The following is a 56,706-nucleotide window of genomic DNA, read 5'->3' as shown; positions in this document are numbered from 1 at the left end:
CGGTTTTTCCTCCCGACGAATAATCCGGCGTGAGACACTCAATGCAGCACCCAGAAGAGCAAACCCTGCAGCCAGTTCAAGGCAATGTACCGCGCCACTACTGCTTTGGGAAAAACCGAAGATCAGGGCGACCAGAGCGGAGCCCAGCGCCCAGCCCAGTGTGCGGGCAACGGCCATCATCCCGCTGGCTGCACCACTGCGGGTTGCCGGGCCAGAGGTCATGACTGTCAGATTATTGGGTGTCTGGTAAAAGCCAAACCCAATGCCACAAAGCGCCATTCGCCAGCATATGTCCCAAAAGGCAGGTTGTGCTGGCATCAGGCTCAGAGTTACCAGCCCTGCTGCCAGAAGTGCCAGCCCCATACTGCTTAAAACCGAGGCAGGATGCCGGGTGGCCAGTCGGCCTGCAAAAGGGGCGGCAATGGCAACAAGCACAGGCCAGGGTGTGACAAGCAGGCCAGTGGTTACGGCGGAAAGGTGCATAACTGTCTGGAACAGGAATGGCAGTGCAACATACGCCAGAATCTGCGCGGCATAAGCGCAGATAGATGTCAGGATTGAAAGCGAGAACAGCGGAATAGCCAGCAGGTCCAGTGGCAGCATAGGCGTTTGCAGCTTTTTCTGCTGGCTATACAGTGCAATGGCGCAAAGCAAACCGGCCCCGATCTCAAGCGTTGCCAGCCCGGTTTCCTTCTGCCCCAGCGCATCAACGCCAAGAATACCTAACCCCAGAGCACCTATATTGAGCAGTGTGCCCACCCAGTCGAACGAGAACGGGGCGCGAGGGCTGGCGGGGGCTGCCCGTAAAAAAAGAGCGACTGCCATTATGCCAATCGGCACGTTGATCAGGAACAGCCACGGCCAAGGAGCAACAGCCAGCACCATTGCGGCCAGCGTAGGCCCAACAGCGGCAGAAATGGCAACGGCTAACGCAATAATGGCAAAAGCCTGATGCAGCATGGCTCTGGGGTACACACTGCGCACCAGCGCGCCGCTTAGTGCGGCCATACAGGCTGTTCCTAAGCCTTGTACGACACGCGCTGTAATAAGTGCGCCCAGCGAACCCGCAAGGGCGCAGGCAAGGGACGCTGCTGTAAACAGAGCGATCCCGAACCCGTAAACCCGCTTCAGGCCCAGTGAGTCCGCCAGAGCGGCAACGGGCAACAGGCTGACTGCAACTGCCAGATGATAGACATTGACGACCCAGACCGTCTGCGCCTCGCTACAATGGAGGTCATGGGCGATGGTGGGGAGTGCGATATTGGCAATCGCTCCATCCAGTCCGCCCAGAACAATGCCAAGCACGGCGCAAAGCATGACCAGACGGCGCTGTGTGTCGGAAACGGGCTGTGAGGTCATAAAAAATTCGGTGTCCTGATCCGGGGTGGGAATATACCTTGGTCTGGTGCTTTATTGATTTTAGGTGAAATGGAAAAGCTATTTAAAATCCATGCGCTATCGTTGGTATGGTGTGTGCTGCACAATTGCGGGTTGTTCTTGCCATCACATTTAAGCCCGACAATAAACCAGAATGAGGTGACGCATGATCATGAAAAGACTGTTGCTTATACTCTTATATGGCATGATTTTTTCACCCGTCATTGCAAAAGCTGAAGACCATTTTCCAGATGATGTTGCCGGGTTTTTCCATGATGCAGATCTTTGTCAGTATCTGGCAGGGGAGTGGGATAACACTCTGCCTCGGAAAAGAAAAAACGAATTATCGTATGCAATGGAAAAGAACTGTTCAGATATCTATAAAAAACAGACGTATTTTGAGGAAAAATACGCACAGAATAAACTGGTTATGAAAAAGTTAAAATATTATGAATTTTAACGATGTGGTGGGTCTTTATATGGGAGTATTCATAAGGCTTTTGAGCACTCTTCCTTTGATTGTCTGCTCTAAATGGCAATGATGGTTTTTCAGCATGCTCAAGGGGAAGAGATAATAGAGCGTTCAAGCCTGCGGTGTGCTGGTGGCTTAGCGGTGTGACTCTGGGCGCTGGTAGAGTGGAGAGAAGGGGGGATGCCGGGGTGCACAAAGGCAATTATGACCGCTGTATGCGGCATAGCGCCATAATGTCCTGATCAAGTAATGATAATTTTTAGGAAAGTATGATAAAAAAAATCGTAAATCTGAGTTTCCGGTAAGTTCTGCTATGCAGATTATGCGTAAAAAGCCCCCGAGTTTTTCTCTTTCAGGACAGATTCAACGGTTTTATCCACGAATTTTTCGTTGGCGTTAACACGGGCCTCTTTCAGGTCGCTTGCGTAAACTTCGCCGGAACCATTCGTTGCGACTTGAATATTGCTGCTAGCATTGTTGCTCTTTGCTTGCAGTATGGTGTCCCGGATATTGGTATGTGTTTGGTCCGTAAAGGAAACTGCATATCTGTACATTGTATAGGCCTCCCTCTCTCGACTTAATTATGAACGAATCTGTAGATTCGTGTAAAATAATTTTCCTTCTGTGACCATGATATTGCGGGGGTCAATATAACAAATGCGTGATCAGTGTGTGTTTTTGGGCACCTGCGCTCCCTAGGCTCTCGCCTGCGTTGCTGCCCGGGTTTTCACGTTTGCTACAGGCATGGGTGGCGCGCACAGATTCCGCTGTATGTTTTGCCCGGAATGGAGAAACATGGTGCCAGCATTCAAGCAGGGACCATGCGCAGGCAAAAGGGGTGATCGTGGGGAATACCGAACCAAGTGACTGGGCAACAGATGCCCATCTGGCTGTGCGGGTTGTGGCCATGCGCAGGGATACAAATGCCGCGGGTGATATTTTTGGTGGCTGGGTTGCCGCACAGATGGACCTTGCCGCCAGCACTGCGGCGGAAGGGTTTGCAGGCTGCAAATGCGTAACCGTAGCTATTAACGGTATGGTTTTTCATCATCCCATGGCCGTGGGAGATGAGCTGAATGTTTACACGCGCATCGTCAAGGTGGGGCGTACATCCATTACCATCTGTGCAGAATCCGTGCGGCGTATCCGGCGGACCAATATCCGGCAGAAGGTCACATCCGGGAACTTTGTGTTTGTTGCCGTGGATGATGCCGGGCGACCGCAGACTCTGGACAAGGAATGGCCTCTGGCGGAGCAGAAGGCGCAGGCAGAAAACTGACAGCTCTTTTCCACCACAGATTCGGGCTTACAGGTTGGCAATAACCTTAAGGCCCACCAGAGCCGCATCGGGAATGTGTGATGTTTCCCCCGGCCGGATCATGTATTCAAATTCTGGCTGGACGGTCACGCCGGGCATGGCGTCAATGGCGTAATACGCTTCAATCACATGGGAGTCCGTCTGTGGCCCCCGGACCTGCGCACCAAGCGACATACCTGCATCCAGTGCGTACATCTGCCCAAGCCGCTTGCGGTCGCTCACATGGTACCATGAATACAGGATACCCAGCCTATCCGTCAGGCGGGTGGGTATAAGCCCGTTAAAGGAGAGGCCGCCATAGGCCTCGTCCGAAATGGTTGAAACATGGGGGGTATTATGGATGTACCCCGCCATCAGGTAGCCGCCTGCCATCTGGTTGCGGCCCCCCATACGGTAGATCATCTGGTCGCCTTCAAACCAGAAAATATCCATGGGTGCACTGCGTTCGCGGCCGGGCTGGCTTAACAGGCTGGCGGGTTTGTTGCCCAGTTGGTCAGCGTAGCGCGATGTATCGTGGGCATAACCAAAAACATAGTGGCCGGGCAGGCGGTTGCGGGTCAGGAAGGGTTGCCAGGTAAATTCTATGGGCAGCATCATGCCTGTCGTATCCTCACTCCCCCAGGACCACCCGCTGGGATTCCCGTTGAGGGGGGAGACCTGATACGTCCCGAGCTGTACCATGGTGTCCCGCGTGGGGCGGAAGCGCACACGCGCCCCCCATGTCGCTTTTGGGTAAACGGAAAAACCGGGGTCCAGCTTTAGCGCCACGGGAGCCGAACAGGTGACCATGAAGGAGCAGATCAGTGGAGATGTCGCAAAAACATGCGTGAGCGACATGCGGCCAAAGGTTATGTCCATACGGTTGTTGAGAAACTGCTTTTCGGCGTACAGATCAACCAGATGCGCCACTACATGCCCGGAAAGGCCATAAACTTCCATGAGGTTAACATAATATTCGCCCACCATATCGTGCGAGACTTCGCGGCCAGCGCGGTTCATGAGCAGCGTATGCACTGACCAGCCTTCCAGCCCGGCCATTTTGCCCAGATCAAAATTCATCTGCAATGTCAGCTCATGCACGTAGTCCATGCCCCGTTTGATGCCGCCATTGATATTGCCCATGGCCTCCCCCTTGTAGGTAAAGGAAAAGGCAAACCCCTTCTGCTGCAAGCGGGTCCGGAAAGGCATGATCTGGGGTATAAGGTGGCTGCTGCCAGCTGTGGGCACGTAGTAGGGGTCCTCCATGTCCGTGCGGCGCTGGGCGTCCACCTCGGAGGGTAAGAGCCATGATGGCCCTTCATGCAGGCTCAGGGGCTCAAGGGTCATGATATGGTGCGGCTTTTTGGCGCCGTAATCATTCACGCTGGGAATGTTCATGGTTGCAAGGCCCGGCCAGGGGGCCACAGGCACACCGCTGGGGGGCAGGGGGGAGTTGAGCGGGCGTTGCAGCACATGGGGGTCGGGCAGGAGGGATTGCTCATCGCTCTGGCGCACAGCGTGCTCAACCAGCTCTGCGGAATTGGCAGGGGCGGGGGGAGGTGTTTGCGCCTGTGCGGACGTGGCGTGGCAAAAGGTCGCAAAGCCCCATGTGGCCAGAGCCAGCAGTCCTGATGGTTTTATGGTCATATGGTGTTTTTCTAATGTATTTTCATGCAAAGATTTTTTGGAAAAACACATTCAAAAAAATATGTTTTCCAATTTACTCTTGCCAGTTGCGTGGTGCGGAACATGCCGCGGCCAGTAATCCTTTTAAGGTCTGGTGAACTGGGCTTTGCGTAACATTATTTTTTTGAAAACTTATTATAAGATAACGTGATTTAAATAACGTCTCGGTGAGTTCTGCGGGTGTGGGTATAAAAAACGCCCCGGACCTGCATCCGGGGCGTTTCCTGAACGGAAAAATCAGGCTGTTTGTTATGAAACGTGCGGCTTGCGGGCATTGGCGGACGCAACGCGCTTGCCCCACTGGACCAGCATGTCCGTGCAGTCCGTGCGTTCGATCTGGCATTCAATAATGGTTGGGCCACGGTGGTTGGCCTGTGCCTTTTTAATGGCTTCTGCCAGTTCTGCGCCGGTTGTAACCGTCATGCCAAGGCCATGGCCTTCGCCAGCGTTGAACACGTTCATCAGACCGGCGTAATCCCAGTTCTTGATGTAGTTGTAAGGGCCGTCATGAATGGCAATTTCAATGACGTAGCCACGGTTGTTTACAAGGAAGATAATAACCGGCAGTTCGTAGCGCACCATCTGGGCGACTTCCTGCGCGGTGAGCTGGAAGGAGCCATCCCCCACCATAACAATGTGTTCGCGTTCCTGCGAGCCCATGGCGTTGCCAAAGGAGGAGGGCACGGACCAGCCAATATGGCCCCACTGCATTTCTGTTTCCACGCGGGCATGGCGTGGCAGATGCATGCGCATGGCGTTGAACCAGGAATCCCCCGTTTCTGCCACCAGCGTGGTTTTGGATGTGAGCATGCCGTTGATCTGACGGGTCATTTCGTCATTTGTCAGGCGTGCATCCGGAGCGGCGGGCGCAATTTTGGTGGGCGTGTATTGGGTGTCACGCGCGCTGGCGGGGCGATGGGGAGCTTTTTTGGCCAGAGCGGTCAGGAATTCACGCAGGGTAAAGCCCTCAAAGGTCTGCCCGCCAACGGTTACGCGGTTGGGGTCGGCCACCAGCACGTTTTCACCCTTGGGCCATGCGGTCCAGCCAACGGTGGAGTAGTCATTGAACACGGGAGCGATGCACAGCACGGCATCGGCTTTTTCCACCAGTTCCTGCGCACCGGGGGCAGAGACTTCGCCCCAGTACAGGCCACGGAAACTGGCGTGATCTTCGGGGAACAGCCCTTTGGCGGCGGCCATAATGGTCACGGCGCAGCCAATACGGTCTGCCAGTGCTTCTGTTTCGCTCAGTGCATGGGCAGAGCGGGTCTTGGTGCCAACGAGCATGACGGCCCGTTCGGATTTTTCCAGCAGGGCGACTGCGGCATCCACGGCTGCATTCAGGCTTGTGGTGTCGGGGGTCAGTTCTGCCAGCAGGGACGTAACCGGGCCGGGGCGTGCGCATTCTGCGGAGGAGACGTTGCAGGCGATCTCCAGATACGCCGGTTTACGCTCACGCAGCGCGGTGCGGATGACATGGTCGATCTTGGCCGGGGCGGAGGCGGCGTCTGTAATGCTTTCGGCCGCGCAGGTTACGTGGCGCACCATTTCAAGCTGGTAGCCGTAATCCGTGTTGCCCAGCGTGTGGTGCAGCACGTGGCCACTGCCGTAGTCATTGCTGTTGGGGGAGCCGGAGATCAGGATAACGGGCAGGTTTTCCGCATAGGCACCGCCAATGGCGTTCATGGCGGAAATGGCACCAACGCTAAAGGTTACCACGGCTGCGGCAGCCCCGTGCGCGCGGGCGTAGCCTTCTGCGCTAAAGCCACAGTTCAGTTCGTTACAGCAGTAGATCTGCTGCATGTCCTTGTTGAGCAGGAGCTGGTCGAGCAGGACCAGATTGTAATCCCCGGCGACCGCAAAATGATGTTTCAGGCCAATCTGAGCCAGACGGTCGGCCAGATACATTCCAACTGTATAGGTCATGGTAGATGCAAATTCCTTAAAAAATGGTCCTGCGCGCAGGGGTGTTGCATCATTTAAACGCGCGATGCCGTGGGAATGTCCAATATATGAAGCTGTTATAACCCATATGTTTCCAGTATGGCTTGGGGGCAATATGGAGGCATTTTAACGTGGGAGTATGCAAGTAAGTCTGATAATTCAAAGGTTTGCAAAACATGTAAGGACCACAGCAGGGCAGAGCATGGGAATGAGCGGGCTTTACGCACCGCGCGGGGTGCTCTGTGTCTCACCTCAACGTGATACAGGGCGGATTTATACAGTATAATTCGTATGAAAAACCGGGTCATATTCTTGTGCGTGGCAAGTCGTGATTTGTAAAATACGGAATTATTATTGACAGCATCCAAGGTCATGGAACACAGACCACCGTCTTTGCTCAGGAACGGCAGGGTGTGGGCAGCTCAAGGCGGCGCTAGCTGGCCTGCAGCCATGTGGTCTTTGGGAACTTAGGGAATTGGGAGAATAAGGAATGGATGAACCATTCAAAACTGAGCGCCGGATAACAGGGGCCGATATATACCGGGTTCTCTTTGCATTGCTGAGTGCAGGGGTGGGGCTTGTTCTGGCTTATGGTGGCGGGCAATTGCTGGTCCTTGGGGGCTCGGCGTACTACCTGCTGGCGGGGCTGGCTTATGTGGGGCTGGCGGCCCTGTTTTTCCTGCGTAAGCGCAGTGCGCTGCCGGCCTCCATTGCCGTGTTTGCGGTAACCTGCCTGTGGGCTTTTTACGATGCCCCGCAGATTGGCTACTGGGAGCTGCTGCCCCGTCTGGTTGTGCCCGCCATACTGCTGACCTTTGGCCTGTGGCTTGCAGCCCTCTTCCCCACCGTTCGGGCGGATGCACGGCGGTGGAGTGCATGGGGCGGTCTGGCCGTTATGGCGGGTTTGGTGGGTACGCTGGTTCTGGCGTTTTTCCCGCATGGAACACTGAGCAACCCTGACGCGCTGAGTGATGCCGCCAAGGTGGTGCAGGCTGGTGCGCCAGATGCCCCGCAGGACTGGGAGTTCTATGGCCGGAGCGCTGGCGGCACACGCTTTGCGCCGTATAGCCAGATTACCCCCGCCAATGTGAACCAGCTTAAGGTTGCGTGGGTGTACCGCACCGGCCGCCGTATAAGCGGAGGGGCTTTTGGCACGGATGAGAACACGCCCCAGCAGATCGGGAACGTGCTGTATTCCTGCACGCCAGAAAACCTGATTACCGCCATAGATGCCGATACAGGGCAGAAAATCTGGAAGTTCAACCCCAATGCTGTCACGGCCGAGCATGTAAGCTGCCGCGGCGTTGGGTATTATGACATGGATGCAGATACCAGCCTGACGCAGGAGCAGAAGGCTAGCTACACTGCACCAGACTGCCGCCAGCGTATTCTGGTATCCTCCATTGATGCACGCCTGTTTGCGCTGGATGCCCATAGCGGTGCAGTGTGTGCGGGCTTTGGCAATGCAGGGTTTGTGGACCTTAAAAAACAGATGGGTCCAACCGAAAACAGCAAACGCTACCACCCTACAGCCGCCCCCGTGGTTATGGGGCATCTGGCGGTTGTTGGCGGCTGGGTGCGTGACATCATGCCCGGTGAACCCTCAGGCGTTGTGCGGGCGTTTGATGTGCGTGATGGTTCCCTTGCCTGGGCGTGGGATGTGGGGAACCCCGATAACACGCAGGCTCCCGCCCCCGATCAGACCTACACGCTCTCCACCCCCAATGTCTGGACGGTGCCGACATACGACAAGGAACTCAACCTTGTTTACCTGCCAACCGGTAACGGCCCCCCTGATTACTGGGGTGGCGACCGGAATGCTGCTAATGGCCGCTTCGGGGCTGCGGTTGTGGCCGTGGATGCCGCTACAGGGAAAACCCGCTGGGTCTCGCAACTGATACACCATGATGTGTGGGATTATGACCTGCCCTCACAGCCGGTGCTGTATGATGTGACCAATGCACAGGGTGAGAAAATCCCCTCCCTGATCCAGACGACCAAGACCGGGCATATTTTTGTGCTCGACCGGCGCACAGGCAAGCCTGTGACTGAAGTGGTGGAAACACCGGTTGCCACAGCTCCCGCGGCGCAGGGCGAACACCTTTCCCCCACCCAGCCGTTTTCTGTTGGCATGCCCACCATTGGTGCGGACCCGCTGAGCGAGAGCGCCATGTGGGGGGTGAGCACGTTTGACCAGCTTTATTGCCGGATCATGTTCAAAAGTTCGGTTTATACCGGGCCGTTTACCCCACCGGGCGAAAAACCGTACATCGAATGGCCTAGCCTGCTGGGTGGCATGAACTGGGGCGGTATCTCGGTGGATGAAAACAGCGGGCTCATGTTTGTGAATGACATGCGCATGCCGCTGCGGATGTCCTTGGTTACGCGGGAAAATGCCCGCAAGTTCAAGGTCTCCACAGACGAGGTGCCGGGGTTCATGGGCACTATCCGCCCTCAACTGGCCGGACCGTATGGCGGGGTTAAAATTGACGTTCTGCAGTCCCCGCTGGCTGTGCCGTGCAACACGCCGCCTTTTGGCACCATGACAGCCATAGACCTGCACACCAAAAAAATTGTCTGGCAGGTGCCTATGGGTACGGTGGAAGACCTTGGGCCGCTGGGCATTAAAACCCATCTGCCGGTGCCAATTGGCATGCCTACGCTGGGTGGGCCTACCTCTACTGCCTCTGGTCTGGTCTTTTTTGCCGGAACACAGGACTACTACCTGCGTGCCCTGAACTCCCGGACCGGGCAGGAAGTGTGGAAGCAGCGCCTGCCGGTAGGGGCTGTGGCCGCACCCCTTATTTACCGCTCCCCTAAAACCGGGCGGGAATATGTGGTTATTTCTGCAGGTGGGGCCAGTCACTCACCAGATGTAGGGGATTATATTATCGCCTACGCCCTGCCAGAAGTTGCAGGTGCCGCAACGCACTAACAACTGTATGTGTTAGGCAGTAAGGGGCCTGTCCGGTTTATCGTAAGCCGGACAGGCCACTTTTTTATGCTCTCCACGCCGGGGCAGGCGCGTGGTTATGGCAGCAGTTCTTCCACCACACTGGCTGGGCGGCAGGCTTTTGCCCCTTTGGGTGTTACCACAACAGGGCGGTTGAGCAGGGTGGGGTGCTGGGCAATGGCATCCAGAATCTGGGCGTCTGTGACTTCGGGTTTGTCCAGGCCAAGCTCTGCACAGAGTTTTTCTTTTGTACGCAAAAGGTCGCGCGCCCCAAGTGTATCCTGGCGTGCAATCTCTTCAAGCTGGTCACGGCTGAGGGGTGTTTTAAGGTAAAGCACCACCTCGGGTTCTATGCCCGCATTGCGCACAAGTTCCAGCACGGAGCGGGACGTGCCGCAGGACGGATTGTGGTAAACTGTTACAGTCATGTTACATGCCTCTTTTACAAAGGCGCGATTGTTGCATGTTCTGCAAGGCTGGCAAGGGCCGACCCAGCCCGGAGCAGGCCAGCAGGGAACGCAGGGTAGGGCAGGGGGACTGCGTGCGTACATTAACCGGCTGGTGGCAAAAAACGTTCTCTGTCAGCAAAAATGTGTGGGCAGGGGTGTCTTTGGCATCCATGAACATTCCGCAGGTGCTGGGTTATGCGCGTATTGCGGGCATGCCTACGGTTACCGGGTTGTATACGGTGCTGTTCCCGCTGGTGGCGTTTGCGCTTTTTGGTTCATCCCGCCATCTGGTAGTTGCCGCAGATTCCGCCACAGCAGCCATTTTTTCCAGCGCCCTGTCGGAAATGGAGCCGGTGGGTAGTGCGGCCTATATCCATCTGGTCAGCGCTGTTGCCTTGCTTAATGCAGGGTTTTTGCTGGCGGCCCGCCTGTGCAGGCTTGGGTTTTTGGCAGATTTTCTGTCCCGCACTGTTTTGGTGGGGTTTCTGGCTGGCGTGGGTGTGCAGGTCAGCATGAGCATGCTGTATGACATGGTGGGGCTGGATGTCAGCTCGCACAATACCGTGGCCCAGTTTGTGGGGCTTGTGCAGGCTGGCGCGCACATGCACCTGCTCTCGGTCGGTATTTCCTGCGTGGCCTGTGTGATCTTGCTGTGTGGTGCTCGCTTTTTGCCCGGTCGGCCTGTGGCATTGGTGGTGGTGCTGGGGGCATTGGGGTTAAGCTGGCTGTTGGGGCTGGCGCAGTATGGCGTAACGGTTCTGGGGCCTATGCAGGGTGGCTTGCCGCACTTTGCGGTTCCTGTGGTGTCCTGGCATCAGTTTTTGGCACTTCTGCCGGTTTCTGCATCATGCGTTTTTGTCATTATTGCGCAAAGTGCGGCAACATCGCACGCTTTTGCTTACAGGTTGCATGAAACTGTTGATGCCAATGCAGATATTGTTGGCCTGTGTGCCGCCAATGCAGCAGCCGGGCTAAGTGGCACCTTTACGGTTAATGGCAGCCCAACCCAGACCGCCATGGCCGTGCAGGCCGGGGGCACCAGCCAGAAGGCCCAGCTTGTTTTTGCTGCCGTTACGTTATGTGTGCTGCTGTTTTTTACTGGGCCACTCCAGTATCTGCCCCGCTGTATTCTGGGTTCGGTTGTGTTCTGTGTTGCTGTGGGCATGATTGATACCGCCGCCCTGAATCATATCCGGAAGGAAAGCCCCGGGGAGTTCCGGCTTGCGCTGGTGACCATGGCAACAGTGGTGAGCATTGGTGTGGAGCAAGGCATTTTTATTGCGATTGCCCTCTCCTTGTTCCGGCATGTGCGGCACAGCTACCGGCCCCATACCATGGTGCTCAAGCCAGACCCGGCAACACAGGCACTTGAGGCCGTTCCCGTAAGTGCAGGAGAGCAGACGGCGCCGGGGCTTGTGGTTTACCGGTTCTGTGCGGATCTGTTTTACGCAAACTGCTCGCTTTTTGCGGAAGATATTGACCTGCTCCTTGCCAGTGCGCCTGCGCCGGTGCGCTGCCTTGTTGTGGATTGCAGCGCGATTACAGATATTGACTATTCTGCCGCCAGTGTTGTGCGCGATGTGCTGTTCCGGCTGCACATGCAAGGTGTGCGGGTTATTTTTGGCCGGGTCGCTTCCTATGCACTGGCGGACATGGAGCGGCACCATATTGTCAGTGCTCTGGGGGAGGGGAATGTTTATGCCCAGCTGCATCAGGCCATGGCCAGTGCGGAGCAAACAGTGGCGGAGCAACCCCGGCCACAGGCCCAGCTCTAAGGCTGATAGGTTGCGCTTTGCATCAGCTGCGGGTGCAGGCAGGTCAGTGCCGTCAGAATGGCTGGAAAGGAAGAGACGATTCCGCCCCTAGAACTGGCGGATGCTCTGCCAGATCATATAGGCGGCAACAACAAAGATCAGGCTGGCAAAAACTGTGGTCAGCCTGCCGGTAGAGCCTGCCAGCGCGCGTGATGCCCTGGTGCCGATGCTGCACCCAATGGCCCCACCCAGAATAAACAGCCCTGCCAGTTGCCAGTCCACATAACCGGAGAGCATGTAACTGATGGTGGTGCTAAACCCGAATGCCGCCACAGCCACCAGCGATGTGCCAACAGCATTAAGAATAGGCATGCTGGTGGAAGCCATAAGGCCCGGCACAATCAGAAAGCCGCCGCCAATACCAAAGAAACCTGAAAGCAGGCCCGTGCCAAACCCGCAGCCCATGACCTTGGGCGCGTTCTCCCTGTTACAGCTGGCACCCGGGCAGCCGGTATTATGGCGGCCACGGATCATGAGCACACCAACCCCGATCATGAGCAGGGCGAACAGGAGCAGCAGGTGCTTGCCATCCACAGCCTTGCCAAGGGACGCCCCCAAAAAGGCCCCGCCCACGCCACAGAGGGCAAAAATACCTGCACACCGCCATTTTACGGTTTTGTTGCGCGCATGCTGGGCCAGTCCAACCAGTGCATTGATGGAAACAGACAGGGCACTGGTGCCAATGGCGACATGCGCGTTGGGCACCCCAACCAGATAGACCATAAGCGGCACGGCCAGAATGGACCCGCCCCCCCCGACCAGCCCAAGGGTGAACCCCACGGTTGCGCCAGAAGCAATTTCCAGCGCGATGTGTAGAAGGTGGGGTGTTAACATGGGAACTCCGGGGTGTGCGTGGTCAGGGCGCTGGGGTGCTTACAGGCGGTTTACAGGGATTTTGATATAGCTAACCCCGTTATCTTCCGGCTCGGGCATGTGCCCCCCCCGAATATTGACCTGCACGGAGGGCATGATCAGGTTCGGCAGGTCCAGAGTGGCATCCCGCGTGGTGCGCATGGCCACAAAAGCTTCTTCGTCCACGCCATCATGCACATGAATGTTGTGTTCGCGTTCGGCCCCTACGGTCGTTTCCCACGCAAAGGTATCGCGTCCGGGGGCCTTGTAATCATGGCACAAAAACAGGCGTGTCTGGGGGGGCAGGGTTAGCAGGCGGCGGATGGAGCGGTAGAGCATGCGGGCATCCCCACCGGGGAAGTCCGCCCGGGCGGTGCCGTAATCGGGCATGAACAGTGTGTCCCCGATAAAGGCGGCATCCCCGATAACAAAGGCCATGTCCGCCGGGGTGTGGCCGGGAACATGCAGGGCAATACAGTCCAGATTCCCCAGCTTGAACTGCTCTCCATCCTTGAACAGGTGGTTGAACTGGGAGCCATCGCGCGCAAATTCCGTGCCGGCGTTGAATATTTTTCCAAATACCTCCTGCACCCGCACAATATCCGCCCCGATGCCCAACTTGCCGCCAAGCTGCTCCTGCAACCACGGCGCGGCAGAAAGGTGGTCGGCATGGGCGTGTGTTTCCAGCTGCCAGATCACGTTCAGGCCCTGCGCTTTAACATAATCCACAATCTGCTGGGCAGAGGTGTAATTGGTCCGGCCAGATGCGGCGTCATAATCCAGAACGCTGTCAATGACAGCAGCCTCCTTTGTTGCCGGGTCATGCACAACATGGCTTGCGGTAAAGGTGGCCGGGTCAAAAAAACTCTGCACCACAGGGCGGGTCTGTGGATGGCGGAGCATCATCAGAATCTGGGCCGTTGCTGTTGTGATGGCGGTGTCCGACATGGGAGACTCCAACTGTTTATAATTTACTGTAACAGTGTATATTTTATTTCACTAAATATGAAACCATCTTGCGTCAAGATCAGGATTTCGCGTAAAGGAAACTGCCATGAACGATCGCATAGCAGATGCCTGCCCTTTGGTGCCCCTCTCCTCGTCCCTGAAGATCGGGGATGCAGCACCTGATTTTACGGCCCGCACCACGCAGGGGGATTTTACGCTCAGCAGTTTGCGTGGGCGGTGGGTTATTCTGTTTTCGCACCCAGCGGACTTTACGCCGGTCTGCACCAGCGAATTTATTGCCATGGCGCGGGCTGTTCCCCAGTTTGAGGCCATGGACTGCGCATTGGTCGGCCTGTCGGTGGATAGCCTGCCTGCCCATCTGGCATGGCTGGAAGCCATACGGGTGCGTTTTGGCGTCACTGTTTCCTTTCCTGTTATTGAAGACCCTTCGCTGGCCATTGCTCGTGCCTACGGTATGCTTGATCTGGATGCGCGCAATAGCGCGACCGTGCGCGCCGCGTATTTTATAGACCCCAACGGTATTGTGCGCGTGATCACATGGTACCCCGCAACGGTTGGCCGCTCCGTGGCGGAAATGCTGCGGGTGCTGCGTGCCCTGCAACGGGTTGAGCGGGGGGATGTCATGACCCCCGAAGGCTGGACGCCGGGGGCGGATGTGGTGCTCCCCACAGGTCAGACACATGAAGATGTCATAGCTGCGGGGCCAGACTGGTTCATGAACATGAGCAAGGATACCGAGGCATGAGTGCTCTGGGGGTGGAAGAAGCCCGGCAGCTTGTGGAACGGATGAAGCTGTTTGCCCAGCCACAGCGGTTGATGATTCTGGATGCACTGCTGGAGCAGGGCTCCCTTGCCGTGGGGGAGCTGGAATCCTGCACCGGCATTGGCCAGCCTACGCTCAGCCAGCAACTCGGGGCTTTGCGGCGGGCAGAAATTGTGGTGCCAAGGCGCGAATCCCGCACAATCCATTACAGCCTTGCCAGTGAGGAGGAATCCCTGCGTGTGCGTGCCCTTATCGGGCTGCTTCGTGGGGACCGTGCTGCTCTGCCTGCCCTGCGGGCCGTATCCGAACGGTATGCCGCATCCCGCCGCACCACAGCCCAGCGGGAAGCGGAGGGAGGGGCGCAGTTCGCCTTTATCCGCACGCCAGATGTGCCACGTTCGTAATACGGGCAGGGGATGAGCAGCTCTGGTGCGCTGGTGCGCTGTGGGTGGGCCGAATCCAATGCTCTGCTCCGCGCATACCATGACCAGGAATGGGGCCAACCCGTTACCGACAGCCGCGCTTTATGGGAGGCGCTGGTGCTGGAAACCTTTCAGGCCGGGTTGTCATGGAATACTGTTTTACAAAAGCGTGAGAATTTTCGGCGCGCTTTTTGTGGGTTTGACCCGCACAGGGTTGCCGCGTTTACACAGGATGATCAGGCACGGCTTATGGGGGATGCAGGCATTATCCGCTCCCGCGCCAAAATTGCCGCGACTGTAGCCAATGCGCAGGCATGGCTTGCCATGCAGGAACGGGGGGAGGATTTTGCCACGTTTGCGTGGGGCATGGTGCGCACGGCACAGGCCCATGAGCGCGGGAGCGGGCTGGAGCCACATTCCCCTTTATCCGTAACCGTTGCAAAAGCCCTTAAGCATAAAGGGTTCCGCTTTGTTGGCCCTACAACCGTGCAGGCATGGATGCAGGCGGTTGGTATGCTGGATGGGCACGAGGCCACGTGTTTTTGTTACCGGGCAGGTTCATCCACCCCCTGATCTGGCACATTGCCAATGGCGCCGGTTGCAAAGCCAAGGCTGGCAGCTGCAATAAGGGCGGCATAATACGCATCCGACTGGGCGAGCTGGGCATCGAGCAGCCCGCTTTGGGCGAGTGTTGCGGGTGTTATGGACCCAACACCACTGCGGTAGGCTGTAAAGGCGGCATCAAAACTGGTTTGGGCTGCGGCTTCCAGCTTGGTGGCGGCCCGGTAAGCGCTCAACCCTGTGTGCAGGCCGTTTTCTGCCGCGACAATCTGCTTGGCGGAGTCGTCCAGCGTTTGCTCCAGAGTAACCTGTGTGCTGTCTGCCCGGTTCTGAACCTGCTTCAGCACGGCGGCACGCATCCCGCCATCAAAAATCGGGACCGAAATACCCCCCAGCACAAGACTGCTGAAGTTGTTGGAGGACAGATTAAGGGTTGGTGATGAATCTGACCCCGCACCAGGCACGGAGGAAAGCGCCAGATGCCCGGTTGTATAGGCCACGTTGCCGGTAACAAAAACTTTTGGCAAGAACTCGGCTTTTGCTGCCGTTACATTGCTGCGCGCCGCCTTGGCCGCAGCATAGGCGGCCAGTACATCCGGCCGTTGGGAAACGGCCGTGCGGATCATGTCATCCGTCATGCGCATGTCGTTAATGTTAAGTGGGCGCCCTGCCACGTCCTGCGTGCGTAGCTGGGTGGAGGGGGAAATACCCATGGAGGTCATGAGTTCCAGATACGTGTTTTCAATCCCGTTCTGGGCCTGAACCAGACGGAGTTCGGCCTGTGCGGTCATCTGCTGGGTCTGGGCGACATCCACAATTGTCCCTTGGCCCTGATGCAGGCGCGCCTCGGCTGCGGCCTGCACATTGCGGGCATTGCGCAGTGCCTGCTCTACCAGCCCTGCACGGGCTACGGCTGCGGCATGCGTATAAAAGGCCAGTGTAACACCGTAAATGACCTTCTGGTGGGCAGCGGTAAACAGCACGTTGCTGGCGAGTTGTAATTGGGATGCGGCATCAATCATGGCTTCGCGCTTGCCAAAGTCAAACAGCAGCCATTCCATGTTCAGCGTTTGCACTTCACCATGCCCGTTATTCTGGGTGCGTGGAGTGTTGGTGTTGTTGATAATGTTGCCAGCCAGCCCGCCGTTTTCAACACTAAAGGAGTTGTTGTTGTGCCGGGTGCCATACCCCCCAACAATGGAGGCCGTAAGGTGGGGCACGTAGGTGGTGCGGGCAATGCCCACGGCCAATGCGGCATCGCGCGCGGCATTCCAGGCCCGGCGTGTGCTGGGGTTGTTGGACTGGGCAATATCAATGAGTTCGGGCAGCGTATAGATGTGCGAGGTGTTGATGTTGCTATCTGCCGGGCGGGGGGCAAGGGCATGGTTTGCGGGCAGTACGTAGCCGGGGGGGAGCATAAGCCCCCGGCGTCCAGCCTTGCCGGGCAGAAGCTCCCCATTGGCGGCAATGTTGGGCTGCCAGGGCATGTCTGGCCGGGCAGGAGCGCTCTCAAGCGCCTGTGTGGCACAGCCTGAAAGGCCAAGCAGAAGGCAGGGAAGGCCAAGCAGGACCGGGGGCGGGGCGCGGTGTGTCATGTCAGGGCCTGTTCCATGTCCTGTATGTGTTGCTGAACGGCCTGTTGCCGGGAGGGCAGTAGCCCATCCTCGGCGGCAATGGCGGCCTGCCGTGTTAACGTGGCGTAAATGGGCAAAAGCGGCATGCGTGCACGCATGTGTTGGGGCTCGGCTTCGGCCAGTTCCAGAGCACGCTCCGCGCTGGACAGGTCTTCCTGAACGGTGGCAGCCAGCCGGGTATGTTCGGCGGGGTCGGGGGTGGTGATCTGTTTTTTTAAGGCATCAAGCAAACTGCTAAAGCGCTGGGCAATGGGGCCGTATGCGCTGGAGGGCCAGAAAGTGACAAAAACGGCGTAGGTTATAAAATTGCCAAGCAGAATACCGATAATACGGTCACGGGCCGTGGTCATATCTGTCGTGGGGCCGTAGCCTTTAAGGTCGCTCAGAAAAAAGGCAAGGCCAATCTGGAAGCCTGCATAGGCTATGCGCTCATCCCCATTTTTGATCCATGAGGCAAAAAGGGACACAACAAAAATCAGCAGTAGAAAAGCCGCAATATTATAAAGATGGGGCATGACAAAAATAATGGAGGCAATGCCAATGGCCCCTCCAACCAGTGCCCCGCTAATACGTAGCCGCAGCTTTGTTGTCATTTCCCCCACGGTTGGCAGGGCAACAATAAAACAGGTGATGATACAGGTGTGGATGCCCGGCCAGCTGAGGATGATAAAGATAAAATAGCTGATCAGCACAGCCACCGTGCCTTTGACGGCAAAGCGCACGTGTTCGGGGTTGCTGAAGGCATCTGGGGTAAAAAAGCCCGATTTTGGCTCAGGTACTGGTGTGTTCTGTGTTGCGGGAAGGACCGGCTCAGTAAAACCATGCAGCACATTGGCTAGTTGGGCCAGTGCGGGCGCATGGTCTGGTGCGTTGAGGCGAGGAATATCCTGCGGGTAGCCATTATGCGAAAAAATTTCTGCCATATCGCGCAGGGTTTGTGAAAATTCCAGAGTGTCTGGCTGTTCTTCCCCATCCCGAAAGGCCGTGTGGGCCAACGCAAGGGCCGCAACACTGGAGTAGGCGGACTGCTCCAGATGGGCAAGCGGGTCCTTGTGAAGAATCTTCTCCAGCTTTGCCATTTTCAGCAGTTTGAGCATGCCGCTGGCTCCTGCACGCAATGTGGCGCGGGCGTAGTCCAGCTGGTAGCTGTCAGGCTGTTCGAGTAATGTGGCGCATAAGCGCAGGCGTGCGGCAATTTCACGCATCATCAGTGTTGCGGGGGAAGGGCATATGAGCGGGCCGCACACAATCATCACCGCGCCGGGAACCAGAATGAACAGGTCGGCATAAAGCAGGGCGCGGGTTGCAATTTCCCCAATCGGGACCTGGTCGGCAACAACCAGGGCAAAGACAACAATCAAGCCCAGAAGGTAGGCAACAGGCTTGAGCTTGCTGGCTGACCCCAGAAAAAAGAAGCAGAAGGACAGCAGCATGATCGCCACGACCTGACCAAACGGATGGTCCAGTGTCAGATGGATCAGCACAAAAAGTAGTGCCAGAATGGCCACGATCAAAAGGTTGACCGCAACACCTGCCAGCATGTTGGTCGTGCGGTCTTTTTGCCAGATAGCCATGGTGCACAGGGCGGGCACGGCCACATCGGGGATCTGCCAGATCTCACCAATCAGCACGACCATGGTGCAGGCGGCGGCCATGCGCAGGCTGTGGCCGCCACGGCCCGGCAGGGGCGCGCGGATCAGCCACCATATCCGGGCCAGAGTGCTTTTGCCTGTGTCAGTCGCAGGCGGCGCCATGGCGTATTTCCACTGTGGCTGTGGCTCCAAGCCGCAGCAGTTGCGGGTTGGCCTGTTCCAGCCTGATCCGAACAGGAAAACGCTGGGCCACATGCACCCAGTCCATCTCCCGCGGGACAAAAGGCAAAGTGCGGCTCAAACCTGCGGAATCAGCGGAAAACACCCCCCAGCCAATGCTTTCCACATGGCCGCGTATGGGGGTGTTCCTGTTAATCATGGAGTAAACCGTGGCGCAGTCGCCCGGGTGAATGGCATGGAGCGTGCCTTCACGCATGTTGGCGGTAACAAACCAGCCGTCATTGGCGATGAGCGTAAACAGAACCTGCGAGGGAATAAGCACTTCCCCCGGAATAACCCGCAGGCTGGTCACATAACCATCAGCTGGGGCCGTAACGGTGGTCTGGCGCAGGGCGTACCGGGCTTGGGCCAGCGTAGCCTCGGCTACTTGCCGGGCGGCAATGGAGCTGTTCAGGTCCCCAACAGCAACCTGTGCTGCTGTGGCCTGCAGGTGGCTCTGGTCCAGAGTAATGCCCGAATCATGCAGGGCAACCTGAGCCTGATCATATTGCTGCCACGGAATATAGGATTTGCTGGCCAGTGGGCGCAGGCGCTCCACGGTGCGGGCGGCAAGGTCATGGTTGGTTTTGGCCCGGGCAGCCTGATTTTTGGCAATGTCGGCATTGGCGGCTTCCACGGCAACCAGACGCTGCTGCTGCTCTACCCCTGCCTGTGTCAGCGCCAGTCCGGCTGTGGCCTGCTGCACCGCCAGATTATAGGGTTCAGGGTCCAGCTGATAAAGCACATCCCCCTTCTTGACCGACTGGTTGACATGCACATTCAAAGCCTGCAACCGCCCACCAACAGTGGAGGCAATATGCACCAGCTCGGCATCTACCGTTCCGCTATCGGTGGAAGGGTAGGATTCATCCTGCCCCAGAACGTAGTAGCCAAGCGCAGAGGCCGCCGCAATGCAGAGCACAGCTACAGCAAGGCCAATGGGGTTGCGGTTGGAAAGGGATATTTTTTTCATGCGTTACGGCCCAAATGCCAAAAGCCAGAACAGCAGGCCCGTTATGGTGCCAAGCGAGACATAGGTGAACAGCCGCAGGCGGAGCAGGGCGTCAATATCCGTGGCAAGGAACAGCACGCGCAAACCCACTGCCACCAGAATGCCCAGCAGGCTGCAGAGCATCCAGCTGGGGAAGTAGGCTCCAGCCAGTGGAAAAGACGGGGCGCCCGCAACCTTACAGCCCGCCAGAGGCAGAAGCAGAACAGGTATGGCGCGCTGGAGGGGACGGTAGCGCATGGTTGTGGCATTAGGACGTGAACATGCTTTTACTGTCAAGAAAATGCAGTCATTATTGGTATTTATGTGCCATTTTTCGGATAAGATATAATTGTTAACATTACACTAACCCACACCAACACCGTAGAGGCAAAGTAATGACCCAGAATGTCATACAGCAGCGCGTGGAGCTTGCACGCAAGGGGGCCTACCCCAAGGTTATCGGCCGTATGGCATCCGGCTGGCTGGTGGTGGCCGATACGCAGCCGGTGGAAGGATACTGCATTTTGCTGGCAGACCCAGCCGTGCCCAGTGTGAATGACCTGCAAGGCCAGCAGCGGCTGGACTACCTGCAGGATGTTGTGCGGGTGGGGGATGCCTTGCTTGAGGTGACAGGGGCTGCGCGCATTAATTACGAAACATGGTGTAATCAGGCGCCATCGCTGCATACCCATATTGTGCCGCGCTATGTAACGGAACCGCAGGCCCAGCGATTACTGCCTTTATGCGTGGCGTATAATATTGCGCAGGCGCGGGAGTTCAATCTGGCAGAAGATGCAGCATTCATGCAAAAAATGCGCAATGTTTTGGGGATTGGTCCCGTAAAGGAGAACACCGTGTCTGGCGGATTGACATTATATGGCATTAAAAACTGCGATACCGTGCGCAAGGCCCGCAACTGGCTGGAAGAGCATGACGTTGCGTATATCTTCCATGACTACAAACTGGCCGGTGTTACCGCGCAACAACTGGAAGCATGGGCCGCACAGGTAGGGTGGGAAAAACTGCTGAACAAAGCAGGCACAACGTTTAGAAAACTGCCTGATGCCGATAAAGCTGATTTGACCGAAAAGCGGGCCATAGCCCTTATGGTCGCCCATCCAACACTGATCAAACGCCCGGTGCTTGAAACGCAGCAGGGTTTGCAGGTGGGCTTTAAGCCGGAGCTTTACGCTGCGGCATTGGGTAAAAACTAAGCAGGTAAAAGCAGGCTGCTGCCCGGCTCGTTATAAGCCGGGCAGCAGGGCAATTTTTATTCCTGCTCAGGAGCGGAGGCGGAGTTGAGCTGGATGTAACGCTCAACGCCAATCTGCTTGATCAGGTCGAACTGGCGATCAATGAAGTCTTCATGTTCTTCTTCATTGGACAGGATTTTCAGCAGCAGGTCGCGGGATACGAAGTCACGCACGCTTTCGCAGTACGCAATGCCTTCGCGCAGGTCGCTCATGGCCTTTTCTTCCAGCTTCATGTCGCATTCAAGGATTTCCTTGACGTCCTGACCGATCAGAATCGTGTTCAGGCGCTGCACGTTGGGCAGGCCGCCCAGGTACAGAATGCGTTCGATCAGCCAGTCAGCGTGACGCATTTCCTCAATGGATTCTTCGTATTCTTTTTTGCCCAGCAGGGTCACGCCCCAGTGGCGCAGGGTGCGGGCATGCAGAAAATACTGGTTGATGGCGGTCAGCTCGTTGGTGAGCTGGATGTTCAGGTGTTCAATAACTTTAGGGTCTTTGACCATGGTGGCTTACTCTCGATTACAAAAGGAACTGAAGCGGACCATAATATAAAACGCAACCACTCGCAAACAAAAAAATGTTCAAAATCAAGTGCTTTTGGAAAAATAATTATCACTTGCAACAAACTTACTTCTAAATGCGAGCGATATGCATGTATTTCCGTTGTTTTTATTTATTCGCAAGTGCGAGCGGGAGGGATTCCCGTATTTCATTAGAGTAATTCGCATCTGGCACAGCATTTGCAGGGCGCTTTATTCGGCTGAGTTCGTGGAGCGTGGCAAAATCATAGTGTGTGTTCAGTAGCCCCAGATCATAGGCAAGGGAGGCTGTGTACCCGCTCAGCAGCACCCGCCAGTCCAGCCGGTAACGGGTGCGGGCATTGGCACGGGCCAGAATTTCGGTCGTGCAGTTGTCCATAAGCGTATTGTACCACCGTGGGGTGGTGGTCAGTTTGTGTATTTCCGTCAGGTAGTTTTTAAAAACGGCTTCCCGGGTCTGGGCAGAAAGTTCCAGCCGGTAAAGATACACACGTTCTTTGCGTATATCCGTGCGCACACCAATCAGGTCGCGTTCATCGGCTGTAACGTAGGTCAGTTCATAATGATGGAAAAAACCGGCGATGGTGGAATAGGAAAACTTTTTCTGGCGGCGTGTTTCAATGGAAACGGCAAGGTGCCGGCCATCATCAAACCCGAAGGACAGGAACACATGGGCAATGCTGTCCCCCGCCCAGTAAGACGTTATCAGGTCTATGGTGGCAAGGTGGTCCAGATCAAAGTCCGCGTTGTAATAGTGCGGGGTATAATCGGTTTCGGTTTTATAGGTAAAATCCCGGATATTGCGCACATGGACCATACGACCATCCTGTATGGCATCGGCCAGCACGGCATATTCCCCGGCCCATTCGCGGTTATTGCTGGGGAGGTTGGTGCAGAACCATATGGCAAAGCCCGCACAAAGCCCACACAGGGCTGCAATGCGGCGTATGGGCTGGCGGATACAGGATGTTGCCACAAACAGTAGCCCGCACAGGCCGGTTGCCCCAAGGCGCAGCAGGTCTGGCTCAAGCGTGGAATAGTAAAGGGCCGCACAGGCATAGACTGCAAAAAGCAGGGTTATTGCGGTCAGTTTCCAGTGTCTTGTGTGGCGGCTGCGGTGTTTGCGCATGATCATGGCTTTGCCCATGTGGCGGGGATGACGTAATCCCCACCAATACGCATGATGTTGGTGTGGTTTATATCCCCCTTAACGTGCAGGTCGGGTATGGTGGCTGCTAACTGTTGCAGCAGAATACGGCGTACTTCGGCAATGGTGATCGGGTTGGCCTGTGTGGAGTGGCCCGAATTGCGCACAACCAGTTCGCTCTGCACCCGTGGGTCATGTGCACTGGCGTAAGCCACCACACCATCATCCGCATTTTCCAGCGCCCCGTTGCCCAGCACGGGAATAATGGAGTGGCTCTGCACATCCGGCACAACAGGAACAGTCGCCAGCGCCTGTATGAACGCACTGCGGGGGGACATGCCATAAACACTGCCAAAACGGCTGGGGCTCATGTCCACCTTGAGCGCGCCGGTGTTGCCCTCAAGGACCTGCTGGGTCACTTCCGTAATGGCTGCGGGAAAAGTGACCATCCGTCCTATAAGGTGCGCAATGGAAAAGTCGGCCAGATAACTGCCATGTTGTGGAGTGGAGATAAACACAACACTTTTGACTTCAGGCATGGGGGTAGGGAAAAGAGCCTGTTCCAGAAACTGCCGTACATTGGGTGAAAGGTGGAGGCTGGAGAGCGCGCGGTGGGTCAGCCCGTTCCACAGGGCATCATGCGGGTCAATGGCCAGCATTTTTGCCAAAAGTCCGCCCTGGCTGTGCCCGATCAGGGTAATCTGCCCCAGTGCCGGGTCTGCCTGCGTGCCACCAAGGTCATGGATGGTGCGGTTCAGGGCATCGCGGAGTTGCAAGGCGGAGTAGGGGATAGGGTTGCCCGTGGCGTAGGAGAAAAACCAGAACTCATAATGTGCGCGTATCTGCGGGTCTTCCAGCAGGTCATTGACCATATCTGCCCAGCGTCCGGGGCTGGAGGCCGTGCCATGCACCAGCACAACGGGCATATGGCCATACTGGTGCGGTTCTATGGCAATAAGCTGGGCACGTTTGTTAAAGAGATTGCCATCCAGAAAACCCTTGTATTCCACGGACCAGTCAACCGCGTTGCTCAGGCTGATCGCGCGGGAGGCGGTCTGGTCATATTGTAGGGGAATAACACCGTCTGTGGTTGGCAGGCTGCTTGTTGTGTCAATGGTTGCCAGTGTCAGGCGCGCATCAATATGGTTTGTAAAAATCTGCTCGCGTGGGTTGGGGATTTCCAGCAGCAGGTTAACGGGAATACGCAGCTTGTCGGTAATGGAGAAGGAAATCTGGCTGTTTTCTGGTGGGTGGGGTACTGCTGCCAGTGGCACCCCCAGCCCCGCCCTGCGATAGATATTTTTTATCCCCCGCACCGAAAGGCGCGCTGTAGGGCGGAAGTCGGTCAGCGTATAGCCGTACCATTCCTTCTGCGCGGGGGTGGTGGACAGGTCCAGCGTGCCGAAGGGGAGCGTCCAGCGTTGTGGTGCCACCTCCACAGGGTTGCCCAGTGCTTCGGTCAGGCCAAACATGTAAAGATCACACGCCTGGCGGAAATGTACGTCATACGGGTTGGGTTTTGCGTTATCCGGCCCGTTGGGGTTCAGGTAGGCATAGGCGTACAGGGCTGCCGCCATAAAGGCCGCACGGTCCGTGTTCTGGCGACCCAGTAGGTAGTTCAGTTCCGCAAGGGCAAAAAGCTGGTCCTGCAGGTCGGGGGTGTAAAACTGCGCCTGTGTGCTGGCGCGCAGGATGGCCAGTGCCTGTTCGGGATTTTTCTTCCATATGGCCAACAGGTTCTGGCGCTCAAGCACAATACGGGTGGTGTTGCTCAGTTTCTGCCCGCTCAGTGTGCTCTGGCTGCGTTCCTTGTAGCTGTCTGTCAGGCTCAGGCGCTGCACGGTAATGGGGGCCGCACAGCCTGAAACGGCCAGACAGACCGCGACCCACGAAAAACGGGAACACAGAGCGCTGGATAAAGTGCTGGAAAAAGCGGGCATCCGATTCTCGGTTTTAAATCGCGGTAAAATAATGCCTGATGGTGTAGGGTGTCTGCGGCATGCTGGCAAATCCTGTACAGTCATGGCCCAGTCGGGAAAGGTTTGTGGGTTGAAGCTGCTTTGCTGTGCGTCTGCACTACCCGGTGTTGTGCGCAAGGGTGTACTGCCTGATGGGGCTGAACAGGTTGCGCATGGCTATACCCCCCAGACAGCCGCAGCTTATCTACCGTCCGTGAGCCAGTTAACGGTATTCTATGCCCCGGATGTGGCCGTGCCGGATGGGCAAGGGCACATCATGCGGCCACAGGATGCCCTGCGGGACAGGGATTACGGAACATGGGCGGGCACAGGCCTGCAAGCTCTGAACCCTGTGCAGCAGCATGCCTTTTTAACCGATGCGACTTTTGCCCCACCAGAAGGGGAAAGCTTTGCCGCATCTTACCACAGAACGACCCTTTGGCTGGATGATATAAGCCAGACCCTGCCCGCAGCCATTGTGCTGGCACGGCCTGCTGTGGTGCGCAATCTGCTGTTGCGGGTTTTGTATCAGGGGGAAGGAGCTGTGGGTCTGGCCCATGCTGCACGGGTTGATGTACCGCCCCTGAGTTACAGCCTGATCAGTTGCCATGCGGGTCAGTGGCGTTTGGGTCTGCTGGGAGTGCCGGCGGGAGGGGCGTGAGCCTGTTTTTTTGCTCGCGGCAAAGCGCGCATGCCGCTATAGCCTGCCCCTGTTAGTCGAAGGTTCCGCGCGAGCGGATGAAAAGGGAACACCGTAAGCTTCGCCAGAAGTCAGTCGGAGACTGTACCCGCAACTGTAGGCAGTAGTTTACACCCGTTGCCCCGGAAGGGGCGGCCACTGGTGCATAACCGGGAAGGCAGGGTGTGTCGCGTATCTGCAAGTCAGGAGACCTGCCTTCGTCTTGCAAACCATGTCACCGGGCGGGACTGACCGGGGGCTGAGATGTCTGATGTCACGCTATTTACTGCCGGGTTCTTACCCGCATGCTTCCTCCTGCTCCGCGCCTATAGCGGGTGGAGTGGGGAGTCTGCACCCTTTGCTGCGGCATCTGCTGCGCGTTGCGCCGAACAGGGCGGAGGTTCTGGCCCTGTTCAGCGAGCCCCCTCAACTGGCCGAAGAGGCCGCCTTGCAACAGGCCGGAGGGCAGATGCTGGGGATGTTTATGCCAGAGCAGCCCTTACCTTACCGCGCCAGAGCCTTGCAGCTTGAGACCCTCTTCCGCGGCATGCTGGAGCACGCACTAAGTCTGGCCATAAAGGCCCGTTGTGCCCCCAAGCAGGAGGGAGAGGAAAAGGCCGAAAACCCCGCAGCCCATGCCATGCTCATGGCCTATATTGCGGCCCAGCACGTTGTGGGCGCACGCCACATGGCTATGGAGTTATATAACCGCAGATAGCGTTAGAGTGATCACAGGTATTTTTTTGCCTGTTGGCTTGGACTTTTTGTGGCTTTTGTTCTTTTTTAGCACCCAGCACGCACCACCCTATGGGCTGAACCGGCCATAGGGTGGTGCGTGTTGCTCAATGCACTGTGCAGGACCTGGCCATGCCCCATGCTTTTTTGCCTTTACTGACCTTTGCCGCCGCGTGGGGTGTTCTGGTGCTCACACCGGGGACAGAAACGGCCCTTGTTATCCGTCTGGGCATGAATGTGAGCCGCAAGGCGGCCCTTGGGGCTGCGCTGGGCACCGGCACAGGGCTTGCCATATGGGGAGCAGGCACAGCGTTTGGGGTAAGCGCTTTGGTTGCGGCCTCTCCCACACTGTATCTGGCGCTGGAATGGGCCGGGGCGCTTTATCTGGCTTATCTGGGGGTGCGCCTGCTTATGCCTTCTGCCGGGGCGCATGATCAGGCGCGGGCAGATGCTCAGGCACGGTCTGTTGGCGGTATGGGGGCTGGCTACCAGCGTGGGCTGTTGACCACATGCCTTAACCCACTTGTTGGTGTGTTCGACCTGACTGCCTTTGCCCAGTTTATTCCCGCAGGTGTGCACCGGGTCAGCTATTCCCTTCTGCTGGCGGGGGTGCAGGTGGTTATGGCTGTGGCATGGTATGCGGTTCTGGCCTGTCTGGCGTTTTCGCTCGGTCGTGTTCTGTCCAGCCCCAGAGTGGTGCGTGCGCTGGATGTGCTTACGGGGGTAGTGTTCCTCTTTTTTGCATTCAGGCTGGTCATGAGCGGTATTCCATCCTGAAGGATGGTGGCCAGAAAAGTCAGGCGTTCTGCCAAGGTGCTGTTATGCTGCGTGCCATAAGGCGGGCGGAGTATGGTCAGCCCCTTGGGTAGTGGGAATGCGGCATGAGCAAAACGCCAAGGCTTATCCAGTCCATAGAGCGGTCCGCAGCTATTCTGGAAATTATAGCCCAGCAGGGCGGTGGTGCACGTTTGCAGCAGATTGCCAGTATTTCGGGCATAGGCAAAACAACGGTGCACAATATTCTGCAAACGCTGGACCATTTGGGATACGTCCAGCGCAGGGCAGGGGATATGCGTTACCATCTGGGCGGACGCATACTCAACCTCGCCCGTATTGCGGGGGATGATAACAGCGTGCGGGCCCGCCTGCGCCCTGTGCTGGAAGCCGTTGCCCATAAAAGTGGTGGCACGGCATGGCTGGCCGTGCCTAGCGGGGATCAGGCAGCATATCTGGATATTGTCGATCCCAATGGGCTTTGTGCTGCTTGGCCCAGCGTGCCAGTGCGGGAAAATCTGGAAGGTTCAGCCGTTGGGTGGGTATTCTTGGCCTGTGTGCCCGGTCTGGGCAAGCGGGTAATGGCAACCCGTGCCAATGCGCTGGATGCAGATGTACTGAGCCGCATAGAAGATGTACGGATCAAAGGATATGCGCTGGACCTGCAGGCCTACAGGCCGGGGCTGAACGGTGTTGCCATTCCATGGCGGATAAATGGGGAGGTCAGGGCAAGCCTGTGCCTGACCGGCCCCCCTGCGCAGTTTCCGCAACACCGCCTGATCAGGCTTGCGTGGATGATGATGCGCTCACTTGAGCAGCTTGATGTTCAACAATATTGAATAAATAAACTTTTCCCTGTTTTTCCGGTTCCCTTATCTGCCCGTGTGGCTAACGTACCCGCCTTTGCACAAAAGGAATGTACGAACCATGAACGCAACACTCGCAACCGCCATGCTGGATGCCGCCCATGCCGAGGCACGGCGCATGGGTGTAACTGTCTGCATTTCCATTCTGGACGCGGCAGCATGGCCTGTTGCCTTCCTGCGTATGGAAGGCGTTATTCTGGGGGCGGTTGATGTGGCCAGCAAAAAGGCCCGCACGGCGGTTCTATTCCAGATGGACAGCGCGGATTTTGCAAAAATTGGTCATCCCGATGGTCGTGCCTATACGCTGGAAAACACCAATGGCGGTATGACCAGCTTTGGCGGCGGTCTGGTGCTTAAGGCTGCAGATGGCAAGGTGCTGGGTGCCATTGGTGTTTCAGGCGCAAGCACGGAAGAAGATATTGCCATTGCCCGTGTGGCTGCAAAAACCCTTTCGGCCTGATGGGTTTCTGGCACAGAGCATAAACCATGACAGAACAGACCACTCCCCCAGTAGGCAGCATGGCCCCAATGGCCCCACCCGCGGGTAGAGCTGCGGCACTCCTTGTCCTGACCTTTGGCGCATTTGTTGTTGGCACTGGTGAATTTGCCATTATGGGAATGCTGCCCGAATTTGCAGCATCCCTGCACTTGTCCACGGCCGATGCGGGTTATGCCATTACAGCTTACGCGCTTGGGGTTGTTATTGGTGCGCCGCTCATTACCATTCTGGGTGCGCGCCTGTCGCGGCGGGAACTGCTGCTTGTGCTGCTGTTACTGTTTGTTTTTGGTAATCTGCTTAGTGTTGCCATGCCCACACCGAGGCTGGTCGAGGTGGCGCGGTTTATTACCGGATTGCCTCATGGTGCCATTTTTGGCGTATCGGCTCTGGTTGCGGCCTCCATGGTGGAGCGTGCACGCCGGGGTTGGGCGGTTGGGCGTGTTTTGTCCGGCATTGCAATTTCTACTCTGGTCGGGGCACCGTTTTCCACTTTTGCAGCCAATCATTTTGGCTGGCGCATTGCGTACCTGATTATTGGCCTGTTCGGGCTTTTAACCTTTGCCGGGGTGTGGCGCTTTATTCCGGTGGATACACCAAACCGTGCCAATTCTCCGCTCAGGGAGGTTACGGCACTGGGTAATACACAGGTGCTGCTCACGTTGCTGACCGCAGCAATTGGCTTTGGTGGCATGTTTGCAATTTACACGTACCTGACAAGTGTTTTGCAAAATGTTACGCACGTACCCGAATGGCAGGTCATGCTGTATATGGTGGTCTGGGGTGTGGGTATGCTGGCGGGTGCCAATATCGGGGCGTGGCTGGTGGACCGTAACATCAATCTGGCAGCTATTTTTGCGTTGGCAGGCAGCGCGGTAGCCATGCTGGTTTTTTCAGCACTTTTACACAGCAATCTTGCGTTGATGCTTGATGTATTTCTGATCCCGGCCTGTGTAAACGCGCTAGGCCCCGCCTTGCAGACACGGTTGATGGATTTTGCAGGCGATGCGCAAACTCTGGCTGCCTCCCTTAATCATTCTGCATTTAACATTGCCAATGCGCTGGGGGCGTCGCTGGGGAGTGTCTTGCTGGGGCAGCAGTTTGGGTATGCTGCACTGGGTGTGGGTGGGGCGCTGCTTTCTGCTGGTGGGCTGCTGGTTTATCTGCTGGCTCTTTTTATTCTCAAAAAAAGCGGGGTGCCGGAAGAACGCCAGCCCATAACATAATGGGTTCATAGCCTTAAAAAGCCCCTTGCCCGGCAAGGGGTTTTTTATTACCTGCCAACAGGGCCATAGCAGATGCTATCCAGCACTTGTATGGTGCCATGTGCAGCATAATTCAGCAATGTGTGGAAAAGTAACAACGCGCTTGATACCATATGGTATCCCGTACGGGATTCGAACCCGTGTTGCCGCCGTGAAAGGGCAGTGTCCTAGGCCTCTAGACGAACGGGACAGAGGCGTTGTTGAGCCGCTGTTTAGAGTGGAATGTACGGAGCGTCAAGCAACTAAATGACATTTGTGCATTTTTTTTTAAACGAGGGGCCAACGCCCTGACATTCCCCCATGCAGGCGCGCTGTTCCATGCCGGGTTGGGGCTGCCTTATAACCCAAGTAGGGTCAGTTCCTTTTGTAGCGCGGGGGGAAGGTCGTCATGCCGCGCGCTGCTGCTCAGGTCGGGCGGTGCGTCAGCCGGGTTCAGGTACCGCCAGCCCTGAAAAGGGCGCAGGGCGCGGGCTTCCACCCGGATGATGGTGGGGTCGATAAAAAGCAATGTGCCATTTGTGCCATCGGCCCGTGTTTCGGGCTGAATGTCCACAAGGCGCTGGCGGCACAGAATAAGCCCCGCAATAACCCGGTAAAGTGAACCACCCTGGAGCAGTGCTGCCGCCTGCTTGGGAAAAGTCCGTGTGTGCACAACAGGCAGCATTGTGCCGCTGCCGGGGTGGCGGCGCTGGTTGGCGGGTAAACGCTGGCGTTCCGCCAGCTCATCTAGCGAGGAAACACCAACAACAAGTTTGATCAGGTTTATCATGTCCCTCACATGGTGGTGGTCAGGTATGGAACACCCTGCCGGAGTTAGAGCACAAGAGCGGCCAAAAGGGCCTCAAGCCGCAGCCTGCCTTCTGCTGTGGCGCGGAGTGTCTGGTCGTCGCGTATCAGGTAGCCTTCGCGCAGTGCCTGCGCCAGAATGGTCTGGTCCACGGCGTTGTCCAGTTCCATGCCGGTGCGGGCTACAAAACGGGCCAGATGAATACCCTCATGCACACGTAGGCCCATCAGCAGCATTTCCTGCGCACGGTCATGGGGTGTGAGGTCTTCTTCCGATGTCTGGCCGGTGCCTGTGTGTTCCACCCGTTCGGCCCAGGGTTCGGGCGCACGGTGGCGGCGTGTGGCCTTGAGCGCATTGCCAAAGCTCAGGCGGCCATGTGCCCCCGGGCCAATGCCCAGATAATCTCCATACCGCCAGTAGGTCAGGTTGTGCTGGCTCTCGCTGCCGGGGCGCGCGTAGTTGGACACTTCATACGCCGCCATGCCGTGGGCCTGTGTGAGTTCGGCCGTGGTTTCGTACAGGGCGGCGGCTGTATCACTGTCGGGCAGGGTAAACGTGCCTTGGCGGTAGAGGGCTTCAAACCGCGTGCCCGGCTCGATTGTGAGCTGGTAGAGGGAAAGGTGGTCATCCGCCAGTTGCAGGGCCGTGGCCAGTTCCTGCCGCCATGCGGCAATGCTCTGCTCTGGCCGGGCGTAGATCAGGTCAAATGTCAGGCGGGGGAACAGGCTGCGTGCTGTCTCCAGCGCCGCGCGGGCCTGTGCCGCGGAATGCTCCCGGCCCAGAAAGGCAAGAGCCCGGTCCTCTAGCGCCTGAATGCCAAGGGAGACACGGTTGATACCCGCCTGACGGAACTGGTGTAGCCGCCCGGCCTCCACACTGGTCGGGTTGGCTTCCAGCGTGATCTCCATGTCCGGAGCTGCGTCAAACAGGGTGCGGGCATCTTCTATCAGGGCTGCCACGGTTTCTGGCGCCATGAGCGAGGGTGTGCCGCCGCCAAAGAAGATGGATGTCAGCTTCCGGCGGCCCAGCCGTGCGGCATCGTGCGCCAGCTCGGCCCGGAGTGCCTTGGCAAACCGGGCCTGCGGAATATGCTCGCGTACATGGGAGTTGAAGTCACAGTACGGGCATTTGGCCAGACAGAACGGCCAGTGGATGTAAAGGGCGAGTGGTTCGTGCTGCACGCGCTCAGATGGCTACCTTTACGCCCAGTTCCACCACGCGATCGGGCGGAATACGGAAGAACTCCATGCTCGAAGTCGAGTTACGCAGCATGAACAGGAAGATGGACATCCGCCACCGCGACATGCGCGGCACCGAGGAACGTGTGACCAGTTCGCGCGATGTGAAGTACGAGGCCTGAAGGGCATCAAAGTCCACCCCATTGGCTTTGAGCTCTTCCAGCGCGCGGGGGATGTTGGGCATTTCCATAAAGCCGTAGCGCAGGATGACCCGGTACACATCCGGTGCCAGTTCTTCCACCGTTACGCGGTGGCCACGTTCGGCTTCCGGCTGGTCAAGGTTCTGCACGGTTACAAACAGCACGTGGTCATGCAGGATCTTGTTGTGGCGCAGGTTATGCAGCAGGCAGGGCGGCACAAAGTCGGGCGTGCTGGTCATGAACACGGCCATGCCCGGCACGCGGATAATGGTGCGCGACTGGGGCAGACGGGCAATAAAGGAGCCCATGGGCAGGCTGTCCTGCCGCTGGCGGGCAATAATAAGACCGCGGCCCTTTTTCCATGTCGTCATCATCAGTGTCAGCACGCAGCCGAGCATTACGGGTACCCACCCGCCATCAGGGATTTTGAGCGCATTGGCGGTAAAGAACGTGCCATCGAGCAGCAAAAAGCCACCAAACACCATGCCAACCTGCCATGCGGGCCAGTTGAAGTGCTTGCGAAAGACCGCAATGGCCAGAATGGAGGTGCAGATAAACGTGCCCGTAACCGCAATGCCGTAGGCCGAGGCCAGAGCATCCGAACTGCGGAAGGCCAGCACCAGCAGCACGGCACCCACAGCAAGGAAGCGGTTGAAGTCGGGCAGATAGATCTGGCCTTCTTCTTCCGCATTGGTGTGGGTAATGCGCAGGCGCGGCATGTAACCGAGCTGAATAAGCTGGCGGCAGAGCGAGAACCCGCCCGAAATCCCGGCTTGGCTGGCAATAACCGTTGCCAGTGTGGACAGCACCACCATTGGTCCCTGCATCCAGTGCGGGCATAGCAGGAAGAACGGGTTAGCCAGCGCCTTGGGGTCTGCAATAACCAGTGCGGCCTGCCCAAAATAGTTCAGTACCAGCATGGGCAGCACAAAAAACAGCCATGCGTAGCGGATGGGAGCGCGGCCAAAATGCCCCATATCCGCATACAGCGCCTCTGCCCCGGTTACGCACAGCACAACCGCCCCAAGAGCCAGAAAGGAGAGTTTGCCGTGGTAAAACACGAACTCCAGCGCATAGGTGGGGGAGAGGGAGAGCAGAATATGCGGGTGGTGCATGATCTCGATAACGCCGAGCGTACCCAGCGTACCAAACCAGAGCAGCATCACCGGGCCAAATATGGTGCCCACCCGGCCCGTACCCACCCATTGCACGCTAAACAGGCTGATAATGACCAGTATGGCAACCGGGATAACCACCTCGTGCGCTGCGGGAATACTGACTTCCACCCCTTCGATGGCTGAAAGCACGGAAATGGCGGGGGTAATAATGCCATCCCCAAAAAACAGACAGGTGCCAATAATCCCGACCATACCAAGCACCAGCCGCGTTCGCGTGCTGGTGGTTACGCGTTGGGCCAGGGACATGATCGCCAGAATACCGCCCTCGCCATTATGGTCTGCCCGCATGATGAGCAGCACATATTTAACGGTCACGATCAGGATCAGGGTCCAGAAGATAAGGCTGGCAACCCCCATGATTTCCCACGGTTCCACTTTGTGGTGGTCAGAAATGACCTCCACCGTGGACCGAAAGGCGTAAAGCGGGCTTGTGCCAATATCACCATAAACAACACCCAGCACGCTCAGCAGGGCAGCAAAGCCTACGGGTGCCATGGCATGTTGTGGTTGATCCGCGTCGAACTCGGCAATCCGCCGTGGTTCTGGTGCTCCGGTGGTCTGGGGCGTCTCGCCCGGAGCCGGGGCGGAACCTTTGGGCGTTGTACTGTCGGCGTCGGTCATGGCATTTCTGGCTCCGCGTCAGGGGCAGAAGAAGAAAAAAGAAATTCTAGGATGCCCTGCATAAAGTGCGCAGAGTGCCAGAGGCAAGGCATACCGGCTACCATTATTGAGAATGGGCCGTTCAGGCTAGTGCCGGGCGTGGGCCAAATATGGCGCTGCCAACCCGTACAAGGGTGGCACCGTGCGCAATGGCCTGCTCAAAATCGGCCGACATGCCCATGGACAGCACAGGCAGGCCATGGGTCTGGGCCATACTGCGCAGGAGCTGAAAATGTGGGACCGGATTCTGCTCTGCAGGGGGGATGCACATCAACCCCCGCAGGGATGGGCCAAATCGTTTCTGGCACAGGCGTATAAACGCATCGGCCTCTTCTTTTGGCACACCAAACTTCTGGGGTTCATCGCCTGTGTTGACCTCCACCAGCAGGTCGGGCAGCCGGCCCTGCGCATCTGCCGCACGGGCAATGGCATCCACCAGTGCGGGGCGGTCGAGGCTTTCAATCATATCGGCAATGCGGACTGCATCGCGCGCCTTGTTGGTCTGTAGGCCCCCAATCAGGTGCAGCCGCAGGTCGGGGTTGGCGGCCCGCAGGGGCGGGAACTTGGCTGTGGCCTCCTGCACCCGGTTTTCACCAAACACGCACTGCCCCGCGGCAAGAGCCTCCTGCACGCTTTGCAGGGGGTGGAATTTGGAGACGGCCACCAGAGTCACCTCAGCCGGGTCGCGCCCGGCGGCAAGGGCTGCGGCGTGCATGCTGCGGCGCACGGCGCAAAGCCGATCGGCAATGCTGGACGTGGCGGAAGGGAGAGACGTATCCATGGGGCCCCGGAAGTGCTTGCAAAACGGAAAGGCAGGGTTGCCCCTGCTCTTGTATCTTTCCTTTTAGGCGGGGGAGACCGTTAAGACAATTTTGCCAATGTGGTTACCTTCCTCCAGCGCCTTGTGCGCCTGATTGGCCTGTGCGAGCGGGAAGGTGGCATGGATAAGCGGTTTTATGCTCCCCCGGTCCAGCAGGGGCCATACCCGCTCATGCAGTTCGCGGGCAATGCGGGCCTTGTTGGCGCTGTCTCTGGGGCGCAGGCTGCTACCTGTTACGGTCAGGCGGCGGGTCATAATCCGGGCCAGATCGGCCTGTTCCGCCTTGGCTCCTCCCTGAAGGGCAATAATGACCAGCCGGCCATCAAGCGTGAGGGATTTGAGGTTGCGGTTGAAGTACGCGCCGCCAATCATGTCCAGAATAATGTTCACGCCCTGATCGTGGGTCAGTTCGCGAATACGGGTTAAAAAATCTTCTGTGCGGTAGTTAATGGCAGTGGCCCCCAGCTCCGTGCACAGGGCGCATTTTTCATCTGTGCCAGCGGTTGCAAAAGCCTGCCCGCCAAAGGCTTTGACAAGCTGAATGGCCGTTGTACCAATACCGCTGGTGCCGCCATGGATCAGCACCCGTGCACCGGGTTCGGGCATGGTCGGCATGAACAGGTTGGACCAGACGGTAAAATAGGTTTCCGGCAGTGCGGCGGCCTGCTCGGCATTAAAACCCTTGGGCCATGGCAGGCACTGGCCTGCGGGCACAAGGCAGTACTGCGCATAGCCGCCGCCATTGGTTAAGGCGCATACACGGCTGCCGGGTTCGGGCATGGGGGTGCCCTCCTGTGGCAGGCCACAGGCGACCACTTCGCCCGCTATTTCCAGCCCAAGCCGGGGGCAGGCTCCGGGCGGAGGGGGGTAAAGTCCCTTGCGCTGCATAAGGTCGGGGCGGTTAACGCCTGCGGCCATGACGCGTACCAGCACTTCCCCCCGGCCGGGTTGGGGAACCTGTAGGGTTTCAAGGTGCAAAACGTCTGGCTCTCCGGGTTCGGTAAAGCAGATTGCTTGCATGGAGGATGGAACAACAGGTGCAGCAGGCATGGGACACCGCCGGTTTTTGATAACAATCAGACCCTGTTATTATGGGGGGTAGCCGTGCGGGGCAAAAGAGGCCGGGCGATCACGTCCGTGCTACGTGGCGCGGAGGCAGGCGGTTGCCGGGTTATTTGCCGTGTTTTTCCCCCGCCAGTTCGCGGCGGGTGCGTTCGAGTTCTTCCGCGTAACGGCGCAGGACGTAACGCTCGCTGAGAATACCCAGCACATGGCCTTCCCTGTCTGTTACGGCCAGTGCCGGGCGGGTTGTGCGCTCAAAGGCGGCGACGGCATGCCCGATTGAAAAATCGGGGGAAAGCACTTCCCCGTCATGCTCCACCAGAGCGGAAAGGGGCTGGTCGGGGGCAATGGTAATAGACTGGATCAGGTTGCTTTCCAGCAGTCCGGCGTAATGGTTCTGGCCATTGTGCAGCACGATATAGCGGGGCATGCGCCCGGCAAAGTTTGTGCGGGCCGTAGCAACGGTTGTGTCTGCGGCTAGCGTATCCAGCTCCGTGCGCATCATGCGGCCTACGGTTAAGGTGCGCATCCACCCCACATCTACACCGGAGCGAATATTTTCTCCCCGCAGGTGGAAGCGCCATGTGGCGAAGGAGTAGCCAAAAATGCGTTTGACCGTAAAGGAGGCAACAAGGGCAGTCAGGGCTACGGCGGCGGTCAGGTTGGCGCTGTGGGTGGTTTCCAGCGTGAGCAGGATCATGGTCAGCGGTCCGCCAATAATGGCGGTGGCCAGCGCGCACATGCCTGCAATCGTGCACAGCCCCAGAGAAAGATCCATAACAGGAGCAACCACACTGGCAAAAGCGGCCCCGGTCAGCACCCCCAGATAAAGCGAGGCAAAAAACAGTCCCCCCCTGAACCCCGACCCGATTGAGAGGGTAGAGGCGGCCGCCTTGAGCAGCAAAAGCCCCAATGCGGCCCAGAACAGGGGGGGGCTGACCAGCCCCGCCCGCATGGCAATATGGCCCGAAGACAGAACGGTGGGGGATATAATGGCCAGCCCGCCGACCAGCAGCCCCCCCACCATGGGCCGCAGCCACAGGGGTTTGATGCACACCGCAAAAATCTGTTCCGCGTAGGCGGCACTTTTCATGAGTGCAACGCCGATCAGGGCGGAAATGCCCCCCAGCACCGTCAGAAGGGGGTAGGCCAGTGCTGGAATATCCTGCGGAATGGTCATGGTAATGGCGGGGAGTGTTTCCCCCGTCAGATGCACAACAGCCAGCGCACATAAGGAGGCGCAGGCAACCGGGGCCAGCAGGGGAAAAGCGTAGGAACCTATAATCAGTTCAAATGCGTAAAATGCCCCTGCGAGGGGGGCATCAAAAGCGCCACCAATGGCCCCGGCTGCGCCACACCCCACAAGCAGGCGTACATCAGCCCGGTGCATGCGCAGGTTGCGCCCGATGCGCGAGCCAAAGGCCGCGCCAATCTGGGTAAATCCGGCTTCCAGCCCAAGAGAAATACCACAGCCGTTGGAAAGAATGGTCTGCCCCGTTACAATCAGGCTATCCCGCAGGGACATGCGCCCCCCATGCAGGGCATTGGCCTCGATCGGGTCAACCGGTCTGTGGCGGTTGTGGCGTTGCAAGGTGTAATGCCAAAGCCCCAGCAGCAGGCCACCAATGGCTGGTACCAGCAGGGCGCGCCAGGGAGCCACATGCTCCAGCCCGGACAGACGCTTGTAACCGGGAGCCAGCAGATTATGGGCGAGCAGGGTGGTAAAGGTGATCAGGCTTACGGCCAGCCCTGCCAGCACGCCGGTTATGGCCCCCAGAACAAGCAGCCAGAGCGAATCCGTGCGCACCAGTGCCCGCAGGGCCGCAAGCCACCGGGCTGGCGTCTTATGGGAGCGCAGGTGTTCCAGCAACGCTGTCATGCTGCATGGCATAACAGCATGGGGGCAGGGCGTCCAATAAGATGTATGAATGCCATACCGCTTATGGGGCAGCCTGCTATTGCGCTGGCTTATGGGGCAGGGGGCTGTGCTGCCAGAATGCGCGAAATATCATCCTCGCTCAGATGGTAGCGGAAGAAGATATTGTAAAAATTGCGCAGTGCGGTCCGTATATCCAGGTCCGCGAACAAGGTGGGGTGGAGTTTTTTTGCAACCCACTGGACCTGTAGCAGGGCCTCGCAGCCGTAGCGGTCCCACGCAAATACCCCTTTGGGGTTGGTCCACCATTTTTGCTGCTGGAATGCGTTGAGCGTACGCAGGGGGGAAGATTCGGGTAGTTCCCCGGCGGCGGAATCCACAATAACCACATCGGGGTTCCACACAGCGATCTGCTCAAAGCTGACTGGCCGGTGATTGCCTGCAATTTTTGCGGCGTTGATGCCCCCGGCGGCCTGAATCCAGGCATCAATCAGGGTTTTCTGCCCATCAATCTGCAGGGGGGAAAAACGGGCAATGTGGAGCACGCGCGGGCGCTCGGTCGCAGGAACCTGTGCCGTGCGGAACTTGAGCAGCTCCAGCACACGCTCCATTTCCTGGCGGTAACGCTTGGCGGTATTATGGGCCTCCTGCGTGCCAATGGCCTCGGCACTCATGTCCAGCGAACTCAGCAGGTCTGGCATGGTCTTGTATTCGGCAGCAAGGGCTGCCACGCCTGCGCGCCTGAGCTCTTCTGCCTTGGCTTTGGTGGGCACAAATGTCAGGCCAATTCTGTTGGCCAGCAGGTATTCCGCGCTGGCCGTATCGGGTTTGACACCCATATGCGCCATGTACAGAACGGGAGAAATTTTGAAAAGCCAGGGATTATCGCCCGGATTTTCCGCCGTGACCCGTATGCGCGGTGCCGCACCCAGCATGACGCTTATTTCGTTATGGGCAAACCACAGGTCGGCAATGGGGGGGGCGCCATCCTTGATCTCGACCGTTGCGCCACTCATATCTGTTACAAGGCGGGCCTGTGCGTGCAGGGGAGCGCAAAAAGCGAGGCTTGCAGCCATGGCTGCCATAATGCGTGGCAGGCTGAAATATCTGGGGCGGTGGAAGGTCATGCGCTTATCCTAATTTCAGATATATTAAAATATGGACAGGCGGCTTGCAAGCCACATCGGCGGGGGAGGCAAAAGCCCCGCAGCCATACCAGCAGAAGGCGGCAGAGCGTGCGCAAACATAGTGTTATGGTGGGGGACAGGGTTCTGTATTACGCAGCGCAGTTATCGCACGCGCAGCGTTTTGCCCGTGCCCGGCAGGTGGAGGGCATACAGGCTTATGTTGTGCCAGACCCAACGCCCCAGCGCACCCGCACAGCACGCATAAACCCCCTGACCGGCAAGCCTTACAATAAACCCCAGACCGGCAGGCAGGCAGCAAAACGGAAAGCCTGAGCTTTATGGCTCATGTTATGCGCGGATGGCGAACTATTGGGTTTTTAACGTCAGACCGTAACCGTGCGGTTACGGCGCCAGCTATCTTCCAGTGCATCGGCCGGGTCGGGGTGGAGGTCACTCCATGCGCCATCCTGCCCGGGGGCATGGGCCAGTGCCCGCCATTGGGCCTCCCCCGCCTGCCGCTCCACCACCACATGCCACGATGGGGGAATGCGGCCTAACAGGCGTTCCATTTTTTGGCCCGAGGTCAGTGGTTTGGCGTAGTTATGCCCCATAACTGGCGGTCTTTCAGTGTTTGCTGGCTTTGAGCAGACCCATGATCTCGGCAATGGTTTCTGCTGGCTGGTGCAGGGTTGGCAAGGACCATGCAGCCTCGTCCGGGTGTGGGGGTTCGAGTGTTTCCAACTGGTTGGGCAGTTGTTCGGGGGGCATAAAATGGCCTGTGCGTGTGCTTAGGCGCGTGTGCAAAGTTCCTTCATCTGCATGCAGATAAACAAACTGCACAGTCAGCCCCTGTGCACGCAGCATCGTGCGATATGCACGCTTGAGTGCCGAGCACGCCAGAATACCACCGGTATTGCGTTCCGCGCAGGATTTGAGCCATGCGTGGCACCGCTCCAGCCATGCTTTGCGGTCTGTGTCGGTCAGGGGAATACCATCGCGCATTTTGGTAATGCTGCTGGCATCGTGCAGGGTGTCTGCATCCAGCCATGGCCAGCCCAGTTCGTTATGCAGGCCCTCGGCAATAGTGGTTTTACCAGACCCACAAACCCCCATGACAACAATAAGGCGTTTGCCAATACCATGTGCCGCAGGCTGGGCGGGCAGAACATGCCCGGGCGGAAAAGCTGAACTGTTCAAAGACATGCCTAGCTCCCTTGTGGTGTGATGATCCGAATACCTTCCGGGCCTGCGGTAATGGTCTGTGTGGCCATGTGCAGGAACAGCCCATGTTCTACCACGCCAACAATGCCATACAGGGCGTGGCTCAGCTCTTCGGGCTCCATAATGGCTGGAAAAACACAATCCATGATCAGGTTTTTCTCATCCGTGAGAAAAAAAGACCCATCGCGCATGCGGCGCGGTGTAACCTGCGCCCCCAAAAGCCCCAGCTTGCGTGCAGCATTTTCCCATCCAAAGGGAATAACCTCTACAGGTAGGGGGCAGCGCATGCCTAAGTGGTCCACGTATTTGCTGGCATCAGCTACCACCACAAACTGGGCTGCTGCGGCTGCCACAATTTTTTCCCACAGGAGTGCGCCGCCCAGCCCTTTGATCAGGTTCAGGGTTTTGGGTTCAATTTCATCCGCGCCATCTATGGCCAGATCAAGCTCGGGCTGCTGGCCAAAGGTGGTCAGGGGAATACCCTCTTCACGGGCCTGCTTTTCTGTCACGATGGATGTGGGAATGGCGGTAATCCGCAGCCCTTCCTCGCGAATGCGGCGGCCAAGTTCAGCAACCACAAATTTGGCGGTGGAGCCGGTGCCAAGGCCCACGGCCATACCGCTTTGCACCAGAGATGCGGCTTTTACGGCGGACTGCTGCTTAAAGGCTGCGGCGGGGTCGGGTGTGGTGGTTGTCATCTGTCTGTTTGTCCTTGTTATTCTTGGCCCGATGGGGCTGCGGCCTGGTCTGTAAACCATATCAGTTCGCCTTGCGCCGTAACCGCGCTGGCCGGGCATGCGGGGTCCTGCGCACGAATGCGGGCCAGAATATCCCGTTTGGCGGCACCTTCCACCAAAAAAACCACATGCTGGCTGGAATGAATGGCAGGGTAGGTCAGCGTCAGGCGGGTATGGGGTGCCACGGGAGGCACGCAGCTTGCAACCCATGCGCTACGGTTGTCGAGCACAGGCTGGCCTGGAAAAAGTGAGGCCGTATGCCCGTCCGTGCCAATGCCCAGCAGCTGCACATCAAAAAAAGGCCGCTCTGGTGAAAAATCCTTGGCTCCGTAAAGGTTTTTCAGGGTCTGTTCGTACGCTCCAGCAGCATTTTCGGCCAGCCCATGGTCTGGCATGGGAAAAATGTTGTCGGCAGGAATAGGGGCTTTTGAAAAAAGCAGACGCTGCATCATGCCAAAATTGCTATCGGCATGGTCATGGGGCACAAAGCGGTCATCCCCAATAAAAAACTGCATATTATGCCACGGAAAGCGCGCAACATAGGGTGTGCTGGCCATAAGGGCATACAGATGCTGGGGGGTGGAACCCCCGCTAAGCGCCAGCCGGAACGGTGCTGTATCAGCCTTGGCAAGGCTGCGTTCGAGCAGCCAGTCCGCCAGTCCGGTTATCAGCGCCTCCCGGTGGGGAAAAACATGCATGGTTCCAGTGGCGGTGGTCTGTCCGGGCATCATGGGGTCTTTCATACTCATGGAGCGGGTGCCGCATTTGCAGGGGCGGGAGCATAGTGCAGGGTGGGGGCTGTATGGCAACGGGGCAGCACAAACTCCGTTATCGCGCGGGCCCAGCCCTCCTGCGTGTTGGGGGTGGTTATGCAATGCGCGTAGGCCTGCACATCCGGGGTGGACTGGCCCATTGCAATAGCAAGCCCGGCAATGGCCAGCATGGGAATGTCGTTGTTCATATCCCCAATACAGGCAACTTCGCTCACACTTATGCCGTAGTCAGCGGCCAGTTGGCGCACGGCATGCCCTTTGTTGGCGTGCAGGGGGGTAATGTCCAAAAACCATTTGCTGGAGAGGGCAACACTGGCCTGCCCTGCCAGTTTGCGGCCTATCAGGGCTTCCTGCGCCTGTAGCATGGCGTGGTCTGTGGTGGAGCCGGTAACCTTGCCAATATCATGCACGTAGGCACGCAGGTCGCTCACTTGTGTTGGTGTGCTTTGCACGGTCCGGCTTTCTGCCAGCACAAGGGGGTTCTGCGCATCGCGTACAAGCCACTCATGCCCACGGAACAGCCACGGGTCCACCTGCGGGGCAGCCAGCAGGTTCAGTGCTTCCTGCACGGTTTGCGGGGCGAGTGAGAGGCTGGAGCGGATGGTCCGGTCGGGGTTGAACAGGGTGCCGCCATTAAGCGCGCCATAAGGAGTGCTGACCCTTAACTGCCCAAAATACATTTCCATCCCACCGGGGGGGCGGCTGCTAACAAGGCAGAGGGGCACGCCCGCAAGCTGTAATGCCTGCGCTGCCGCCATGCTTTGGGGGGTAACCTGCTTGTCCGGGGTGAGCAGTGTGCCATCCATGTCGGAAACAACAAGGCGGATCTGGCGGGCAGGGGGGCGTTCGGGGCCATGCCTGTTCTGCCCAAAGCCTGCCATTGTGTTCTTCCCCCAATGCCCCGGCCCGTATAAGGGCCGGGGGTAAAAGGCGTTTAGCCTTTGCTTTCTACGTGGCCGCCAAAGCCGAAGCGCATGGCGGACAGGATTTTTTCTGCAAATGTATTGTCACTGCGTGAACGAAAGCGCGTAAACAGTGCGGCCGTCATGACCGGCACGGGCACGGCTTCTTCAATCGCGGCTTCAATGGTCCAGCGGCCTTCGCCCGAATCGCTGACCTCCCCACTGAATTTGGAAAGTTCGCCGTTATTGGCAAGGGCTTGTGCCGTCAGGTCCAGCAGCCAGGAGGACACCACGCTACCCCGGCGCCAGACTTCGGCAATATCGGCCATGTTAAGCGAGAACCGTTCGTCCTCGGCCAGAAGCGGGGAGTCCTTGCGGTACATAACGTCAAAGCCTTCGGCAAAGGCCTGCATCATGCCGTATTCAATGCCGTTATGGACCATTTTGACAAAATGACCCGACCCCGCCGGACCACAATACAGGTACCCCTGCTCGGCCCGCGGGTCCAGCCCTTCGCGGTCACGCTCGGGAGTGCGGGGGATGTCCCCCATGCCCGGAGCAAGTGCTGCCAGAATGGGGTCAATATGGTCAGCGGCTTCTTTGGCGCCGCCGTACATCATGCAGTAGCCCCGATCCAGCCCCCACACGCCGCCGGATGTGCCAATATCAAGGTAATCAATCCCTTTTTCGGCTAGCACCTTGGCGCGGCGAATATCGTCCTTGTAGTAGGTGTTGCCACCATCAATAACGATGTCGCCCCGGCCCATTAGCCCGGCAAGAGACATAACGGTTTCTTCCGTAATGTCGCCGGCGGGGAGCATGGACCACACAATTTTTCTGGGGCCACGTAGCTGCGCAACAACATCGGCCAGACTGCTTGCCCCTGCTGCGCGGCCGGGTTCTGCCCGTGCCACGGTTTTTTCCACCGCTGCGGCGTCCCGGTCGTACACAACAACGTCGTGCCCAAAGCGTGTCAGGCGGACGGCAATGTTGCCCCCCATCCTGCCCAGCCCAACAATGCCTATCTGCATGATCTCTCTCCGCTTTCAGTCTTTATTACAGGGCGTCATGCAGGGCGGAGGCCAGTGCTGCAAGCCCTTCCTTGAGATTGCCACGGATATGCACGCGCAGGGCGCGGCGTTTGCGCTCGCTCAGCACGTCAAAATCACCACGGGCCTGTGCGGCCTTGACCACGCCAAACGTGTAGCTGGTGCCGGGTACGGGCAGGTCACGCGCATTGTCTGCCGTAATCTGGAGGAACACCCCCGTATTGGGGCCACCTTTATAAGCCTGCCCTGTGGAGTGGAGGAAGCGCGGCCCAAAACCTGTTGAGGTGGCAATGGTTTTGGCATCACGCACATGCAGGCGGATGTGCTGGAGCCATTCTGCCGTTTCGCGGTTACGCTCGATAAAGGCGAGCAGGGCCACGTAGTCACCCGGTTTTACGCGGTCAAAATGGGCCTTGAGAACACCACAGGCGCTCTCGGCCTTTACGGCAGCGGCGTTGGTGGGGTCCGTATAAAAGGCTAGAGGCCCAAATTCGGCAAACGGAGCCTGTGCAGGCAGCGTGCCGGTCTGTTCGTAAGCTGCGGTCAGCTTGCGCGTTTCGATTTTTGTGGATTCCACATCGGGCTGGTCAAACGGGTCTATGCCCAGAAAAGCCCCGGCAACAGCGGTTGCCACCTCCCAGCGGAAGAACTCCTGCGCAATCTGGCGCTTGTTGTGCAAGGTGATGGTCAGCACCGGCTGCCCGGCTTCGATCAGGGTTGCAATGGCTTCATCCTGCTCATGCCGGTGTTCGGGGGCCAGACGCAGGTAAACAAACAGCCGGTCGTGGCCATAGCGGCTGGGACCACCCAGAGTTTCGTTATCAACCGGAATAATGCCCTTGCCGTGCTTGCCGGTGGATTCCGCCACCAGCTGCTCCAGCCATGCACCAAAGCTTGCAATCTGGGGTGTGGCAATAATGCTCAGCTTGTCGCGGCCCAGTGCCTGAGCGGCAACGCCCATAAGTGTGCCAAGCTGCACACCGGGGTTGAGCGCGGGTGGCACGCTGGCATCGCACAGGCGCACGCCACGCAGGGCATCTTCCAAAAACAGGCGGATGGGCACACCGGCGGCAGCCGCTGGTACAAGCCCGAAGTTGGAGAGAATGGAATAGCGCCCGCCAATTTTGGGGTCGCCTGCAAAAACCTTCCAGAACCCTTCCTGCCGGGCCAGTGCCTCCAGCTTGGAGCCGGGGTCTGTAATGGCTACAAAATGCGCGCCTGCTTTATCCTTGAGGGCGCGCTTGGCCAGATCCTGAAAATAGGACAGCATAATATTGGGCTCAAGCGTGCTGCCGGATTTGGAGGCAACAATAAACAGCGTGTGCTCGGGGTCTATTTTGCGCTCAAAGGCCGCAACCTGCTGCGGGTCCGTGCTGTCCAGCACATACAGGTGGCCAAAGCCTTCGTGCTTGCCAAAGGTCATGGCCAGCACTTCCGGCCCCATGCTGGAGCCGCCCATGCCCATCAGCAGCACCTGCTTGAAGCCGCGCGCCTTGACCTCGGCCTGAAACGCTTCCAGCTCATCCACATGGGCCAGCCGTTCGTCCACAACATCCAGCCAGTTCAGCCAGTCGGATTCGGAGTTGCCGGTCCAGACGGAGGCATCCTTGCGCCACAGCCGGCGGATGGTGCCATCCTTGCGCCATGCTTCCAGCCCCGTATCCAGCGCCGTTTGCAGGTCGGCTGGCAGGTTGGCTTTGGATGTGGTCAGCTTGTTGCCCATCAGGGCGATCTGTTTGGCCGCAACGGAACCAAGGAGGGCGTCAAACGCATCTTCAAACGCGCTCACACCTTCATTGAGCAGCGTGGTGGTTACGCTATCCAGATCAAGGCCAAGGCGTTCGGCCTCTTCCATCACCTTGCGGGCTTCGGCCACGCCCTGTGTCAGGCTTTCGCTGACCGTGCCGTGGTCGCGGAAGGCATCCATGGTGGCAGGGGGCAGGGTGTTGACTGTCTGCGGGCCTATAAGCGTGTCCACGTACAGCACATCGCTATAGGTTTTGTCCTTGGTGCCGGTGGAAGCCCATAGCAGGCGCTGGGTCTGTGCCCCGGCGTCTTCCAGCGCTTTCCAGCGCGGGGTCTGCATGATGTTCTGCCAGTAGGCATAGGCCATTTTGGCGTTGGCTATGGCAACCTTGCCGCGCAGGCTTTTAAGGTGCTCTGCGTCCTTGTCCGCTGCTTTGGTCCGCTGGTCTATGACGGCGTCAATCTTGCCATCAATCCGGCTGACAAAGAACGAGGCCACAGAGGCCACGCGGGACAGATCCCCCCCGCGGGCCTTGAGGTCTTCCAGCCCGCTCAGCCATGCTTCCACCACATCCGCATAGGCTGCGAGTGAGAAAATGAGTGTGACGTTAACGTTAATCCCTGCGGCAATGCTCTGGCGGATGGCCGGAATGCTCTGCGGTGTTGCAGGGATTTTGATCATCAGGTTCGGGGCGTTTACATCTGCCCACAGCCGTTTTGCTTCATGCGCAGTCCCGGCCTCGTCCCGCGCCAGATAGGGGGACACTTCAAGGCTTACAAACCCGTCGCGGCCTTTGGTCTGCTCGTAAACAGGGGCCAGAACATGGGCCGCGGCCTGAATGTCGGCTACGGCAAGCCGCTCGTACAGAGCGCCGGGGGAGAGTGTTTCATGTGCCAGAATATCGCGTATCTGCGGGTCATATTCCGTGCCTTCTCCCATGGCTTTCTGGAAGATGGCCGGGTTGGAGGTTACGCCGCGTATGTCGCCACTGTGCACCAGTTTGGCCAGCGAGCCGTCTTCCACAAAGGAACGGCGGATAAAGTCCAGCCAGGGGGACTGATGGACCGTGGCCAGGGCCTGTAATGGGTTGCTGCCTGTTGGCACAGAGGCGGTCATACGTGCATATCCTTATCCTGCCCGGCTGCTGTTTGGCAGTAGCCGGGCTTTAGTCCTGTAACCGTTACGCCAGAGGGGCTGTCTGGTTCAGCCTGCCTGTTTGCGGGCGGCGTCTACAACAGCATCCACCGTAAAGCCGAAGTGCTTGAGCAGCTGGCTGGCCGGGCCAGACGCGCCAAAGTCGTTCATGGCAATAATGGTGCCGGTGGGGCCAGCGTAACGGTCCCACCCAATGGGGGAGCCGGCTTCTACCACCACGCGCCCCGTAACGGCGGAAGGTAGAACGCTTTCGCGGTAAGATTGTGGCTGCGCTTCAAACAGTTCCCAGCTTGGCATGGAAACCACGCGGGCAGGCACGCCTTGGGCACTCAAGGTTTCATACGCTTCGACTGCCAGCGAAAGTTCACTGCCGGTTGCGATCAGGATCACCCGGGGGGTCTGTTCGCTGCTGGCCAGCACGTAAGCACCTTTTGCCAGACCAGAGGCCGGGGCATAGCGTGTGCGGTCCAGTGTCGGCAGGTTCTGGCGGCTCAGGGCCAGTGCCGCAGGGCCGGAACGGTTGGCAATAAGGTAGCGCCAAGCCTCGGCAACTTCGTTGGCATCTGCCGGGCGCAGGGTGGTCAGGCCGGGGGTTGCACGCAGTTGCACCAGTTGCTCAATTGGCTGGTGAGTTGGCCCATCCTCGCCCACGCCAATGGAATCGTGGGTGAAAATATAGGTCACCGGCAGCCCCATAAGGGCGGACAGGCGGATAGGGGCCTTCATGTAGTCCGAAAAAATCAGGAACCCTGCACCATATGGGCGCAGGCCATACAGGGCCATGCCATTTACAATGGCGCCCATGGCGTGTTCGCGCACACCAAAATGGAAGTTGCGGCCAGCATAGCTGCCACCCCATTTGGCAGGCTGAAAACTCTCCTGCCCCTTGAGCAGCGTTTTGGTGGAGGGGGCCAGATCGGCCGAACCACCCAGCAGCCACGGCAGGCGGCCTGCAACGGCGTTCAGCACTTCGCCCGAGCTGGCGCGCGAGGCAGTGCCCTTGGCGTCTGCCGGGTAAAGCGGAATATCCGCATCCCAGCCTTCGGGCAGGGTACCGCTGAAAATGGCGTCCAGTTCGCCCGCTTTTTCCGGGTGGGCGGTGCGGTAGTCCGCGAACAGTTTTTCCCATGCCGTGCGTGCGGCCAGCCCGCGTGCGCCAAGCCCTGCGCGCATGTGCGGCAGAACGGCATCGGGCACGGCAAAGCTGCTGTCTTCGGGCCAGTTGAGGAACTTTTTGGTTTCGCGCACTTCTTCCGCACCCAGCGGTTCACCATGGGCGGAAGCCTTGCCAGCCTTGTGCGGGGCCCCCCATGCAATAACCGAGTGCGCAATAATCAGGGTGGGTTTGCTGGTCTGGGCGCGGGACTGGGCCAGAAGTTCTGCAAAAGCGGCTGTGTCGTTGGCGTCCTTGAGCTCAAGCACCTGCCAGCCATAGGCGGCAAAGCGTTCGGCTACGTTTTCGGTAAACGCAACATCGGTCGAGCCTTCGATGGAAATCCGGTTGGAATCATAGATCCATGTCAGGTTGCCCAGTTCCAGGTGTGCGGCAAGGGAAGCGGCCTCGCTGGATACGCCTTCCATCATGTCCCCATCCCCGCACAGGGTGTACACATGGTGGTCGAACAGCGTAAAACCGGGCATGTTGTAGCGCGCGGCCAGCCATTTTTCGGCAATGGCCATGCCTACGGAATTGCCACAGCCTGCACCCAGCGGCCCTGTTGTGGTTTCCACCCCCGTTGTGTGGCCGTATTCGGGGTGGCCGGGAGTTTTGGAACCAAACTGGCGGAACTGGCGGAGGTCTTCCACGCTCAGGGCGGGTTCGTCCGTAACCTTGCCGTTGGTGACCTGCCGGATGCCTGCAACATGAATAAGCGCGTAAAGCAGCATGGAGGCATGGCCGATGGACAGCACAAAGCGGTCACGGTTGGGCCAGAGCGGGGCAGTGGGATCGTAATTCAGGGTGTTCTGCCACAGGGTGTAGGCAATAGGGGCCATGGACATGGCGGCCCCGGGGTGCCCGGAATTGGCGTTCTGCACGGCATCCATCACCAGAGTGCGGATGGTGTTGATGCACAGCGTATCGGGGCTGTTCACTCTACCGGCTTCTGCCCCGGCAGGTGCACGCAGGGGGGTAGAAAAAGAAACGCGCATAGCGGGCCTGTCCTCCAGCTGGGCTTTAGTGCCAAAGCCCGCAAATATAGGGTTGGGGCCTGCGCACGAGGCCCCATGAAAAGACGTTTTTGCACAATTCCACGGTTCTGCATTTTTCGGCAAGAGACGAGCTTGCCGGGAGCGGAACCCTTGCGGAGTTATCCAGTTCAACCCATTATATCAAAAGAGTTGTTGTTCTGCCATGTTCCCCGCCCGCCATATGCCAACAAGTTGCTTTGCGGTGGGTAGGCAATGTGACAAAATGGAACAATCGCGCAGGGCAGGACGTTGCCCTGATCAGGATAAACCGTTTTTTCCGGAGGTCAGCCATGACAGAAGAGTCTACACGGACACAGTCCGAGCAGGCCCCCGCCAATCCGGCAGCCGGAGAAGGCGGGCAGGCTTTTACGCGTGAGCAGGTGGAAGCCCTGTTTATTAACGCAGCCAGAGAAGGGGATGCGGACCTGCTGGCCCGCTTCCTTGAAGCTGGCATGGACCCGAATCTCAGGATGGAAAAAGGGTACACCCCCCTTATTCTGGCGGCCTATAACGGGCACACGGACGCCGTGCGCATACTGCTGGACCGTGGCGCGGACCCGAACCTGAAGGATGAAAAAGGCTCCACCGCCCTTTCGGGTGTGGCGTTTAAAGGGGATGTTGCCTTGGTGAGCATGCTGCTTGCCGCCGGTGCCGAGGTAGATGCCGCCAATGCCGTAGGCCGCACGCCGCTTATGTTTGCGGTCATGTTCGGGCGGGACGATGTTGCCCGTGTGCTGCTTGGGGCGCGGGCCAATGTGCTGCTGCGTGATGGGGAGGGCCTGAATGTCCTGGACCTGGCCCAGCGGCAGGGCAATGGCGCATTGTTGCAGGACCTGAAAAAAGCGGTAGGCGTTTCCGCCTGAGCCTGATGCAGGGGTACTGCTGCAAGGCTGTGCCGCGCCTGATTTTTTGACTGAGCTTTTTTGAGCAACGGCCTGCCAGCGCAGGCCGTTCAACTTATGTGCATGGAATGATCGGAATGAGCCGTTTCTGGAGCCCTCTTGTTCACACCCTTACGCCTTACGTGCCGGGTGAGCAGCCAAAAATTGCTAATCTGATCAAGCTGAACACCAATGAATCGCCCTATGGCCCATCCCCCCGTGCGCTGGAGGCCATAAAGGCCGCCACTAATGACACCCTGCGCCTTTACCCCGACCCGGAAGCCTTGGCACTGCGCACGGCGCTGGGCCAGCGTGTGGGGCTGGGTGCGGACCATGTGTTTGTTGGTAATGGTTCGGACGAGGTGCTGGCCCACGCTTTTCAGGCTCTGTTTGCACACGGGGACCCGCTGCTCTTCCCCGATGTCAGCTACAGTTTTTACAAGGTTTACTGTGGGCTGTACAAACTGCCTTACCGCATGGTGCCATTGCGTGCGGATATGGGCATTGCGGTGGAGGATTACACCGGTCCATGCAGTGGCGTGGTCATTGCCAACCCCAATGCGCCAACAGGTATTGCTCTGGGGCTGGATGCTATAAGCAAGCTGCTGGAGATGCACCCCGAGCGGGTGGTGCTGGTCGATGAAGCCTATGTGGATTTTGGCGCACAGAGTGCGGTGGAACTGGTCCGCGATTATCCTAACCTGCTGGTTGTGCAGACTTTTTCCAAATCCCGCGCGTTGGCAGGGGCTCGGGTGGGTTTTGCCTTTGGGCAGCCTGATCTGATTGAGGCACTGGTGCGGGTCAAGGACAGCTTTAACTCGTACCCGCTGGACCGTCTGGCACAGGCGGGGGCTCTGGCCTCTGTTGAGGATGAGGACTGGTTTGCCAAAAGCGTGCAGCGGGTTATGGACAGCCGCACGATGCTGAGCGAAGGACTGCGTGGACTTGGTTTTGAAGTCTTGCCGTCCATGGCAAACTTTGTTTACACTCGGCATCCCGATCGTGATGCAGGAGAACTCGCGGCGCAGTTGAGAGCCCGGGCCATTCTTGTCCGCCACCTCAAGGGTGAACGCACAATGGCGTGGTTGCGCGTTACGGTGGGAACGCAAGAGCAGTGTCAGGCCTTGCTTGATGTGTTGCGCGACAGTGTTCTTCGCAATTCGTAAAAACTGTCTGGTCATTCGCCCAGCCGTTACAGCCTTGCCCGGGCCTGTGCCGCGCAGTGTGCGCGGTGGGTTTGGCAAGGCGGTCAGGTATTAAATTTTTAAGACATAAACCGTGCCGCGACCCCGCCGCACGGTCTTGATTTGATGGAGGGTCTGTTCATGCGCGCTTTTCGCGGCCAGATGTCTGATAACCAGCCAATCCGGCGCTCCCTGCCGGAAAAACAGAAGCAGCTGCGTGACCTGAAGGAAACGCTGGCTGCCATGAAGTCCCACACATCTCCTGCACTCAAGGAGAGTGTGCGCAAACGCATTGCCCAGCTTGAGGCCGAGCTTACGGCGGCTCCTGTTCTCAAATCCAACAACCGGCCCAGCGGCACTGCCCGCCCCCGGCAGGAGCGGGGGAACGCACCACGGCGGCCAACAATACGGTCTCTTTAAATAATGAGCCAGAAAGGGGAGAGGTGGTTGACCTCTCCCCTTTCTGTGTGGCTTGTGCGTGTTATAGCGTTTGCTTGACGTCTTTATTACCGCAGAATCAGATGGTTTGCGGTGCATTGGAAAAAACCCCCATAACAGATTAGCAGAGCAGGGAGATCGGAATTGGCTGGAACCACCTTGTCTCAACTGACCGATCTGCTTTCTGAAGGGGGAACCCTGCTGCGTGATGGTCTGGTCTGGGCCATTTACTGCCGCCCCGGTCAAGAGCCGCAGGAGCTTGAGCGCGATGTGGTGGTCCACCGCCTGACAACGGGGAACTTCCCCCCCGAATTTGCCGAGGGTGAAGGCTGGGCGTGGTTTCATTTTGATATTGTCCACACCATGTCCCGCCATCAGATCGAGACCATTCCCTCCCTGCCGGAAGAAGTGCGGCAGGTTCTGACCAACCTGGAACGTAGCACCCGGCTGGAAAACGAGGGGGATATTGTGTTCGGCGCACTCCCCGCGTTTGACGATACCTCCACCGATGATGATCGCAACGTCAGCACGTGGCGTTTTGCCCTTGAGCCGGACCTGCTGCTCACCACCCGCCGCCACCCTATTCCCGCCCTTGGTGTTGTGTTCCACGAACTCAAGCGTGGGCTGGTACCCCGCTCCCCCGCCAAGGTGGTGGACCGCGCCCTGCTGGAATTTGCAGATACATTGCGGCGTGACTTTGCCCGGCTGGATGACCAGCTTGACCGGGCGGAAGATGTGCTGCTGATGCTCGACCGGGATACGGATCTGGGCCGTGTGAGCGGCCTGCTGGGTATGGTGCGCCGCCGTTCCACGGAACTGCGGCGGGTACTGGCCCCCGTGGACCGTATTTTCCGTGATGAAGAACTGGAACTGCCCGAATGGGCCGAGGACGACCTGAAGGACCGCTCGCACCGGCAGGTTCATGCTGCGCTCGATGACCTTCTGGCCCTTCAGGACCGGGCCCGTTCCTTGCAGGATGAACTGACATCCAATCAGGCGGAAGAAACCAACCGTCGGCTGTATATTTTGACCGTGGGCACCATTCTTATGCTCCCCGCAACGCTGGTCACCGGCTTTTTTGGCATGAATACGGGCGGCATGTTCCTGACCGATGGCCGCTGGGGCACGGTGGATGCGGGTGGACTGTGTTTTCTGATCATGATGGGAACATGGTTTTTGCTCAAGTTTATCCGCTTTTTGTAAAAGCTGCTGGTGGCATGTGGCAGGGCAAACCACACGCATCAGAATTGTTACGTGCGGGTGTGCGTGCCATAAAATAAGCCAAGTTGAAGAACACAGTCTCCGGCTGGGGATTTTGGCATGTTCTGGCCAGCCCATGGGTAAAAATAGCCATGTCCGTGTTGTTTGCGTATAGTAAAGCCGGTTCTGCCACAAAACGCTTGAACGCGGGTGGAGCGTTTTCTTGCATGTGGGGTATGGCCCGTATAAACACATGGGCGTATTTTCTGGTCCGGACATGCGGGAGTGAGCATGGAACCGGCCGGTTTTCCTGTGCCACGGCAAGGATGGATAAAACAGCATGACAGGCAGACAGCCCTTTTCCAGGATGCAAGACTGTTGTGCCGCCCGTAATGCCCCCATCAGGTTTGGGCGTGGTATCAGGGGTGTGCTTGCTCTGGGGCTGCTGGCTGTGCTGGCGGCCTGTGCTGGCCAGCCGGGTGGAAGCGATACGGATGTTCCCATAGCGCAGGAAGCCGAGTTCTACCGTGCTCATGCCCGGTCCTACTATGCGCCTCCCGGCCCGGCGGAAGACCCGTGGGGCCCTTATATCCGCGAAGCTTCCAAACGCTTTGATGTGCCAGAAGAATGGGTGCGCGCCGTTATCCAGCAGGAATCCGGCGGCAAGCTGTTCCATGACGGCCAGCTTGTGACATCCGGCCCCGGTGCGATGGGCCTGATGCAGCTTATGCCCCCAACCTATGATGAAATGCGCGCCGCGTATAATCTGGGTGGGGATGCCTACGAACCGCACGATAACATCATGGCGGGGACTGCGTATTTACGGCAGTTATACGATGTTTATGGCTCCCCCGGCTTTCTGGCCGCATATAATGCGGGCCCTGGACGTCTGGAAGATTTTATCACCCGCAACCGGACCCTCCCGCGGGAGACACGGAATTACGTGGCCTCCATCGGGCGGCGCATTGTGGGTATTTCACCCCTCAATCGCTCTCAGGCCGATATGCAGGTGGCCAGCCATGATTCCTTTACACAAAGGGCAGTTGGCAATGGCGCTGGCCGGAATGCTGGCGGCATAAGTGCTGTACAGGCTGCATGGTCGGCCCGGCAGCAGGGGAGCATGCAGCCCGTGCAGGTGGCGGACGCCATTGGGGATGATACGGTAGATACCGCCAGTGCCCCCGCAGCCACCTATGGGCAGGACTGGCATCCTGTTTCACGTAAAACAAGAGTGGATGGGCTGACGGAAAGCCCATCGGATGTACGGGCCATATGGGCCAAACGGTTGGGAGCAACCGCGCAGACCACCCCAGAGACACCCGTGCAGGTTGCTCAGGCGGGGGAGGCGGAAACAGATGAACCCGCATATATTCCCGCTCCTCTGACCGAATCGGGTGTGTCTGATCCCGAACCGGCCCGGCTAAGCGTGGCAGATGGGCGCAAAGGGGGCAGTTTACGCCTGATCCCCATGGCGCACGCAGAACCCGCCCCCTTACTGAGCAGGAAGGTACGCGGTGTGGATGCCAGAAACTGGGCTATTCAGGTTGGCGCGTTTGGTTCCGCTGCTCTGGCGCAGCAGGCATCGGGGCGGGCACAGCACCAGAACACATCCCTCTCTGGTGCACGGGTGCAAATTGCTGTGGTGCAGGCAAAAAAGGGACGGCTGTATCGTGCGCGTCTCACCAACCTGTCGCATACCGATGCAGTGGGCGCCTGCCGCAAACTGAGCGGGTGTGTTGTGATCTCGCCTGAATCACACCTCTAGACTCAGGACCTGTTCATTTATTGAATTGAACGGTGTTCTGTGTTTCACAGTCTTACCGATGGAGGTGAGACTGTGAGTGACTTGTTTTTGCTGTCTGAGAGGCAGATAGAACGGGTTGAGCCATTTTTCCCTCTGGCGCACGGAGTGCCACGCGTGGATGATCGGCGCGTTCTAAGCGGGATTGTTTATGTTATCCGCAACGGCCTTCAGTGGAAGGATGCTCCGAAAGCGTATGGTCCGCACAAGACTTTGTATAATCGCTTCATCCGATGGAGCCGACTGGGTGCCTTCGACCGGATATTCGTCTCGTTGACAGAGCAGACTGGCCGTTCAAAGCGCTTGATGATCGATGCAACGCATCTCAAGGTACACCGGACAGCGGCCTCCTTGCTCAAAAAGCGGCTTTTCCCCGCCATATCGGACGGACAAAAGGCGGCCTGAACTCAAAACTTCATGCCGTGTGCGATGATCAGGGCCGACCCGTTCGGCTTCATTTGACTGTGGGACAGGTCAGTGATTTCAAAGGCGCTGATGCGCTGATGCGCTGATGCGCTGATGCGCTGATGCGCTGATGCGCTGATGCGCTGCTGTCGGACCTGCCGGATGAGACAGAGGAAGTCATCGGCGATCGGGGATACGACAGCAATAAAATCAGACAGTTTCTAGCAGACCGAAACATCACCGCCTGTATTCCGCCAAAGAAAAACAGGAAATCAAAGCCGCCGTACAACTGGCATCTGTATAAGAAGCGCCACCTCATCGAAAATATGTTCGCAAAGCTGAAGGACTGGCGACGTGTTGCAACCCGATATGACCGGTGCGCTCATACCTTCATATCCGCAACCCATATCGCAGCAAGCGCCATCTTCTATATTAAAGAATGAGTCCTGAACCTAGTAGCAACGCTTATGGGACTTCAGAGGTTCCGCGAATTACAGGGAGCAAGAAGTGAAAGCATATCTGTATGACTCTCCCATCTTACCTGATGGTTTCAAATTGCCACAAGAATATATTGATTTTGCTGTTAGTGGCTGCTCTCGAGATTTGTATCCTTGGAGGGTTCTGGCGGCAGATATGGCTGGCTCTCTGTGTTATTTTGGCGCGATGCTTTTGAAGTTTCCTAATAACCCCTTGGTGCCCTTTGCAATAATTAATGATGAGTCGGGCTTGTATAATGACGGGTGGGTTGTTTTGGCGTGTTTTGATGGGGCGGATTTCTCGGGTAATCCGCCGGTAAGAATATATGACTACTCCAATCCCAAAGCGTCGCCTTGGGAGAATAGGTCTTATCAGAGTTTCTCAGATTGGCTTGAGACGGCTAAGAAGGAGTCGTCAGATTATAGGTCATCGCTATGTTGATTTATGAACCCAGCTTGTACATGTGTAGTTAACCAGACTCCATTCTCTGCCTGAAAAAACTTGAAGCCCTGTTGGTGCATCCGCAGGGCTTCAATTTTTAGTACCACAGGTTCGCCATAGCGTTGCCCGACAGCAGTAGCCGTAGTTATGTCTTGCGACAGGTGTACATGGTGACGAGCGCCTGCGATCAAGCCTTGCTGGCGGATCGATTCCAAGAAGCGCGTAGCGGTGCCGTGGTAGAGAAACTCTGGCGGCTCTTTCTCTACGTGCTGAAGGCTCACACTGGCAGTTGAGTGGCCCTGTACGGCGCGAATACGCAGGCCATCTTCCGAGAGACTGAAGCGTTTTTTATCGCTGCTGCTGACAACAGCCTGAATCAGGGCGATATCTAAAATTCGCCCATCTTTAGCTGCACCAGCTACCAAGGATTCGACATTTGCCCAGCCCTCGCTGTCTAGCTGCAAGCCGATGGCGTGTGGTTCATGCCTGAGAACATAGCTAAGAAATTTGCTGGTCTCGTTGAGTTGCTTGGTATTCATCCCGCTTAATGCCTCAAAATCATTCATTGATTGGCAGCAGTTTGCATCATTCTTGCTTCATGTCTGCATCACGTCGGCTGAACGACTTTTTTTGTGCTGTCGGGTTGCAACACGTCGCCAGTCCTTCAGCTTTGCGATGATGTTTTCGATCAGATGGCGCTTCTTATATAGATGCCAGTCGTAAGGCTGCTTTGATTTCCGGTTCTTTTTCGGGGGAATACAGGCGGTGATATTGCGTTCTGCAAGCGATAACCTGACCCGGTTGCTGTCATAGCCTCTGTCCCCGATGACTTCTTCTATCTCATCGGGAAGATCTGTCAGAAGCACGTCTGCGCCTCTGAAGTCGCTGACCTGTCCCGCAGTCAGATGAAGGCGGACAGGTCGGTCCTGATCATCGCACACGGCATGAAGTTTTGAGTTCAGGCCGCCTTTTGTCCGTCCGATATGGCGGGGAAAAGCTCCTTTTTGAGCAGGGACGCCGATGTCCGGTGTGCCTTAAGGTGTGTTGCATCAATCATCAAGCGCTTCGAACGGCCAGCCTGCTCTGTCAGGGCGACAAAGATCCTGTCAAAGACACCCAGACGGCTCCACCGGATAAAGCGGTTGTATAAAGTCTTGTGTGGACCATACGCTTGCGGAGCATCCTTCCACTGAAGGCTGTTGCGGATGACATAAACGATCCCGCTCAGAACACGCCGGTCATTCACGCGTGGCACTCCGTACGCCAGAGGCAAAAACGGCTCAATCCGCTCCATCTGGCGCTCAGACAGCATAAACACATCACTCACATGCCCACCCTCCATCGGTGAGCCTGTGATCACAACCTCTCGTTCATTTCAATAAATTAATAGGTCCTGAGCCTAGCACTACAGTTGCATTTTGTATTGTGAGTGAGAGCGCATAGCGTTTGCCTGATGTGTTCGTCGAAAGACGGACCATCTGAGGATATGGGCGACGGGTAACCTGCGTTG

The 56,706-nt window shown here is 57.7% G+C and carries 52 protein-coding genes, 1 tRNA gene, 2 pseudogenes and 1 riboswitch (1 of these 56 only partly in view); of the genes and pseudogenes, 22 read left to right on the top strand and 33 right to left on the bottom strand.

From position 1 onward, the window contains the following. On the bottom strand, positions 1–1,359 hold the 5' portion of the coding sequence (locus GOB83_RS05905) for an MFS transporter (protein WP_165925527.1). 3 nt of this gene lie to the left of the window's left edge; 1,359 of the gene's 1,362 nt are visible here — the first part of the coding sequence; the start codon lies at positions 1,357–1,359; its stop codon lies off the left edge, out of view. 184 nt (positions 1,360–1,543) lie between these two features. Here GOB83_RS05905 and GOB83_RS05900 point away from each other — a divergent pair, with 184 nt between their 5' ends. Then, entirely contained in the window at positions 1,544–1,837 is a 294-nt protein-coding gene (locus GOB83_RS05900) for a hypothetical protein (RefSeq protein WP_165925526.1), read from the top strand. Positions 1,838–2,169: 332 nt separating this feature from the next. Here GOB83_RS05900 and GOB83_RS05895 read toward each other — a convergent pair whose 3' ends face one another. After that, entirely contained in the window at positions 2,170–2,403 is a 234-nt protein-coding gene (locus GOB83_RS05895) for a hypothetical protein (protein ID WP_086646279.1), read from the bottom strand. A gap of 353 nt (positions 2,404–2,756) precedes the next feature. Here GOB83_RS05895 and GOB83_RS05890 point away from each other — a divergent pair, with 353 nt between their 5' ends. After that, a complete protein-coding gene (locus tag GOB83_RS05890; RefSeq protein WP_086646398.1) occupies positions 2,757–3,128 on the top strand; it encodes an acyl-CoA thioesterase in 372 nt (123 codons plus the stop codon). Positions 3,129–3,155: 27 nt separating this feature from the next. Here GOB83_RS05890 and GOB83_RS05885 read toward each other — a convergent pair whose 3' ends face one another. Both GOB83_RS05885 and GOB83_RS05880 read right to left on the bottom strand, forming a co-directional pair. Further along, a complete protein-coding gene (locus GOB83_RS05885; RefSeq protein WP_165925525.1) occupies positions 3,156–4,793 on the bottom strand; it encodes a carbohydrate porin in 1,638 nt (545 codons plus the stop codon). Positions 4,794–5,081: 288 nt separating this feature from the next. Beyond that, on the bottom strand, positions 5,082–6,758 hold the full coding sequence (locus GOB83_RS05880) for an alpha-keto acid decarboxylase family protein (protein ID WP_165925524.1): 1,677 nt from the start codon (positions 6,756–6,758) through the stop codon (positions 5,082–5,084). 508 nt (positions 6,759–7,266) lie between these two features. On the opposite strand from GOB83_RS05880, the gene GOB83_RS05875 reads away from it, so the two are divergent. Next, positions 7,267–9,711 (top strand): membrane-bound PQQ-dependent dehydrogenase, glucose/quinate/shikimate family, encoded by a 2,445-nt coding sequence (locus GOB83_RS05875; protein WP_165925523.1) that lies wholly within the window; start codon positions 7,267–7,269, stop codon positions 9,709–9,711. Positions 9,712–9,806: 95 nt separating this feature from the next. Here the strand turns inward: GOB83_RS05875 and arsC are convergent, their stop codons facing one another. Then, complete coding sequence (arsC, locus tag GOB83_RS05870) at positions 9,807–10,157, bottom strand: arsenate reductase (glutaredoxin) (RefSeq protein ID WP_086646276.1); 351 nt, start codon at positions 10,155–10,157, stop codon at positions 9,807–9,809. A gap of 35 nt (positions 10,158–10,192) precedes the next feature. Here arsC and GOB83_RS05865 point away from each other — a divergent pair, with 35 nt between their 5' ends. Then, complete coding sequence (locus tag GOB83_RS05865; protein ID WP_165925522.1) at positions 10,193–11,953, top strand: SulP family inorganic anion transporter; 1,761 nt, start codon at positions 10,193–10,195, stop codon at positions 11,951–11,953. 87 nt (positions 11,954–12,040) lie between these two features. Here the strand turns inward: GOB83_RS05865 and GOB83_RS05860 are convergent, their stop codons facing one another. Together GOB83_RS05860 and GOB83_RS05855 are read right to left on the bottom strand one after the other, a co-directional pair. Next, the gene (locus GOB83_RS05860) at positions 12,041–12,826 is read right to left on the bottom strand and encodes a sulfite exporter TauE/SafE family protein (protein WP_165925521.1); all 786 of its coding nucleotides are present in this window, start codon (positions 12,824–12,826) and stop codon (positions 12,041–12,043) included. A gap of 39 nt (positions 12,827–12,865) precedes the next feature. Next, the gene (locus tag GOB83_RS05855; RefSeq protein WP_165925520.1) at positions 12,866–13,792 is read right to left on the bottom strand and encodes an MBL fold metallo-hydrolase; all 927 of its coding nucleotides are present in this window, start codon (positions 13,790–13,792) and stop codon (positions 12,866–12,868) included. A gap of 106 nt (positions 13,793–13,898) precedes the next feature. Here GOB83_RS05855 and GOB83_RS05850 point away from each other — a divergent pair, with 106 nt between their 5' ends. From GOB83_RS05850 to GOB83_RS05840, 3 genes are read left to right on the top strand one after another with little or no spacing between them, the layout of a single operon-like run. Beyond that, positions 13,899–14,558, top strand: coding sequence for a peroxiredoxin (locus tag GOB83_RS05850; protein ID WP_086646272.1), 660 nt, complete (start codon positions 13,899–13,901; stop codon positions 14,556–14,558). After that, on the top strand, positions 14,555–14,980 hold the full coding sequence (locus tag GOB83_RS05845) for an ArsR/SmtB family transcription factor (RefSeq protein ID WP_165925519.1): 426 nt from the start codon (positions 14,555–14,557) through the stop codon (positions 14,978–14,980). The genes GOB83_RS05850 and GOB83_RS05845 overlap by 4 nt, the downstream gene beginning before the upstream one ends. Before the next feature lie 12 nt (positions 14,981–14,992). Further along, on the top strand, positions 14,993–15,571 hold the full coding sequence (locus GOB83_RS05840) for a DNA-3-methyladenine glycosylase I (RefSeq protein WP_165925518.1): 579 nt from the start codon (positions 14,993–14,995) through the stop codon (positions 15,569–15,571). Here the strand turns inward: GOB83_RS05840 and GOB83_RS05835 are convergent. Genes GOB83_RS05835 through GOB83_RS05820 form a run of 4 tightly spaced genes read right to left on the bottom strand, consistent with a single transcriptional unit; the run spans position 15,544 to position 20,253 of the window. Beyond that, positions 15,544–17,154, bottom strand: coding sequence for a TolC family protein (locus GOB83_RS05835; RefSeq protein ID WP_086646269.1), 1,611 nt, complete (start codon positions 17,152–17,154; stop codon positions 15,544–15,546). The genes GOB83_RS05840 and GOB83_RS05835 overlap by 28 nt on opposite strands. Next, positions 17,151–18,947, bottom strand: a complete 1,797-nt coding sequence (locus tag GOB83_RS05830) for an FUSC family protein (RefSeq protein ID WP_165925517.1) — start codon at positions 18,945–18,947, stop codon at positions 17,151–17,153. Before GOB83_RS05830 ends, GOB83_RS05835 begins: the two co-directional genes overlap by 4 nt. Beyond that, the gene (gene mdtN, locus GOB83_RS05825) at positions 18,928–19,977 is read right to left on the bottom strand and encodes a multidrug transporter subunit MdtN (RefSeq protein WP_165925516.1); all 1,050 of its coding nucleotides are present in this window, start codon (positions 19,975–19,977) and stop codon (positions 18,928–18,930) included. The genes GOB83_RS05830 and mdtN overlap by 20 nt, the downstream gene beginning before the upstream one ends. Positions 19,978–19,980: 3 nt before the next feature. Next, positions 19,981–20,253 carry a YtcA family lipoprotein gene (locus GOB83_RS05820; protein ID WP_165925515.1) on the bottom strand — a complete coding sequence of 91 codons (273 nt, stop codon included), beginning with the start codon at positions 20,251–20,253 and terminating at the stop codon, positions 19,981–19,983. A gap of 137 nt (positions 20,254–20,390) precedes the next feature. Between GOB83_RS05820 and GOB83_RS15175 the strand changes: the two are divergent. Together GOB83_RS15175 and GOB83_RS14760 are read left to right on the top strand one after the other, a co-directional pair. Beyond that, positions 20,391–20,834: pseudogene (locus GOB83_RS15175) on the top strand (HIT family protein); the annotation flags it as partial. Positions 20,835–20,849: 15 nt separating this feature from the next. Next, the gene (locus GOB83_RS14760) at positions 20,850–21,209 is read left to right on the top strand and encodes an ArsC family reductase (protein ID WP_253528444.1); all 360 of its coding nucleotides are present in this window, start codon (positions 20,850–20,852) and stop codon (positions 21,207–21,209) included. 56 nt (positions 21,210–21,265) lie between these two features. Here GOB83_RS14760 and bfr read toward each other — a convergent pair whose 3' ends face one another. The 3 genes from bfr to GOB83_RS05800 all read right to left on the bottom strand — a co-directional run bounded on the left by bfr (position 21,266) and on the right by GOB83_RS05800 (position 24,874). Continuing rightward, the gene (gene bfr / locus GOB83_RS05810) at positions 21,266–21,751 is read right to left on the bottom strand and encodes a bacterioferritin (protein ID WP_025826363.1); all 486 of its coding nucleotides are present in this window, start codon (positions 21,749–21,751) and stop codon (positions 21,266–21,268) included. 166 nt (positions 21,752–21,917) lie between these two features. Continuing rightward, positions 21,918–22,922, bottom strand: a complete 1,005-nt coding sequence (locus GOB83_RS05805) for an Lnb N-terminal periplasmic domain-containing protein (RefSeq protein WP_165925514.1) — start codon at positions 22,920–22,922, stop codon at positions 21,918–21,920. Then, entirely contained in the window at positions 22,919–24,874 is a 1,956-nt protein-coding gene (locus tag GOB83_RS05800) for an esterase/lipase family protein (protein WP_165925513.1), read from the bottom strand. Before GOB83_RS05800 ends, GOB83_RS05805 begins: the two co-directional genes overlap by 4 nt. Positions 24,875–24,983: 109 nt before the next feature. Here GOB83_RS05800 and GOB83_RS05795 point away from each other — a divergent pair, with 109 nt between their 5' ends. From GOB83_RS05795 to GOB83_RS05770, 6 genes are all read left to right on the top strand, one after another. Next, positions 24,984–25,553 (top strand): histidine phosphatase family protein, encoded by a 570-nt coding sequence (locus tag GOB83_RS05795; RefSeq protein ID WP_165925512.1) that lies wholly within the window; start codon positions 24,984–24,986, stop codon positions 25,551–25,553. 43 nt (positions 25,554–25,596) lie between these two features. Further along, positions 25,597–25,805, top strand: a riboswitch (cobalamin riboswitch). A gap of 37 nt (positions 25,806–25,842) precedes the next feature. Next, positions 25,843–26,289: a hypothetical protein gene (locus GOB83_RS05790; protein WP_165925511.1), complete on the top strand. Its 447-nt coding sequence runs from the start codon at positions 25,843–25,845 to the stop codon at positions 26,287–26,289. A 149-nt stretch (positions 26,290–26,438) separates the two neighbouring features. Further along, positions 26,439–27,083: a LysE family translocator gene (locus GOB83_RS05785; protein ID WP_095349592.1), complete on the top strand. Its 645-nt coding sequence runs from the start codon at positions 26,439–26,441 to the stop codon at positions 27,081–27,083. 104 nt (positions 27,084–27,187) lie between these two features. Then, positions 27,188–27,919: an IclR family transcriptional regulator gene (locus tag GOB83_RS05780; protein WP_165925510.1), complete on the top strand. Its 732-nt coding sequence runs from the start codon at positions 27,188–27,190 to the stop codon at positions 27,917–27,919. Between the two features lie 88 nt (positions 27,920–28,007). Next, positions 28,008–28,406 carry a GlcG/HbpS family heme-binding protein gene (locus tag GOB83_RS05775; RefSeq protein WP_165925509.1) on the top strand — a complete coding sequence of 133 codons (399 nt, stop codon included), beginning with the start codon at positions 28,008–28,010 and terminating at the stop codon, positions 28,404–28,406. Positions 28,407–28,432: 26 nt separating this feature from the next. Further along, positions 28,433–29,668, top strand: a complete 1,236-nt coding sequence (locus tag GOB83_RS05770) for an MFS transporter (protein WP_165925508.1) — start codon at positions 28,433–28,435, stop codon at positions 29,666–29,668. A 153-nt stretch (positions 29,669–29,821) separates the two neighbouring features. Here the strand turns inward: GOB83_RS05770 and GOB83_RS05765 are convergent. The 8 genes from GOB83_RS05765 to GOB83_RS05730 all read right to left on the bottom strand — a co-directional run bounded on the left by GOB83_RS05765 (position 29,822) and on the right by GOB83_RS05730 (position 38,595). Further along, a tRNA-Glu gene (locus tag GOB83_RS05765) sits at positions 29,822–29,897 on the bottom strand. Positions 29,898–30,044: 147 nt separating this feature from the next. Then, on the bottom strand, positions 30,045–30,476 hold the full coding sequence (locus GOB83_RS05760) for a DUF1489 family protein (RefSeq protein ID WP_086646246.1): 432 nt from the start codon (positions 30,474–30,476) through the stop codon (positions 30,045–30,047). Positions 30,477–30,520: 44 nt separating this feature from the next. Beyond that, a complete protein-coding gene (gene hemW / locus GOB83_RS05755; protein WP_165925507.1) occupies positions 30,521–31,675 on the bottom strand; it encodes a radical SAM family heme chaperone HemW in 1,155 nt (384 codons plus the stop codon). A 4-nt stretch (positions 31,676–31,679) separates the two neighbouring features. After that, on the bottom strand, positions 31,680–33,671 hold the full coding sequence (locus GOB83_RS05750) for a potassium transporter Kup (RefSeq protein WP_095349587.1): 1,992 nt from the start codon (positions 33,669–33,671) through the stop codon (positions 31,680–31,682). 121 nt (positions 33,672–33,792) lie between these two features. Then, on the bottom strand, positions 33,793–34,491 hold the full coding sequence (locus GOB83_RS05745) for a YggS family pyridoxal phosphate-dependent enzyme (protein ID WP_165925506.1): 699 nt from the start codon (positions 34,489–34,491) through the stop codon (positions 33,793–33,795). Positions 34,492–34,554: 63 nt separating this feature from the next. Then, complete coding sequence (locus GOB83_RS05740; protein WP_165925505.1) at positions 34,555–35,580, bottom strand: NAD(P)H-quinone oxidoreductase; 1,026 nt, start codon at positions 35,578–35,580, stop codon at positions 34,555–34,557. A 121-nt stretch (positions 35,581–35,701) separates the two neighbouring features. Beyond that, complete coding sequence (locus GOB83_RS05735; protein ID WP_165925504.1) at positions 35,702–37,471, bottom strand: chloride channel protein; 1,770 nt, start codon at positions 37,469–37,471, stop codon at positions 35,702–35,704. 89 nt (positions 37,472–37,560) lie between these two features. Further along, on the bottom strand, positions 37,561–38,595 hold the full coding sequence (locus GOB83_RS05730) for a TroA family protein (protein WP_242005750.1): 1,035 nt from the start codon (positions 38,593–38,595) through the stop codon (positions 37,561–37,563). A 108-nt stretch (positions 38,596–38,703) separates the two neighbouring features. Between GOB83_RS05730 and GOB83_RS05725 the strand changes: the two genes are divergently transcribed. Next, positions 38,704–38,928, top strand: coding sequence for a hypothetical protein (locus GOB83_RS05725; RefSeq protein ID WP_264802570.1), 225 nt, complete (start codon positions 38,704–38,706; stop codon positions 38,926–38,928). Between the two features lie 50 nt (positions 38,929–38,978). On the opposite strand, the gene GOB83_RS05720 is transcribed toward GOB83_RS05725, so the two are convergent. The 8 genes from GOB83_RS05720 to tkt all read right to left on the bottom strand — a co-directional run bounded on the left by GOB83_RS05720 (position 38,979) and on the right by tkt (position 48,330). Further along, positions 38,979–39,206, bottom strand: a complete 228-nt coding sequence (locus GOB83_RS05720; RefSeq protein ID WP_086646239.1) for a hypothetical protein — start codon at positions 39,204–39,206, stop codon at positions 38,979–38,981. A 13-nt stretch (positions 39,207–39,219) separates the two neighbouring features. Beyond that, the gene (locus GOB83_RS05715; RefSeq protein ID WP_086646238.1) at positions 39,220–39,798 is read right to left on the bottom strand and encodes a gluconokinase; all 579 of its coding nucleotides are present in this window, start codon (positions 39,796–39,798) and stop codon (positions 39,220–39,222) included. Between the two features lie 2 nt (positions 39,799–39,800). Next, positions 39,801–40,514 (bottom strand): ribose-5-phosphate isomerase RpiA, encoded by a 714-nt coding sequence (rpiA, locus tag GOB83_RS05710; RefSeq protein ID WP_086646237.1) that lies wholly within the window; start codon positions 40,512–40,514, stop codon positions 39,801–39,803. 17 nt (positions 40,515–40,531) lie between these two features. Then, positions 40,532–41,281, bottom strand: coding sequence for a 6-phosphogluconolactonase (gene pgl / locus GOB83_RS05705; RefSeq protein WP_165925627.1), 750 nt, complete (start codon positions 41,279–41,281; stop codon positions 40,532–40,534). A gap of 17 nt (positions 41,282–41,298) precedes the next feature. Further along, positions 41,299–42,207, bottom strand: a complete 909-nt coding sequence (locus GOB83_RS05700) for an HAD family hydrolase (protein ID WP_165925503.1) — start codon at positions 42,205–42,207, stop codon at positions 41,299–41,301. A 53-nt stretch (positions 42,208–42,260) separates the two neighbouring features. After that, entirely contained in the window at positions 42,261–43,259 is a 999-nt protein-coding gene (gnd, locus tag GOB83_RS05695; protein ID WP_165925502.1) for a phosphogluconate dehydrogenase (NAD(+)-dependent, decarboxylating), read from the bottom strand. Between the two features lie 25 nt (positions 43,260–43,284). After that, entirely contained in the window at positions 43,285–46,140 is a 2,856-nt protein-coding gene (locus GOB83_RS05690; protein ID WP_165925501.1) for a bifunctional transaldolase/phosoglucose isomerase, read from the bottom strand. Between the two features lie 87 nt (positions 46,141–46,227). Continuing rightward, positions 46,228–48,330, bottom strand: a complete 2,103-nt coding sequence (tkt, locus tag GOB83_RS05685; protein WP_165925500.1) for a transketolase — start codon at positions 48,328–48,330, stop codon at positions 46,228–46,230. A 329-nt stretch (positions 48,331–48,659) separates the two neighbouring features. Here tkt and GOB83_RS05680 point away from each other — a divergent pair, with 329 nt between their 5' ends. From GOB83_RS05680 to GOB83_RS05655, 6 genes and pseudogenes are all read left to right on the top strand, one after another. Beyond that, a complete protein-coding gene (locus GOB83_RS05680; protein ID WP_165925499.1) occupies positions 48,660–49,232 on the top strand; it encodes an ankyrin repeat domain-containing protein in 573 nt (190 codons plus the stop codon). A gap of 116 nt (positions 49,233–49,348) precedes the next feature. Next, positions 49,349–50,416: a histidinol-phosphate transaminase gene (gene hisC / locus GOB83_RS05675; RefSeq protein ID WP_165925498.1), complete on the top strand. Its 1,068-nt coding sequence runs from the start codon at positions 49,349–49,351 to the stop codon at positions 50,414–50,416. A 159-nt stretch (positions 50,417–50,575) separates the two neighbouring features. After that, positions 50,576–50,854, top strand: coding sequence for a hypothetical protein (locus tag GOB83_RS05670; protein WP_086646257.1), 279 nt, complete (start codon positions 50,576–50,578; stop codon positions 50,852–50,854). A 162-nt stretch (positions 50,855–51,016) separates the two neighbouring features. Beyond that, entirely contained in the window at positions 51,017–52,075 is a 1,059-nt protein-coding gene (locus tag GOB83_RS05665; RefSeq protein WP_373321601.1) for a transporter, read from the top strand. 337 nt (positions 52,076–52,412) lie between these two features. Next, positions 52,413–53,837, top strand: a complete 1,425-nt coding sequence (locus GOB83_RS05660; RefSeq protein ID WP_165925497.1) for a lytic transglycosylase domain-containing protein — start codon at positions 52,413–52,415, stop codon at positions 53,835–53,837. A 72-nt stretch (positions 53,838–53,909) separates the two neighbouring features. Further along, positions 53,910–54,721: pseudogene (locus GOB83_RS05655) on the top strand (IS5 family transposase). Between the two features lie 453 nt (positions 54,722–55,174). Here the strand turns inward: GOB83_RS05655 and GOB83_RS05650 are convergent. From GOB83_RS05650 to GOB83_RS14790, 3 genes are read right to left on the bottom strand one after another with little or no spacing between them, the layout of a single operon-like run. Next, positions 55,175–55,762, bottom strand: coding sequence for an RNA 2'-phosphotransferase (locus GOB83_RS05650; protein WP_242005749.1), 588 nt, complete (start codon positions 55,760–55,762; stop codon positions 55,175–55,177). Between the two features lie 30 nt (positions 55,763–55,792). After that, positions 55,793–56,158 carry an IS5 family transposase gene (locus GOB83_RS14795; protein WP_198911993.1) on the bottom strand — a complete coding sequence of 122 codons (366 nt, stop codon included), beginning with the start codon at positions 56,156–56,158 and terminating at the stop codon, positions 55,793–55,795. Beyond that, positions 56,155–56,523, bottom strand: coding sequence for a transposase (locus GOB83_RS14790; RefSeq protein WP_198911991.1), 369 nt, complete (start codon positions 56,521–56,523; stop codon positions 56,155–56,157). The genes GOB83_RS14795 and GOB83_RS14790 overlap by 4 nt, the downstream gene beginning before the upstream one ends. Positions 56,524–56,706 lie beyond the last annotated feature (183 nt).

It is taken from the genome of Acetobacter fabarum, assembly GCF_011516925.1.
Taxonomy (GTDB): Bacteria; Pseudomonadota; Alphaproteobacteria; order Acetobacterales; family Acetobacteraceae; genus Acetobacter; species Acetobacter fabarum.
This window is presented reverse-complemented; position numbering and strand designations above follow the sequence as displayed.

Bases quoted from the DNA above. Each gene is read 5' to 3' on its own strand.
- GOB83_RS05660 (WP_165925497.1), top strand. From the start codon at position 52,413: ATGACAGGCAGACAGCCCTTTTCCAGGATGCAAGACTGTTGTGCCGCC.
- GOB83_RS05775 (WP_165925509.1), top strand. From the start codon at position 28,008: ATGAACGCAACACTCGCAACCGCCATGCTGGATGCCGCCCATGCCGAG.
- GOB83_RS05895 (WP_086646279.1), bottom strand. From the start codon at position 2,403: ATGTACAGATATGCAGTTTCCTTTACGGACCAAACACATACCAATATC.
- rpiA (WP_086646237.1), bottom strand. From the start codon at position 40,514: ATGACAACCACCACACCCGACCCCGCCGCAGCCTTTAAGCAGCAGTCC.
- GOB83_RS05835 (WP_086646269.1), bottom strand. From the start codon at position 17,154: ATGACACACCGCGCCCCGCCCCCGGTCCTGCTTGGCCTTCCCTGCCTT.
- GOB83_RS05840 (WP_165925518.1), top strand. From the start codon at position 14,993: ATGAGCAGCTCTGGTGCGCTGGTGCGCTGTGGGTGGGCCGAATCCAAT.
- GOB83_RS05850 (WP_086646272.1), top strand. From the start codon at position 13,899: ATGAACGATCGCATAGCAGATGCCTGCCCTTTGGTGCCCCTCTCCTCG.
- GOB83_RS05670 (WP_086646257.1), top strand. From the start codon at position 50,576: ATGCGCGCTTTTCGCGGCCAGATGTCTGATAACCAGCCAATCCGGCGC.
- GOB83_RS05680 (WP_165925499.1), top strand. From the start codon at position 48,660: ATGACAGAAGAGTCTACACGGACACAGTCCGAGCAGGCCCCCGCCAAT.
- GOB83_RS05770 (WP_165925508.1), top strand. From the start codon at position 28,433: ATGACAGAACAGACCACTCCCCCAGTAGGCAGCATGGCCCCAATGGCC.
- GOB83_RS05805 (WP_165925514.1), bottom strand. From the start codon at position 22,922: ATGATCATGCGCAAACACCGCAGCCGCCACACAAGACACTGGAAACTG.
- GOB83_RS05790 (WP_165925511.1), top strand. From the start codon at position 25,843: ATGTCACGCTATTTACTGCCGGGTTCTTACCCGCATGCTTCCTCCTGC.
- mdtN (WP_165925516.1), bottom strand. From the start codon at position 19,977: ATGAAAAAAATATCCCTTTCCAACCGCAACCCCATTGGCCTTGCTGTA.
- GOB83_RS05785 (WP_095349592.1), top strand. From the start codon at position 26,439: ATGCCCCATGCTTTTTTGCCTTTACTGACCTTTGCCGCCGCGTGGGGT.
- GOB83_RS05885 (WP_165925525.1), bottom strand. From the start codon at position 4,793: ATGACCATAAAACCATCAGGACTGCTGGCTCTGGCCACATGGGGCTTT.
- GOB83_RS05845 (WP_165925519.1), top strand. From the start codon at position 14,555: ATGAGTGCTCTGGGGGTGGAAGAAGCCCGGCAGCTTGTGGAACGGATG.
- GOB83_RS05830 (WP_165925517.1), bottom strand. From the start codon at position 18,947: ATGGCGCCGCCTGCGACTGACACAGGCAAAAGCACTCTGGCCCGGATA.
- GOB83_RS05740 (WP_165925505.1), bottom strand. From the start codon at position 35,580: ATGCCTGCTGCACCTGTTGTTCCATCCTCCATGCAAGCAATCTGCTTT.
- GOB83_RS05890 (WP_086646398.1), top strand. From the start codon at position 2,757: ATGCGCAGGGATACAAATGCCGCGGGTGATATTTTTGGTGGCTGGGTT.
- GOB83_RS05750 (WP_095349587.1), bottom strand. From the start codon at position 33,671: ATGACCGACGCCGACAGTACAACGCCCAAAGGTTCCGCCCCGGCTCCG.
- GOB83_RS05690 (WP_165925501.1), bottom strand. From the start codon at position 46,140: ATGACCGCCTCTGTGCCAACAGGCAGCAACCCATTACAGGCCCTGGCC.
- GOB83_RS05865 (WP_165925522.1), top strand. From the start codon at position 10,193: ATGTTCTGCAAGGCTGGCAAGGGCCGACCCAGCCCGGAGCAGGCCAGC.
- GOB83_RS05855 (WP_165925520.1), bottom strand. From the start codon at position 13,792: ATGTCGGACACCGCCATCACAACAGCAACGGCCCAGATTCTGATGATG.
- GOB83_RS05720 (WP_086646239.1), bottom strand. From the start codon at position 39,206: ATGGGGCATAACTACGCCAAACCACTGACCTCGGGCCAAAAAATGGAA.
- pgl (WP_165925627.1), bottom strand. From the start codon at position 41,281: ATGCCCGGACAGACCACCGCCACTGGAACCATGCATGTTTTTCCCCAC.
- arsC (WP_086646276.1), bottom strand. From the start codon at position 10,157: ATGACTGTAACAGTTTACCACAATCCGTCCTGCGGCACGTCCCGCTCC.
- GOB83_RS05860 (WP_165925521.1), bottom strand. From the start codon at position 12,826: ATGTTAACACCCCACCTTCTACACATCGCGCTGGAAATTGCTTCTGGC.
- GOB83_RS05880 (WP_165925524.1), bottom strand. From the start codon at position 6,758: ATGACCTATACAGTTGGAATGTATCTGGCCGACCGTCTGGCTCAGATT.
- GOB83_RS05900 (WP_165925526.1), top strand. From the start codon at position 1,544: ATGATCATGAAAAGACTGTTGCTTATACTCTTATATGGCATGATTTTT.
- GOB83_RS05780 (WP_165925510.1), top strand. From the start codon at position 27,188: ATGAGCAAAACGCCAAGGCTTATCCAGTCCATAGAGCGGTCCGCAGCT.
- GOB83_RS05820 (WP_165925515.1), bottom strand. From the start codon at position 20,253: ATGCGCTACCGTCCCCTCCAGCGCGCCATACCTGTTCTGCTTCTGCCT.
- GOB83_RS05760 (WP_086646246.1), bottom strand. From the start codon at position 30,476: ATGATAAACCTGATCAAACTTGTTGTTGGTGTTTCCTCGCTAGATGAG.
- GOB83_RS05715 (WP_086646238.1), bottom strand. From the start codon at position 39,798: ATGTCTTTGAACAGTTCAGCTTTTCCGCCCGGGCATGTTCTGCCCGCC.
- tkt (WP_165925500.1), bottom strand. From the start codon at position 48,330: ATGCGCGTTTCTTTTTCTACCCCCCTGCGTGCACCTGCCGGGGCAGAA.
- bfr (WP_025826363.1), bottom strand. From the start codon at position 21,751: ATGGTCAAAGACCCTAAAGTTATTGAACACCTGAACATCCAGCTCACC.
- GOB83_RS05700 (WP_165925503.1), bottom strand. From the start codon at position 42,207: ATGGCAGGCTTTGGGCAGAACAGGCATGGCCCCGAACGCCCCCCTGCC.
- GOB83_RS05875 (WP_165925523.1), top strand. From the start codon at position 7,267: ATGGATGAACCATTCAAAACTGAGCGCCGGATAACAGGGGCCGATATA.
- GOB83_RS05735 (WP_165925504.1), bottom strand. From the start codon at position 37,471: ATGACAGCGTTGCTGGAACACCTGCGCTCCCATAAGACGCCAGCCCGG.
- gnd (WP_165925502.1), bottom strand. From the start codon at position 43,259: ATGCAGATAGGCATTGTTGGGCTGGGCAGGATGGGGGGCAACATTGCC.
- GOB83_RS05650 (WP_242005749.1), bottom strand. From the start codon at position 55,762: ATGAATGATTTTGAGGCATTAAGCGGGATGAATACCAAGCAACTCAAC.
- hisC (WP_165925498.1), top strand. From the start codon at position 49,349: ATGAGCCGTTTCTGGAGCCCTCTTGTTCACACCCTTACGCCTTACGTG.
- GOB83_RS05730 (WP_242005750.1), bottom strand. From the start codon at position 38,595: ATGACCTTCCACCGCCCCAGATATTTCAGCCTGCCACGCATTATGGCA.
- GOB83_RS05745 (WP_165925506.1), bottom strand. From the start codon at position 34,491: ATGGATACGTCTCTCCCTTCCGCCACGTCCAGCATTGCCGATCGGCTT.
- GOB83_RS05800 (WP_165925513.1), bottom strand. From the start codon at position 24,874: ATGCCCGCTTTTTCCAGCACTTTATCCAGCGCTCTGTGTTCCCGTTTT.